Source organism: Serratia sp. X10, assembly GCF_017811775.1.
GTDB classification, from domain to species: domain Bacteria; phylum Pseudomonadota; class Gammaproteobacteria; order Enterobacterales; family Enterobacteriaceae; genus Serratia; species Serratia ureilytica.
In genome coordinates this window covers 1-56,219 of record NZ_JAEIOH010000010.1, presented here as the reverse complement: position 1 = coordinate 56,219, position 56,219 = coordinate 1, and the positions used below count along the sequence as shown (strand labels likewise).

The 56,219-nt window shown below is 59.0% G+C and carries 54 protein-coding genes and 1 rRNA gene (1 of these 55 running past the window's edge); 31 read left to right on the top strand and 24 right to left on the bottom strand.

Annotation, left to right across the window (positions count from 1 at the left end; genetic code table 11):
- The 4 genes in view from rfaC to J9788_RS23220 are tightly spaced (at most 28 nt apart) and all read left to right on the top strand, a layout consistent with a single transcriptional unit that may run on beyond the window.
- Positions 1 to 599, top strand: the 3' portion of a protein-coding gene (gene rfaC / locus J9788_RS23235) for a lipopolysaccharide heptosyltransferase RfaC (RefSeq protein WP_182265749.1). 367 nt of this gene lie to the left of the window's left edge; only the last 599 of its 966 coding nucleotides appear in the window; its start codon lies beyond the left edge, outside the window; its stop codon occupies positions 597 to 599.
- Positions 596 to 1,762: a glycosyltransferase gene (locus J9788_RS23230; protein ID WP_182265750.1), complete on the top strand. Its 1,167-nt coding sequence runs from the start codon at positions 596 to 598 to the stop codon at positions 1,760 to 1,762. The genes rfaC and J9788_RS23230 overlap by 4 nt, the downstream gene beginning before the upstream one ends.
- 28 nt (positions 1,763 to 1,790) lie before the next feature.
- A complete protein-coding gene (locus J9788_RS23225; RefSeq protein WP_182265751.1) occupies positions 1,791 to 3,032 on the top strand; it encodes an O-antigen ligase in 1,242 nt (413 codons plus the stop codon).
- A complete protein-coding gene (locus J9788_RS23220) occupies positions 3,029 to 4,009 on the top strand; it encodes a glycosyltransferase (RefSeq protein WP_182265752.1) in 981 nt (326 codons plus the stop codon). The genes J9788_RS23225 and J9788_RS23220 overlap by 4 nt, the downstream gene beginning before the upstream one ends.
- 36 nt (positions 4,010 to 4,045) lie before the next feature.
- Here the strand turns inward: J9788_RS23220 and J9788_RS23215 are convergent, their stop codons facing one another.
- Both J9788_RS23215 and J9788_RS23210 read right to left on the bottom strand, forming a co-directional pair.
- A complete protein-coding gene (locus tag J9788_RS23215; protein ID WP_094142253.1) occupies positions 4,046 to 5,140 on the bottom strand; it encodes a glycosyltransferase family 9 protein in 1,095 nt (364 codons plus the stop codon).
- An 8-nt stretch (positions 5,141 to 5,148) separates the two neighbouring features.
- Complete coding sequence (locus J9788_RS23210; protein WP_182265753.1) at positions 5,149 to 6,105, bottom strand: polysaccharide deacetylase family protein; 957 nt, start codon at positions 6,103 to 6,105, stop codon at positions 5,149 to 5,151.
- Positions 6,106 to 6,315: 210 nt separating this feature from the next.
- On the opposite strand from J9788_RS23210, the gene rfaQ reads away from it, so the two are divergent.
- Genes rfaQ through J9788_RS23195 form a run of 3 tightly spaced genes read left to right on the top strand, consistent with a single transcriptional unit; the run spans position 6,316 to position 9,625 of the window.
- Positions 6,316 to 7,398, top strand: a complete 1,083-nt coding sequence (rfaQ, locus tag J9788_RS23205; RefSeq protein WP_033652252.1) for a putative lipopolysaccharide heptosyltransferase III — start codon at positions 6,316 to 6,318, stop codon at positions 7,396 to 7,398.
- The gene (locus J9788_RS23200) at positions 7,395 to 8,522 is read left to right on the top strand and encodes a glycosyltransferase family 4 protein (RefSeq protein ID WP_182265754.1); all 1,128 of its coding nucleotides are present in this window, start codon (positions 7,395 to 7,397) and stop codon (positions 8,520 to 8,522) included. The genes rfaQ and J9788_RS23200 overlap by 4 nt, the downstream gene beginning before the upstream one ends.
- A gap of 2 nt (positions 8,523 to 8,524) precedes the next feature.
- Entirely contained in the window at positions 8,525 to 9,625 is a 1,101-nt protein-coding gene (locus J9788_RS23195; RefSeq protein ID WP_182265755.1) for a glycosyltransferase, read from the top strand.
- 44 nt (positions 9,626 to 9,669) lie between these two features.
- Here the strand turns inward: J9788_RS23195 and J9788_RS23190 are convergent, their stop codons facing one another.
- Entirely contained in the window at positions 9,670 to 10,683 is a 1,014-nt protein-coding gene (locus J9788_RS23190) for a glycosyltransferase family 9 protein (RefSeq protein ID WP_182265756.1), read from the bottom strand.
- Positions 10,684 to 10,808: 125 nt separating this feature from the next.
- On the opposite strand from J9788_RS23190, the gene waaA reads away from it, so the two are divergent.
- The 3 genes from waaA to coaD are packed head-to-tail and all read left to right on the top strand — an operon-like array spanning position 10,809 to position 13,349.
- Positions 10,809 to 12,086 carry a lipid IV(A) 3-deoxy-D-manno-octulosonic acid transferase gene (gene waaA, locus J9788_RS23185; protein ID WP_182265757.1) on the top strand — a complete coding sequence of 426 codons (1,278 nt, stop codon included), beginning with the start codon at positions 10,809 to 10,811 and terminating at the stop codon, positions 12,084 to 12,086.
- Entirely contained in the window at positions 12,087 to 12,860 is a 774-nt protein-coding gene (locus J9788_RS23180) for a glycosyltransferase family 2 protein (protein ID WP_182265758.1), read from the top strand. It begins immediately after the preceding gene.
- A 3-nt stretch (positions 12,861 to 12,863) separates the two neighbouring features.
- Positions 12,864 to 13,349, top strand: a complete 486-nt coding sequence (coaD, locus tag J9788_RS23175; protein WP_033645183.1) for a pantetheine-phosphate adenylyltransferase — start codon at positions 12,864 to 12,866, stop codon at positions 13,347 to 13,349.
- 3 nt (positions 13,350 to 13,352) lie between these two features.
- Here the strand turns inward: coaD and mutM are convergent, their stop codons facing one another.
- The 4 genes from mutM to radC form a co-directional block, all read right to left on the bottom strand.
- A complete protein-coding gene (gene mutM, locus J9788_RS23170; RefSeq protein WP_047025862.1) occupies positions 13,353 to 14,168 on the bottom strand; it encodes a bifunctional DNA-formamidopyrimidine glycosylase/DNA-(apurinic or apyrimidinic site) lyase in 816 nt (271 codons plus the stop codon).
- Between the two features lie 81 nt (positions 14,169 to 14,249).
- Positions 14,250 to 14,417, bottom strand: a complete 168-nt coding sequence (gene rpmG / locus J9788_RS23165; RefSeq protein WP_002442576.1) for a 50S ribosomal protein L33 — start codon at positions 14,415 to 14,417, stop codon at positions 14,250 to 14,252.
- Positions 14,418 to 14,428: 11 nt separating this feature from the next.
- Positions 14,429 to 14,665: a 50S ribosomal protein L28 gene (rpmB, locus tag J9788_RS23160; protein WP_004931195.1), complete on the bottom strand. Its 237-nt coding sequence runs from the start codon at positions 14,663 to 14,665 to the stop codon at positions 14,429 to 14,431.
- Positions 14,666 to 14,927: 262 nt separating this feature from the next.
- Positions 14,928 to 15,611, bottom strand: coding sequence for a DNA repair protein RadC (gene radC / locus J9788_RS23155; protein WP_182265759.1), 684 nt, complete (start codon positions 15,609 to 15,611; stop codon positions 14,928 to 14,930).
- Positions 15,612 to 15,794: 183 nt separating this feature from the next.
- Here radC and coaBC point away from each other — a divergent pair, with 183 nt between their 5' ends.
- The 3 genes from coaBC (at position 15,795) to slmA (ending at position 18,296) form a co-directional block, all read left to right on the top strand.
- On the top strand, positions 15,795 to 17,012 hold the full coding sequence (coaBC, locus tag J9788_RS23150; RefSeq protein ID WP_182265770.1) for a bifunctional phosphopantothenoylcysteine decarboxylase/phosphopantothenate--cysteine ligase CoaBC: 1,218 nt from the start codon (positions 15,795 to 15,797) through the stop codon (positions 17,010 to 17,012).
- Positions 16,990 to 17,448 carry a dUTP diphosphatase gene (gene dut / locus J9788_RS23145; RefSeq protein WP_182265760.1) on the top strand — a complete coding sequence of 153 codons (459 nt, stop codon included), beginning with the start codon at positions 16,990 to 16,992 and terminating at the stop codon, positions 17,446 to 17,448. The genes coaBC and dut overlap by 23 nt, the downstream gene beginning before the upstream one ends.
- 251 nt (positions 17,449 to 17,699) lie before the next feature.
- Positions 17,700 to 18,296, top strand: a complete 597-nt coding sequence (gene slmA / locus J9788_RS23140; RefSeq protein ID WP_025304700.1) for a nucleoid occlusion factor SlmA — start codon at positions 17,700 to 17,702, stop codon at positions 18,294 to 18,296.
- A gap of 31 nt (positions 18,297 to 18,327) precedes the next feature.
- Here the strand turns inward: slmA and pyrE are convergent, their stop codons facing one another.
- Both pyrE and rph read right to left on the bottom strand, forming a co-directional pair.
- On the bottom strand, positions 18,328 to 18,969 hold the full coding sequence (pyrE, locus tag J9788_RS23135; protein ID WP_004931204.1) for an orotate phosphoribosyltransferase: 642 nt from the start codon (positions 18,967 to 18,969) through the stop codon (positions 18,328 to 18,330).
- A 96-nt stretch (positions 18,970 to 19,065) separates the two neighbouring features.
- Positions 19,066 to 19,782: a ribonuclease PH gene (gene rph / locus J9788_RS23130; protein WP_025160305.1), complete on the bottom strand. Its 717-nt coding sequence runs from the start codon at positions 19,780 to 19,782 to the stop codon at positions 19,066 to 19,068.
- A gap of 126 nt (positions 19,783 to 19,908) precedes the next feature.
- On the opposite strand from rph, the gene J9788_RS23125 reads away from it, so the two are divergent.
- Positions 19,909 to 20,772, top strand: coding sequence for a YicC/YloC family endoribonuclease (locus J9788_RS23125; RefSeq protein WP_033652259.1), 864 nt, complete (start codon positions 19,909 to 19,911; stop codon positions 20,770 to 20,772).
- Positions 20,773 to 20,826: 54 nt separating this feature from the next.
- On the opposite strand, the gene J9788_RS23120 is transcribed toward J9788_RS23125, so the two are convergent.
- Positions 20,827 to 21,216 carry a hypothetical protein gene (locus J9788_RS23120; RefSeq protein ID WP_033652260.1) on the bottom strand — a complete coding sequence of 130 codons (390 nt, stop codon included), beginning with the start codon at positions 21,214 to 21,216 and terminating at the stop codon, positions 20,827 to 20,829.
- A 375-nt stretch (positions 21,217 to 21,591) separates the two neighbouring features.
- On the opposite strand from J9788_RS23120, the gene J9788_RS23115 reads away from it, so the two are divergent.
- Entirely contained in the window at positions 21,592 to 22,776 is a 1,185-nt protein-coding gene (locus J9788_RS23115; RefSeq protein ID WP_004931212.1) for a NupC/NupG family nucleoside CNT transporter, read from the top strand.
- A 34-nt stretch (positions 22,777 to 22,810) separates the two neighbouring features.
- Here the strand turns inward: J9788_RS23115 and J9788_RS23110 are convergent, their stop codons facing one another.
- Complete coding sequence (locus tag J9788_RS23110) at positions 22,811 to 23,245, bottom strand: DUF3574 domain-containing protein (RefSeq protein WP_182265761.1); 435 nt, start codon at positions 23,243 to 23,245, stop codon at positions 22,811 to 22,813.
- Between the two features lie 253 nt (positions 23,246 to 23,498).
- Between J9788_RS23110 and J9788_RS23105 the strand changes: the two genes are divergently transcribed.
- The 6 genes from J9788_RS23105 to recG all read left to right on the top strand — a co-directional run bounded on the left by J9788_RS23105 (position 23,499) and on the right by recG (position 30,190).
- The gene (locus J9788_RS23105) at positions 23,499 to 24,116 is read left to right on the top strand and encodes a trimeric intracellular cation channel family protein (RefSeq protein ID WP_025304704.1); all 618 of its coding nucleotides are present in this window, start codon (positions 23,499 to 23,501) and stop codon (positions 24,114 to 24,116) included.
- A 211-nt stretch (positions 24,117 to 24,327) separates the two neighbouring features.
- Positions 24,328 to 24,951 (top strand): guanylate kinase, encoded by a 624-nt coding sequence (gmk, locus tag J9788_RS23100; protein WP_033636481.1) that lies wholly within the window; start codon positions 24,328 to 24,330, stop codon positions 24,949 to 24,951.
- Positions 24,952 to 25,005: 54 nt separating this feature from the next.
- Positions 25,006 to 25,281 carry a DNA-directed RNA polymerase subunit omega gene (gene rpoZ / locus J9788_RS23095; RefSeq protein WP_004931221.1) on the top strand — a complete coding sequence of 92 codons (276 nt, stop codon included), beginning with the start codon at positions 25,006 to 25,008 and terminating at the stop codon, positions 25,279 to 25,281.
- An 18-nt stretch (positions 25,282 to 25,299) separates the two neighbouring features.
- Positions 25,300 to 27,411, top strand: coding sequence for a bifunctional GTP diphosphokinase/guanosine-3',5'-bis pyrophosphate 3'-pyrophosphohydrolase (gene spoT, locus J9788_RS23090; RefSeq protein ID WP_015379445.1), 2,112 nt, complete (start codon positions 25,300 to 25,302; stop codon positions 27,409 to 27,411).
- A 5-nt stretch (positions 27,412 to 27,416) separates the two neighbouring features.
- Complete coding sequence (gene trmH, locus J9788_RS23085; RefSeq protein ID WP_004931227.1) at positions 27,417 to 28,112, top strand: tRNA (guanosine(18)-2'-O)-methyltransferase TrmH; 696 nt, start codon at positions 27,417 to 27,419, stop codon at positions 28,110 to 28,112.
- Positions 28,109 to 30,190, top strand: a complete 2,082-nt coding sequence (recG, locus tag J9788_RS23080; protein WP_182265762.1) for an ATP-dependent DNA helicase RecG — start codon at positions 28,109 to 28,111, stop codon at positions 30,188 to 30,190. The genes trmH and recG overlap by 4 nt, the downstream gene beginning before the upstream one ends.
- 42 nt (positions 30,191 to 30,232) lie before the next feature.
- Here recG and gltS read toward each other — a convergent pair whose 3' ends face one another.
- Positions 30,233 to 31,444, bottom strand: a complete 1,212-nt coding sequence (gene gltS / locus J9788_RS23075; RefSeq protein ID WP_033645177.1) for a sodium/glutamate symporter — start codon at positions 31,442 to 31,444, stop codon at positions 30,233 to 30,235.
- Between the two features lie 240 nt (positions 31,445 to 31,684).
- On the opposite strand from gltS, the gene J9788_RS23070 reads away from it, so the two are divergent.
- Both J9788_RS23070 and J9788_RS23065 read left to right on the top strand, forming a co-directional pair.
- Entirely contained in the window at positions 31,685 to 33,085 is a 1,401-nt protein-coding gene (locus tag J9788_RS23070) for an NCS2 family protein (protein ID WP_033645176.1), read from the top strand.
- A 128-nt stretch (positions 33,086 to 33,213) separates the two neighbouring features.
- A complete protein-coding gene (locus J9788_RS23065; protein ID WP_033652263.1) occupies positions 33,214 to 34,875 on the top strand; it encodes an AsmA family protein in 1,662 nt (553 codons plus the stop codon).
- A 38-nt stretch (positions 34,876 to 34,913) separates the two neighbouring features.
- Here J9788_RS23065 and fabY read toward each other — a convergent pair whose 3' ends face one another.
- From fabY to typA, 5 genes are all read right to left on the bottom strand, one after another.
- The gene (fabY, locus tag J9788_RS23060) at positions 34,914 to 35,861 is read right to left on the bottom strand and encodes a fatty acid biosynthesis protein FabY (protein WP_004931235.1); all 948 of its coding nucleotides are present in this window, start codon (positions 35,859 to 35,861) and stop codon (positions 34,914 to 34,916) included.
- A gap of 21 nt (positions 35,862 to 35,882) precedes the next feature.
- Complete coding sequence (gene dtd, locus J9788_RS23055; protein ID WP_016929644.1) at positions 35,883 to 36,320, bottom strand: D-aminoacyl-tRNA deacylase; 438 nt, start codon at positions 36,318 to 36,320, stop codon at positions 35,883 to 35,885.
- Positions 36,317 to 37,210: a virulence factor BrkB family protein gene (locus J9788_RS23050; protein ID WP_182265763.1), complete on the bottom strand. Its 894-nt coding sequence runs from the start codon at positions 37,208 to 37,210 to the stop codon at positions 36,317 to 36,319. The genes dtd and J9788_RS23050 overlap by 4 nt, the downstream gene beginning before the upstream one ends.
- A 51-nt stretch (positions 37,211 to 37,261) precedes the next feature.
- Positions 37,262 to 37,852 carry a glucose-1-phosphatase gene (gene yihX, locus J9788_RS23045; RefSeq protein WP_033645174.1) on the bottom strand — a complete coding sequence of 197 codons (591 nt, stop codon included), beginning with the start codon at positions 37,850 to 37,852 and terminating at the stop codon, positions 37,262 to 37,264.
- A 166-nt stretch (positions 37,853 to 38,018) separates the two neighbouring features.
- Positions 38,019 to 39,842: a ribosome-dependent GTPase TypA gene (typA, locus tag J9788_RS23040; protein ID WP_004931243.1), complete on the bottom strand. Its 1,824-nt coding sequence runs from the start codon at positions 39,840 to 39,842 to the stop codon at positions 38,019 to 38,021.
- A gap of 370 nt (positions 39,843 to 40,212) precedes the next feature.
- Here typA and glnA point away from each other — a divergent pair, with 370 nt between their 5' ends.
- The 4 genes from glnA to J9788_RS23020 all read left to right on the top strand — a co-directional run bounded on the left by glnA (position 40,213) and on the right by J9788_RS23020 (position 44,522).
- Positions 40,213 to 41,622 (top strand): glutamate--ammonia ligase, encoded by a 1,410-nt coding sequence (glnA, locus tag J9788_RS23035; RefSeq protein WP_025304715.1) that lies wholly within the window; start codon positions 40,213 to 40,215, stop codon positions 41,620 to 41,622.
- A 194-nt stretch (positions 41,623 to 41,816) separates the two neighbouring features.
- Entirely contained in the window at positions 41,817 to 42,866 is a 1,050-nt protein-coding gene (gene glnL / locus J9788_RS23030; RefSeq protein WP_046897370.1) for a nitrogen regulation protein NR(II), read from the top strand.
- 8 nt (positions 42,867 to 42,874) lie between these two features.
- Positions 42,875 to 44,287: a nitrogen regulation protein NR(I) gene (gene glnG, locus J9788_RS23025; RefSeq protein ID WP_094142235.1), complete on the top strand. Its 1,413-nt coding sequence runs from the start codon at positions 42,875 to 42,877 to the stop codon at positions 44,285 to 44,287.
- A gap of 112 nt (positions 44,288 to 44,399) precedes the next feature.
- The gene (locus J9788_RS23020; protein WP_004931250.1) at positions 44,400 to 44,522 is read left to right on the top strand and encodes a YshB family small membrane protein; all 123 of its coding nucleotides are present in this window, start codon (positions 44,400 to 44,402) and stop codon (positions 44,520 to 44,522) included.
- A 34-nt stretch (positions 44,523 to 44,556) separates the two neighbouring features.
- On the opposite strand, the gene hemN is transcribed toward J9788_RS23020, so the two are convergent.
- On the bottom strand, positions 44,557 to 45,930 hold the full coding sequence (hemN, locus tag J9788_RS23015) for an oxygen-independent coproporphyrinogen III oxidase (protein WP_182265764.1): 1,374 nt from the start codon (positions 45,928 to 45,930) through the stop codon (positions 44,557 to 44,559).
- Between the two features lie 182 nt (positions 45,931 to 46,112).
- Complete coding sequence (yihI, locus tag J9788_RS23010; RefSeq protein WP_015379455.1) at positions 46,113 to 46,655, bottom strand: Der GTPase-activating protein YihI; 543 nt, start codon at positions 46,653 to 46,655, stop codon at positions 46,113 to 46,115.
- A gap of 734 nt (positions 46,656 to 47,389) precedes the next feature.
- On the opposite strand from yihI, the gene yihA reads away from it, so the two are divergent.
- Positions 47,390 to 48,034: a ribosome biogenesis GTP-binding protein YihA/YsxC gene (gene yihA / locus J9788_RS23005; protein ID WP_004931258.1), complete on the top strand. Its 645-nt coding sequence runs from the start codon at positions 47,390 to 47,392 to the stop codon at positions 48,032 to 48,034.
- Positions 48,035 to 48,551: 517 nt separating this feature from the next.
- Here the strand turns inward: yihA and polA are convergent.
- Complete coding sequence (polA, locus tag J9788_RS23000) at positions 48,552 to 51,332, bottom strand: DNA polymerase I (protein WP_182265765.1); 2,781 nt, start codon at positions 51,330 to 51,332, stop codon at positions 48,552 to 48,554.
- A gap of 497 nt (positions 51,333 to 51,829) precedes the next feature.
- Between polA and J9788_RS22995 the strand changes: the two genes are divergently transcribed.
- Entirely contained in the window at positions 51,830 to 52,726 is an 897-nt protein-coding gene (locus tag J9788_RS22995; protein WP_033645170.1) for an acyltransferase, read from the top strand.
- Positions 52,727 to 52,768: 42 nt separating this feature from the next.
- On the opposite strand, the gene dsbA is transcribed toward J9788_RS22995, so the two are convergent.
- From dsbA to J9788_RS22980, 3 genes are all read right to left on the bottom strand, one after another.
- Positions 52,769 to 53,392: a thiol:disulfide interchange protein DsbA gene (gene dsbA / locus J9788_RS22990; protein ID WP_025304721.1), complete on the bottom strand. Its 624-nt coding sequence runs from the start codon at positions 53,390 to 53,392 to the stop codon at positions 52,769 to 52,771.
- Between the two features lie 29 nt (positions 53,393 to 53,421).
- Positions 53,422 to 54,408, bottom strand: coding sequence for a serine/threonine protein kinase (locus J9788_RS22985; RefSeq protein WP_182265766.1), 987 nt, complete (start codon positions 54,406 to 54,408; stop codon positions 53,422 to 53,424).
- A gap of 98 nt (positions 54,409 to 54,506) precedes the next feature.
- Positions 54,507 to 54,776, bottom strand: coding sequence for a YihD family protein (locus tag J9788_RS22980; RefSeq protein WP_004931268.1), 270 nt, complete (start codon positions 54,774 to 54,776; stop codon positions 54,507 to 54,509).
- A 148-nt stretch (positions 54,777 to 54,924) separates the two neighbouring features.
- On the opposite strand from J9788_RS22980, the gene mobA reads away from it, so the two are divergent.
- Positions 54,925 to 55,515: a molybdenum cofactor guanylyltransferase MobA gene (gene mobA / locus J9788_RS22975; protein WP_182265767.1), complete on the top strand. Its 591-nt coding sequence runs from the start codon at positions 54,925 to 54,927 to the stop codon at positions 55,513 to 55,515.
- Positions 55,512 to 56,030, top strand: coding sequence for a molybdopterin-guanine dinucleotide biosynthesis protein MobB (mobB, locus tag J9788_RS22970; RefSeq protein ID WP_046897363.1), 519 nt, complete (start codon positions 55,512 to 55,514; stop codon positions 56,028 to 56,030). Before mobA ends, mobB begins: the two co-directional genes overlap by 4 nt.
- A 72-nt stretch (positions 56,031 to 56,102) precedes the next feature.
- Here mobB and rrf read toward each other — a convergent pair.
- Positions 56,103 to 56,218, bottom strand: a 5S ribosomal RNA gene (gene rrf, locus J9788_RS22965).
- Position 56,219: the final 1 nt, after the last annotated feature.

Here is a 56,219-nt window from a genome sequence, read left to right as displayed (position 1 = left end):
TCGCCAGCTGGTTCTACAACGTGCGCCATGAGATAGACAAACGGCAGCACGCAGTGGAACGCACGCGCGAGCTGTTCGCCAAAAGCCTCGGCTACGATAAACCGGGCAGCTACGGCGACTATGCCATCGCCGCGCGCTTTCTCAGCCGCCCGCCGGTCGATGCCGGGCAATATCTGGTGTTTTTGCACGCGACGACCCGCGACGACAAGCATTGGCCGGAGCAGAACTGGCGCGAGCTGATCGCGCTGACGGCCGACAGCGGGCTGAAGATCAAACTGCCCTGGGGGGCAGAGCATGAACATCAGCGCGCGCTGATGTTGGCGGAAGGTTTTCCACATGTCGAGGTGCTGCCGAAGCTCAGCCTGCAGCAGGTGGCTGAGGTGCTGGCGGGCGCCAGGGGCGTGGTCTCGGTCGACACCGGGCTCAGCCATTTGACCGCCGCGCTCGATAAACCGAACATCACGCTGTTTGGGCCGACCGATCCCGGCCTGATCGGCGGCTACGGGCAAAATCAGCACTCGCTGATTTCGCCGGAAAAAAGCATGGCGACAATCGACGCCGATACGGCATGGCAGGCGTTGCAAAAGGTTATAGCATGAAAAAACTGCACATTATCAACCTGGGTAAAATGGGCGGCGTCGAGCGCCTGTTCCTGCAGTACATCAACGATACCACCGACGGCAGCAACCAGGTCCTGTGCATCAGCGGCGACATCGGCGAGGAGATCCGCCGCCAGTTGCCGGCGCACCAGCCCGTCACCTTCGCCAACCGCCTGATCAATGCGCTGCCGCTGCGCTGCCCGCAGTTCCTGCGAAAATTTCTGTTGAAGTGGAAAATCGAGCGGGCCAACGCCGACGTGGTGATCGTCTGGGACCTGGTGCCGGGGCTGGCGGCCAAACCCAAGCGCGGCAAACTGATTTACTACGATCACGGCTGCTCCTGGCGTTACCCCAAGAATAAAAAGACGCTGCGTTTCTTCGCCATGCTGGACGGCGTGATTTCCGCCTCACACGCCTCGAAGCGGGTGATGGAGCTGCGCTTTAATCTGCCTTGCCCAAACCACGTGGTGATCAACCGCATCAAGACGCCGGCGGGGATCGACAACACGCCGAAAACGCTGTCGCAGCCGATCAGAATCGGCACCGCCTCACGCCTGGTCAGCCTGAAAGGCATCAGCGTTTCATTATTGATGATGCAGGAACTGCTGCGACGCGGGCATGACGTCACGCTGGAAGTGGCCGGCAAAGGGCCGGATCGCGCGGCGTTCGAGGCGCTGGCGGCTCGGCTCCAGCTCGGCGATCGCGTCACTTTCAGCGGTTACCAGGATGACGTCGCCGGCTTCTTCAATCGCACGCACATTTACATGAGCACACCGATCACCGAGCCGTTCGGCTTGTCCTGCATGGAATCGCTCTATTTCGGCGTGCCGGTCATCTTCCCGCAGGTTGACGGCCAGCCGGAAGCGGTGAAAGACGGCGTCTGCGGCATTGGCCTGGTTCCGTCGGTCACCATCGAACAACACCGGCAGCTCACCGATATCGAGGTCGACTTCCCGCATGAAGTCTACGACCCGTTAACCGACAGCCTGGTGTCGCCCAAGCTGTTGTCGCATATCGACTGCGCGGATGCCGTTGAGACATTGCTGGCGGGCGAAACCTACCAGACGTTGAGCCGAAACGCGCAGCGCTATCCTGCTGAACATTTCAACTATGCTCAGTTCAAAGCTGAGTTTGACGACACGCTGCGATCCTTCATCGTTTAATCAACACGTGAGCCGGAAAACACGCCCGATGCTAAAACAAAAAACGCCGCACCCTGCCTTCAGTTATCTGATTTATCTGGGATGTGCCATCGCTTTTTGCACCATTCCTTTCGGTTCCGCGACCGGACGCAATCTGTTTTACGTTTCCAGCTACATCGCCTTTATCGCCGTTTGCCTGTATCCGCGCTACTACTTCAGCAACGTTAAAAATCTGCTGTTGCCCGCGCTGATGTTCTGCGTCGGCATGGGCACCATCCTGTGGATGCATCATTTCAAACAGCCGGGCGAATATATCAATGTTTATCGTTCCTATATGTCGACCGGCAAACTGCAGCTCGCGACCGCTTTCATTTTGCTGATTGCGCTCAATGAACGGCTGTGCGTGCAGCGCCTGCTGATCGTCGTGGCCCTCGTTACCGGTTTGGCGGTCAACGGCTATTCTCTCTATCAGGGATTGCGGCTGGATATTCCTCGTGTGGAGCTCAACTTCGATCGCGCCACGGTCGCTGCCTATCTGATGACCGCCATCGATCTGGTGATGATGCAAGCCATCCTGATGCTGCGCACCCGCTACCGCCTGGTGCTGTACATTGCGGCGTTCCTGCTTTCCTTCTCTGCGCTGGTGCTGACCGGCACCCGCGCGGCGATGCTGGTTTACCCTGTGGCGATTTGTCTGTCGCTGCTGGCGACCAAGCATCTGGTTTCCAGGAAACACAAGCTCGCGTTGGTGGCCTCGGTACCGCTGCTGCTCGTAGCCTGCGGCCTGGTGTTCAAACCGCAGATAGAAGAACGCATTCAGGCCTTTGAGACCGACATGCGTCTGATGGATCAGCCACAGACTGAAAACTCGATCATTTCCCGACTGTCGATGCAAACGCTGGCATGGCGTACCGGCTCACAAGCTCCTTGGGGTCAATCCGCCGAGCAGCGCGGTGAAGAGATCCGCGCCATCGTCGCGCAGCAACCTCGCCTGTCTGGCGTCATGCCTTACATCAACGTGCACCTGCATAACGAGCTGCTGGAGACCTATTCGCTCAAGGGGGTTTGGGGGGCGTTGCTGTTGCTGGCGCTGTATGTCGGCCTGTTCTTCTCTTCATTCCGGCCGCAGCGCAACGCGCTGCTGCTGAGCGTGAGCGCCAGCCTGTTCGTTTACGGCCTCAGCGACGTCATCTTCTTCAGCACGGAAGGCACCGTCATGTTCTGTCTGGCGCTGATCGCCGCCGTGCTCTCCGTGGCGAAACCGCCTTCCGCCCAGGAGCAGACCGCGTGAAAACTCATCAGCCACCGCTGCTCAGCGTTATCGTGCCGTTTTACAATAACGAAGCGTTCGTCATCGCTGCGCTGGATTCGTTATTTACACAGATTTCTGATGAGATTGAGGTGGTGATCATCGACGATGGCTCTACCGATGCGTCAGGGGCGCTGGTCAGCCGGTATCTGGCGCAGCGGCAGCATCCGCACGTGGCTTTTATTTCACAGGCCAACGGCGGCATTGCGCACGCCCGCAATGTCGGCCTGCAGCATGCAACCGGGCGCTATCTCACCTTTCTCGACGGCGACGATCTGCTGAGCGACGACTATCTGGCGATCCTGCGGCCCCTGCTGATCGCCGATGAATATGACCTGATCGATTTTAATTATCAGAAGTTCACCGAACAACCGCCGAAACCCGAGAACCGCGCGACGCAGCCCGTAGCCTACGACTTTTCCTCGTTGGGGCTGGGCAGCCTGCAACCGCTGTTTGCACGCTCGATGTGGCATCTCTGGAGCCGGGTATATAAGCGCACGCTGCTGGCAGGGGAAACGTTCGAAGACGGCAGACGCTATGAAGACGTGATTTTCACGCCTTTTCAGTATTTCAAAACTCGCCGCATCGCCCATCTTGACTGCGAACTCTATTTCTACCGGGATAACAGCCAGGGCATCACCCGCAATATCAAACCCAAAGATATTGAAGATTTGCTGTTCGCCATGGAGAAGATGCTGCGCTATGTGGCGCAGCATCCTGGGGATGAGCCGCTGCGCCGGTTGGCCGCCCTGATGCTGGCCAACTGCTTTTCCGAGGTGAAAAGCATGTCGAAGGCGGTGTACGGTTATTATCATTACGCGCCGGCAACGCTGCAAATTCTGCGCCGCGCCGCCGCTGTCTGCCGCAACAGCGACGTGCCGGGCAAAAAAGTCCGCCAGATGCGCTATGCGCGAGTGGATACCTTTCTTTCGAAGCTGCGCGGGCGCAAACCACGCTAACCGCATCGGCCTGGCGGCCGATGCGTCGCCGCACCTCTAGCGCGCTAAAGGCACGTGCGCGACCAGTTCGTCATAAATCCGCTGCGGCTGAATGACCCCCATCGGGCTTTCCGCCTCCAGCGGCATCGTATAGCCGGTGCGCGACACCTGAATGATGCGGTGCAGTTCAGGATCCTGAATCGGCCCGGTGGAGCGTGAATCGGCGGTCACGAACAGGCTGATGGTTTTCACCTTCAACGCCACCGCCAGATGCAGCGGCCCGGTGTCGCCGGTGACCAGAACATGGAAACTGTCGATCAACGTCAGCAAGCCTTGCAGTCCCGTTTTACCGATCTGATTATCCACGCAGGCCTGCGTTTGCGGGCCAATCAGGCTCATAAACTGTTGGGCCTTGCCGTCGTCAAGCGGTGCGCCAATCAGCACGATGCGCACATTGGGGTGCTTCGCCACCAGCTCATCGGCCAGGCGCGCATAGTGCGACACCGGCCAGCAACGCGACTCCGTCGATGCCCCCAGTTGAAAACCAATGGTGGGATGGTCGCTGCTTTTGACGCCGCGCTGATAGTCCACGGGAATTTCCATCGTCGGATCGTCGCTGCGGCAGCCCAAAATGGAAATCAGCTCCAGTTTGCGGCGCACGAAATGGCCGTAATAATGGAAGATATAGTTGGTTAACCAAGGTTCCAGCCCGCAAATGCCCGAGCTGTAGTTATCCCTGATGATATACTTTGCCCCCGCCATGACGGCGCTGATGATGTCATAAGGCAGGTGAGAGTGCAGGATCAGCGCCAAATCCGGCTGATGTTCGCGCAGCGATTTCAGCAATGGGCGTATTGTCTTGATCTTGCTGTCCCAATACACCACGCGATCGTAATAGCGGCCGTTTTCCACCAGTTCGCGGTTTTTCTTGTGCACCACCAGCGTGATGTGCGCGTTGGGATAGCGTTCCCTCATAGCCCTCAGTGCCGGCGTGTTGAACATGAAGTCGCCCAACGCCGTGGTGGAATAGATGACGATATTGTCAAACTGCTGGGCGCCGTCGAACGTCGCCTTGTCCTGAAAACGGCCGTACTTCGCCGTATAGCGCCGCAAAAACCAGTCGGCAACCTTAATTTTCCATTTCTTCGACATGTGCGTGCTTAGTTCGCTTTAAGTTGATAATACTCGGCCAGCGTCATGCCCACCGTGCGCTGCTGCAGCCAGTCAAACAGCTGCTCCAGATCGCGGTACAGCACTTCGATATCCTGCTCGGTTTTGAACGTCGGGCTGCCGCCCGGCATAAACTCGGAGGAGTGCAGCATAAACTCGACGTAGTCATGACCCTGCGCCAACGACGTCTCGGCCACGCTGATCATCTTGGCCACGTTGCCGCCACTCGGCCGCAGCCAGTTGACGGACGGCGAACGCCGCTTGCCGCGCAGCCGATCATAGCCCTGCTTGAAGGCATTCATCAGCGCCGAATGCTTGTACTGTATGCTCATCGGCACTTCCAGCAGCGACGAAGCGCCCGGCTTGGCGATGTTCTGCGGATCGATGAAATAGGCGTGCGACGGGAACCGGCTGTAATCGGTACCGCCGTCGCCCTGCGGGTTGCCCGGCGAAAACTGCCAGTTGACCCGCGGCGTGACCGAACAATCCACCTGATAGCCGTATTCCAGCAGCAGTGAGGCATAGTATTCGTTGAACGCCCAACGGCCGGCGCGATGGCTGAGCATTTTGGTCTGGAAGGCGTCCTCCAGCAGTTTGGTCATGTGGTCGACTTTGGCGCGTATCTGATCGGCGGGATACTCGATCAAATAAGGCTTGTGGCGCCAGTCGTCATCGGTGAGCGGCGTCAGCGGCGGGCTGTTCCAGGCGTGCAGATGCATGCCGACTTCACCGGCGCCGCGGGCGATCACGTCACGCGCGAACTCGACGTAAGCCGGATCCATCGCCATTTCATAGTTGGTGAGATAAACCGGCTTGAAGGCATATTTCTCGCACAGCGCCTGAAAGCGCGGCAAGAAACGCGTGTTTTCGGTCGCGATGCGATCGTGGTTTTGCCACAGATTATCGCCTTCGGTATCAATGGTGATGAGAAACGCCGGTTTAGTCATGAATATCGAACCTGATATCAACAGAATACGCTATGTTACGCAGGCCGTTTCGCCAGGGCAAACGACTTTGCTGCCTGGTTTGGACAACGTTGAAGCGCATTCGTCCCTGCTCCGGCGATTTTTTTGCGGCTCGGCAAGAAAACCGAGCAACAGTAGCCACATGCGATCGGGTCATTTAGAATCAAAGATTGGTTTCCCAGAAAGCGACTCATGATGAACGACGCGCCAGCCCTAACTTCCGCCCCATCCGTACAGCGTATTCTGATCATAAAACTGCGCCACCACGGCGATATGCTGCTGGTCACGCCGGTCATCAGCAGCCTGCGGCAAAACTACCCGCAGGCCCGGATCGATGTGCTGCTGTATCAGGAAACGCAGGAGATGCTGGCCAGTAATCCGGAACTGTCGACCCTGTTCGCCATCGATCGCCAATGGAAAAAACAGGGCGCCCGCGCTCACCTCGGACATGAGCTGGCGCTGCTGCGCCGCCTGAAGGCGCAGCGCTACGATCTGGTGGTCAATCTGGCCGATCAGTGGCGCAGCGCCATCATCACGCGCCTGACCGGCGCGCGCATCCGTTTGGGCTTCGATTTCCCCAAACGCCGCGGCTTCCTGTGGCGCCACTGCCACACGCAGCTGGTGCCGGTAGACAATCACGCCCACTTGCATACCGTCGAACAAAATCTCTCGTTGCTGGCGCCGCTGAACCTGCCTGCGCTCAATGAACATGTCACCATGAGTTATGATCCGCAGGATTGGCAGACCTGTGAGCAACTGTTGCAGAAACAGGGCGTCGCCGGCAGTTATATTGTGGTGCAGCCCACCTCGCGCTGGTTCTTCAAATGCTGGAGCGAAGAGAAAATGGCCGCCACCCTCACCGCCTTGCAGGCCGACGGCCACCAGTTGGTGATCACCTCCGGCCCCGACGCCAGAGAAAAAGCCATGGTCGAGCGCATTTTGGCGCTCTGCCCGCCGCAGGGCGTAATCTCGTTGGCCGGCCAGCTGACGCTGCGCCAACTGGCCGCCCTGATTGACCACGCCAAGCTGTTTATCGGCGTGGATTCGGTGCCGATGCATATGGCCGCCGCGCTGCAAACACCGTGCGTGGCGCTGTTCGGCCCTTCCAAGCTGACTTTCTGGCGGCCATGGCAGGCTACCGGCGCCGTGATCTGGGCCGGCGACTTCGGCGAACTGCCCGATCCGGACGCTATTGATACCGGCACCGATGAACGGTATCTCGACCTCATTCCTACAGACGCGGTGATTGCAGCCGCGCGGAGCACGCTGGCATGAAAGCATTTCGTTTGGCGATCGTTCGCCAAAAATACCGCCCGGACGGCGGAGCCGAACGTTTCGTTTCCCGCGCCCTGGAGGCGCTGGAGCAACAGGATCTCGATCTGAACGTCATCACACGCGAATGGCAGGGTGACGCCAATCCAAACTGGCATATTCACCTGTGTAACCCGTTGAAACTCGGCCGCATCAGTCGCGAACGGGGCTTCGCCGTGGCGGCCAGGGCGCTGTGGCAGAAAGAGCGCTTCGATCTGGTGCAAAGCCACGAGCGCATTCCCGGCTGCGATATCTACCGCGCCGGCGACGGCGTACACCGCCGCTGGCTGCTGCAACGCGCGCGGCTGCTGCCGGAGTGGCGCCGCAAATGGCTGTTTTCCAACCGTTATCACCGCTATGTGATGTGCGCCGAGCGCGCCATGTACGCCGCACCGGAGCTGAAAGCCGTCATCTGCAACGCCGAGATGATCAAACGGGAAATCATCGCCGACTTTGGCGTGCCCGCCGACAAAATCACGGTGATCTATAACGCCATCGACAATCAAAAGTTCCCGCCCGCCGACGAGGCCCAGCGCCGACGCCTGCGTGAGCAATATCAGATCCCGCAACAGGCGCACTGCCTGATCTTCGTCGGCTCCGGTTTCGAGCGCAAAGGGCTGGCCGCCGCCATCCGCGCCGTGGCGGCGGCCGACAGCCACCTCTTGGTGATCGGTAAAGACAAAGCCGAAAAGCGTTACCGGGCGCTGGCGCAGTCGCTGGGCTGCGGCGATCGCATTCACTTTATGGGCGTGCAGAAGCAGACCCTGCCATTCTATCAGGCCGCGGATGCGCTGCTGTTGCCGACGCTGTACGATCCGTTCCCGAATGTGATTCTGGAAGCGATGTCCTGCGGCCTGCCGGTTGTCACCAGCACCACCTGCGGCGGCGCCGAGTTTATCACCCCGGGCCAGAACGGCTTCGTGACCGACGCGCTCGACGTGCCGGCCATCACGGAAGCCATTCGGGCGCTGCCGCGCCAGGCGCTGGGATCCTCCATGGGCGAAGCGGCAAGATTGCGCATTATGACGGCTACGCCGGCGCATCTCTCCGAACAGCTCATTTCCCTCTATAACCGGTTACTGGATTAGCTATGCGTATTCTGATGATCATCGATGGCCTGCCGGGAGGCGGCGCGGAAAAAGTGGTGCTGACCCTGTGTCAAGGCATGCAGCAACTGGGGCATGACGTCAGTCTGATCTCGCTGCGTAACGTCTGCAATTACCCTATCCCGTCAGGCATCGATTATCAGGTGGTGGCCGATCGCAGCCGTGCCCCCTGGCGCAAGCTGACCGAGCTGTCGCGCCGCGCCGCCGCGCTGGATCGGGCGATAGCCGAACACGAGCGCCAACACGGCGCGTTCGATCTGGTGTTCTCCAACCTGCACAAAACCGATCGCATCGTCAGCCGCAGCAAACGGCTGGCTTCGGATCGTCTGTGGTTCTGCATTCACGGCATTCTCTCCACCTCCTACCTCGGCCACCGCAAAGGCCTGGATCGCTGGCTCAAGCAACGTAAAATCGCCAACGTTTACCAGGGGAGAAATATCGTCGCCGTTTCACAGGCGGTCGGCGGCGATCTGCAGCAGAATTTGCCGATCCGCCCGCGTCGGCTGGCAGTCATCAATAACCCGTTCGACATCGACGCCATCCGGCAACAGGCGGCGGCGCCTTGCGAACTGGCCGGTCAGGACTATCTGGTGCACGTCGGCCGCTTTCACGCCACCAAGCGGCATGACCGCCTGCTGAAAGCCTATGCGCAATCCGGCATTCAGGCGCCGCTGGCTTTGATCGGCACCGGGGATGACGCCCGCGTCGCCGAGGTCAAGCGTCTGGCGGCAGACTTGGGTATCGCAGAGCGCGTGCTGTTCCTCGGCTTCCAGGCCAATCCCTATCCGTTTATCCGCCATGCCTCGCTGTTGGTACTCAGCTCCGATAGCGAAGGGTTTGGCAATGTGCTGGTAGAATCGCTGTTGTGCGGCACACCGGTGGTCAGCACCCGCTGTCCGGGCGGCCCTGCGGAAATTCTGGAAAAAGCCGGCATGGCTAACGCGTTGGCGGAATTAAACGAAGCGTCGCTGGCAGAAAAAATGGCGGAAATTTACGCCAATCCGCCGCAGATAAATCAACAGCAATTGCTGAGCTATGGGCTGGAGCCTATTTGCCGTCAATATATTGAGCTGAAAGAAAAATAATAAAGAAATAAATAAGGCAGGTGATACCTGCCTTATTTTCTTCGCTAGCTTAGCGCCTGCATTTTCTGCCAAACCTCATCGACAGAAACATCTTCACAGTGCCCCGACTCACTCTGCAAAATATGATGACGGCCGGTCCATGGATGCCAGGACGTTTTATCGGTATCGCCAAAGAACACCACCATATCCTTATTCAGCGCGGCGGCAAGATGCATCTGCCCGCCATCGCTGCACAGCACCCGGTCGCATAAATCGAACCCGCCCAACAGCTCGCGCACCGAGGCCGTCGGATAAAGCGCGACGCGTTCGTTTTGGCACAGCGCCAACAGCTGTTCTGCGCGCTGCTGATCGCCGATGTCGTCCGGCGCCAGCGTGCCCTGCGGCGACCAGAAGATCAGCACGCCGGTGCGGGGATCGGCGGTCAGGCGGTTGATGATTTCGGCATAGCGTTCAACCGGCCAGCGCCTTTTCGGGCTACGGCTGCTGATATGCACGGCGCAAACCCGTTCGACCGACGGCAGGCGTTCCTGCAGCCGCTGCGCCGCCAGCTGCCGCTCTTCCGGCGTCAGGAATACCCGCACCGGCGGGATCGGAATGGTTTGATCGGTTATCGCCGATAAATAGCTGTAGGTGTGTTCGACCTGATGTAGACCGCGGAAATCGTCTTTGCGGAACGGGCGCTGAATATCTTTCGTGCCCAAATCGGCGCCGATGATATGGCTGGCGCCGGCCATTTTCGCTAAACGCAGGCTGTATTTGCAAGGCACCGGGTTGGCCAGAATGACCGCATCGAACTTTATTTTGCGCAGCTTCAGGAAAATCATCAGACGTTCGAAATAAACGCCCAACGTCGTTTCATTTTTCGCCTTATGCTTGGCCTTTTTATAGACAAAGACTTTCTCGAGATGAGGGTTGTTTTTAACGACGTCCTGGCTGACTTTATTGATCAGCAGATAAACTTTTGCGTCTGGATAGGCAATTTTCACCCCTTCAATCAGAGGCGTGGTGCAAACAAGATCGCCGATGTTGTCGCGGCGAATAATTAAAATATTCTTCATTCCGAGCCTATCGGCGAAATCGCTCGCCGGTTGTCTGAAACTGACACCCAAGGTTACCAAATTAGCGCCTTTCCCTTCCAGTTATGGTACTATTCCGAATAACCCATATAAATGAAATTGATAGAATGTTGCTGCGTTTATATCAGGTACTACTCTACCTCATCCAACCCCTGATCTGGCTCCGCTTACTGCTGCGCAGCCGCAAAGCTCCAGCCTACCGTAAACGCTGGGCGGAACGCTATGGCTTCTGCGCCGGGAAAGTCGTGCCGGGCGGCATTATGCTGCATTCCGTCTCCGTCGGCGAAACGCTGGCGGCCATCCCGCTGGTGCGGGCGCTGCGCCATCGTTACCCCGCTTTGCCGATAACTGTGACCACAATGACCCCGACAGGTTCAGAACGCGTCCAGTCCGCTTTCGGCAAAGACGTGCATCATGTCTATCTGCCCTACGATCTGCCCGGTTCCATGAACCGCTTCCTCGACCAGGTGAATCCCAAGCTGGTGATCATCATGGAAACCGAGCTATGGCCTAACCTGATCAACGCGCTGCATCAGCGGCAAATCCCCCTGGTGATCGCCAATGCGCGCCTGTCGGCGCGATCCGCCGCCGGCTATAAGAAAATTGGCGGATTCATGCGCGATATGCTGCGCCGCATTACGCTGATCGCCGCACAGAACCAGGAAGACGGCGATCGTTTTATCGAACTGGGCCTGAAACGCTCGCAGCTGGCCGTTACCGGCAGCCTGAAATTCGATATCTCCGTCACCCCGGAACTGGCCGCCCGCGCCGTTACGCTGCGCCGCCAATGGGCGCCGCGCCGCCCGGTGTGGATCGCCACCAGCACCCATGAAGGCGAAGAAACCATCCTGATCGAAGCGCACCGCAAGCTGCTGGAAAAACACCCCGACCTGCTGCTGATCCTGGTGCCGCGTCACCCGGAACGCTTCCCGACCGCCAAGGAGCTGGTACAGAAGGCCGGCTTCAGCTACACCCTGCGCAGCAGCGGCGAAATCCCGTCCGGCAGCACCCAGGTGGTGATCGGCGATACCATGGGCGAACTCATGCTGCTGTACGGCATCGCCGATCTGGCCTTTGTCGGCGGCAGCCTGGTGGAACGTGGCGGCCATAACCCGCTGGAAGCCGCCGCCCACGCCATCCCGGTGCTGATGGGCCCGCACACCTTCAACTTTAAAGACATCTGCGCCAAGCTTTCGCAGGCCGAAGGCCTGATCACCGTGACCGACGTGGATTCGCTGGTAAAGGAAGTGGCAACCCTGTTGACCGACGAAGATTACCGCCGTTACTACGGCCGCCATGCGGTGGAAGTGTTGTATCAGAATCAGGGAGCGTTGCAGCGCCTGCTGCAGCTGCTGGAACCGCACCTGCCGCCCCGGAGTCACTGAATGAGCAGCCGCAAAAGCCTGTCGGTGGTGATGATCGCCAAAAACGAAGCCGGGCTGTTGCCGGACTGTCTGCGCTCGGTCGAGTGGGCCGATGAAATCATTGTGCTGGACTCCGGCAGCGAAGACGACAGCGTCCCCGTCGCCGAAAGCCTGGGCGCCAAAGTCTTCACGCACACCGACTGGCAAGGGTTTGGCAAGCAGCGTCAGCTGGCGCAAAGCTACGCCAGCCATGACTACGTTTTGATGATCGATGCCGACGAACGCGTCACCCCTGAACTGCGACAATCCATCGAACAGGTGTTGAACGCGCCGGACGACGGCGCCGTCTACAGCTGCGCGCGGCGCAACCTGTTCCTTGGCCGCTTCATGCGCCACAGCGGCTGGTATCCCGATCGCGTCAACCGCCTGTACGCCAACCAACGCTATCGCTATAACGACGATCTGGTGCACGAGTCGCTGAACATCGGCGATGCCAAAGTGATCCCCCTCAGTGGCGATATGCTGCACCTGACCTGCCGCGACTTCTTCGCCTTTCAGCGCAAACAGCTGCGCTATGCCGAAGAGTGGGCCACACAGCGCCACCGGGCCGGCAAGCGTTGCGGCTATCTGTCCATCCTGACCCACACGCTCGGCGCCTTCGTCAAAACCTGGCTGCTGCGGGCCGGCTTCCTCGACGGTAAACAGGGGTTGCTGTTAGCGGTGGTCAACGCGCAATATACCTTCAATAAATATGCCGCATTATGGGCATTGGGCCGCAACTACTCAGAGAAGTGAATCATGACCAGCAAAGCCATCTATCCCGGGACGTTCGATCCCATGACCAACGGCCACCTGGATTTAGTGACGCGCGCGTCGCTGATGTTCGATCACGTGATTCTGGCCATCGCCGCCAGCCCGAGCAAAAAGCCGCTGTTCAGCCTGGATGAGCGTGTGGCGCTGGCGACGCAGGTCACCTCGCATCTGGACAATGTGGAAGTACTGGGCTTCAGCGAGCTGATGGCGCATTTCGCCGCTCACCAGAATGCCAATATCCTGGTGCGTGGCCTGCGGGCGGTGTCTGACTTTGAGTACGAACTGCAGCTGGCGAACATGAACCGCCATTTGATGCCGACGCTGGAAAGCGTGTTCCTGATGCCTTCCGAAGAGTGGTCGTTCATCTCCTCCTCACTGGTGAAGGAGGTCGCCCGCCACGGCGGCGATATCGCGCCTTTCCTGCCCGATGTGGTCACTCAGGCGCTGATGGCGAAGCTCGCCGCCGCGTGATGCTCAGCGCTGGCAGCGTCGGCAAAAGAAGGTGCTGCGCTGCCCGTGCTTGGCGGATTCAATCGGCGTGCCGCATGTGCGGCACGGTTCTCCCGCCCGCCCGTAAACCTGCAGCTCCTGCGCGAAGTACCCCGGTTTCCCATCCGACTGCAAAAAGTCGCGCAACGTGGTGCCGCCCTGCTCGATGGAGCGTTGCAACACCGCCTTGATGGTCTTCGCCAACAGCGCAGCTTCGGCTTTGGTCAAGGATCCCGCCGGACGATCGGGCAGGATCCCGGCGCTGAACAGCGATTCACTGGCGTAAATGTTACCGACCCCGACCACCAGCTTGTTATCCATCAGCCACGGTTTGATCAGCGTGCGCTTATTACGTGATTTTTCATACAGGTAGTCGCCGTTGAACGCCTCACTCAGCGGTTCCGGCCCCAGATGCGCCAACACGCTGCTGGTCGCCAGGTCTTCGCACCACAGCCAGGCGCCGAAGCGGCGCGGATCGGTATAGCGTAGGATCATACCGTTGTTGATAACCAGATCGACGTGGTCGTGTTTGCCGGCTTCGTCTTCGTTTTCCTCACGCAGCATGCGCAAGCTGCCCGACATGCCCAGATGCACGATAATCCAACCGCGCTCCAGCTCAATCAGCAGGTATTTGGCCCGACGCTGCACGCTGAGCACCGGCTGATCGCTCAGCGTCAGGATCTGCTCGGAAACCGGCCAGCGCAGGCGCGCGTTGCGCACCACCGCATACTGAATGCTGTGGCCGACAAGATAAGGCTCTATACCGCGTCTGCTCGTCTCAACTTCCGGTAATTCAGGCATCTGGCTTCCCCTCCGATGTTTTCTACCCTTTATAAAACAAAAAACCCGGCCAAGGCCGGGTTTTTCATTAATCCACTAAAATTATTTAATTTTAGCTTCTTTGTATACTACGTGCTGACGGACAACTGGATCGAATTTCTTCAGTTCCAATTTTTCCGGCTTAGTACGCTTGTTCTTCGTGGTGGTATAGAAGTGACCAGTACCAGCAGAAGAAACCAGCTTGATCTTCTCGCGAACACCTTTAGCCATGATTCAGTTCCTTAATACTTCTCACCACGGGCACGCAGATCGGCCAGAACCGTCTCAATACCCTTCTTATCGATAACACGCATACCTTTAGCAGATACACGCAGAGTTACAAAGCGCTTCTCAGCCTCAACCCAAAAACGGTGTGAGTGCAGGTTAGGCAGAAAACGGCGTTTGGTCGCGTTCATTGCGTGGGAACGGTTGTTACCGCTCACCGGGCGCTTGCCAGTAACTTGGCAGACTCGGGACATGTCTATTCTCCAAAAATCAAATCAGCTCGAGCTTCGTATAGGGTATGGCCGCCTCGTCAGGCTTTTAGAGCCCATCTCAGCAAACTTCATACTGAGGAGACTCTCGTCATCAGGTAGAAACCACACATCAGGTCAGAAACCTGCTGAGATAGGCTCTTGCGCCAAACCCAAGATTCTCAAAGGTGGCGTAGTATACGCTCTGAAGCGTAAGTGCTCAAGTCCCGAACAGCTAAAGATCCCACAAGGATCGCGAAAAAATCGCTTAAAGCCATCCGCGCTCGGCAAAAGAGACGCATTCACCCCGACCGATCACCAAATGATCGAGCACTCGGATCTCCAATAACTGGCAGGCTTTCACCACCTGTTCAGTTATCAAACGGTCGGCATGACTGGGTTCAGCCTTACCCGAGGGGTGATTATGCGCGAGAATCAGCGCGGCGGCATTAGCCTTCAACGCTTCACGCACAATTTCTCTCGGGTAGACGACGACGCTGCTGATGGTACCAGCAAACATCTCCTGATGGCGAATAACCCGATGCTGATTGTCTAAAAACAATACCAAAAAGACCTCTCGCTCACGATGCGCCAGCAGGCTTTGCAGATAATGCTGGGTGACGCGCGGGTTGAGCATGGCGTTTTCCTGCGAGAGATGGCTGGAAAAGAAGCGAAGCGCCAGCTCGGCAATCGCCTGCAGCTGCGTATAGCTGGCGTCGCCCAGGCCTTTTTGACTGCAAAACGCCTGATGATCGGCCGACATCAGGTGGTAAAGCGAGCCGAACCGGAGCAGCAGCTGCTCCGCCAGCTGCATCACGTGCACGCCGGGCAACCCGGTGCGCAAGAAAATGGCCAACAGCTCCGCGTCGGACAGCGCCGCAGCCCCCTGCATCAACAGCTTTTCACGCGGCGCCAGCGCGCCCGGCCAGCACGCCACAGTCGGGTTGCTCATCGTGTTCCTCCCTGAAAGGACTACAGCATGCCATGCGCCACCCGGCGCGTTCGACAGGTGTTTGATAACATTGCGAAGTGTTTCGCAAAGCACAATGTAACGCCCTGCAGCCATTGCGGAATCGCTCACCTGAACGGCGGATATGCTAAAATGGCGCATCTTTCGGCTTTCAATCGGACAATGATGATGACGGGACTTTCCGGCAAGCATATTGTGCTTGGCATCAGCGGCGGCATCGCCGCCTACAAATGCCCAGAGCTAGTGCGCCGCCTGCGCGACAGGGGCGCGGAAGTGCGCGTGGTGATGACCCACGCCGCCAAGGCGTTCATTACGCCGCTGACGCTGCAGGCCGTTTCCGGCCACCCGGTGTCCGACGATCTGTTGGATCCCGCCGCCGAAGCCGCCATGGGACACATCGAACTCGGCAAATGGGCGGATCTGGTGATTCTGGCGCCGGCGACCGCCGATCTGCTGGCGCGCGTCGCCGCCGGCATGGCCAACGATCTGCTGACTACCGTCTGCCTGGCGACCGACGCCCCTATCGCCGCCGCCCCCGCCATGAACCAGCAGATGTATCGCGCCGCCGCCACGCAGGCCAACCTGCAAACGCTGCAGACGCGCGGCATGCTGCTCTGGGGGCCGGACAACGGCAGCCAGGCCTGCGGCGACGTCGGCCCGGGCCGCATGCTGGATCCGCTGGACATCGTCGAGCTGGCGAACGGTCATTTCTCCGCCCCGCAGGATCTGCAACATTTGCAGGTTATGATCACCGCCGGCCCGACGCGCGAAGCGCTGGATCCGGTACGCTTCATCAGCAATCACAGCTCCGGCAAAATGGGCTTCGCCATTGCCCGCGCCGCCGCCGCCCGCGGCGCGCAGGTGACGCTGATCGCCGGGCCGGTGAGCCTGCCGACGCCGCCGAAGGTCACACGCGTAGACGTCACCAGCGCGCTGGAGATGGAACAGGCGGTGCAACAGCGCGCCGCGCAGCAGCAGATTTTCATCTCCTGCGCCGCCGTAGCCGACTACCGTCCCGAGCGGATCGCCGATGAAAAAATAAAAAAACAGGGTGATGAAATCGTCCTCAAGATGGTAAAAAACCCCGATATCGTCGCCGGCGTGGCGGCGATGACCAAAAATCGACCGTTTGTCGTGGGGTTTGCCGCCGAAACCCAGAATGTGGAAGAATACGCGCGGCAAAAACTGGCGCGTAAGAAGCTGGATTTGATTTGCGCTAACGATGTATCGCTTGCAGAGCACGGGTTCAACAGCGACACCAATGCCCTGCACCTTTTTTGGCAGGATGGAGAGAAACGCCTGGCGCTGAGCGACAAGGCACTCCTTGGCCAACGTTTAATAGACGAGATAGTCAGCCGTTATGATGAAAAAAATCGACGTTAAGATCCTCGACCCGCGCATCGGTCAGGATTTCCCGCTACCGACCTACGCCACGCCGGGCTCCGCCGGTCTCGACCTGCGCGCCTGCCTGGACAGCGCGGTGGAGCTGGCGCCGGGTGAAACCACGCTGCTGCCTACCGGTCTCGCGATCCATGTCGCCGACGCCGGCCTGGCGGCGGTGATCCTGCCGCGCTCAGGCCTGGGCCATAAGCACGGCGTCGTGCTGGGCAATCTGGTCGGCCTGATCGACTCCGATTATCAGGGCCAGCTGATGGTGTCCGTCTGGAACCGCGGCCAGAAGTCATTCACTATCGAACCGGGCGAACGCATCGCGCAGATGGTCTTCGTGCCGGTGGTACAGGCCGAGTTCAACCTGGTGGAAGAGTTCGACAGCAGCGAGCGCGGCGAAGGCGGCTTCGGCCACTCGGGGCGCCACTAAGCGCCACCCAATGCACGATGGCCGGCAGGGAAACGTCGCCTGAACCTTGCCTTTCCGGGGAGAAGGATGTCTCTGCGGCAAGGTTTTACCGCGACAATTGCAGCGCACACCAGGCAGCACGGAAAAAGGCCGTTAAGGCCGCTGACCCCAGCATCGTAAAAAAGCTATCACATAAGCCGCACAGAGCCTGCTCTGCAGCGGCCGGTGCCCGGGTTTCCGTCAGTTAAGTTTTAGCAAGGGTCTAATCAGACATGGCAGAAAAAGAAAATACGAAAAGGAATCGGCGCGAGGAAATATTGCAGGCGTTAGCCCAGATGCTGGAATCCAGCGACGGCAGCCAGCGCATTACCACCGCCAAGCTCGCCGCGAACGTGGGTGTTTCTGAAGCTGCGCTGTACCGGCATTTCCCCAGCAAGACACGGATGTTCGACAGTCTGATCGAGTTTATCGAAGACAGCCTGATCACTCGCATCAACCTGATCTTGCAGGACGAGAAAGAGACGTTTAATCGTCTGCGCCTGATTTTACTGCTGATTCTGGGCTTTGCGGAACGCAACCCGGGGCTGACGCGCATCATGACCGGCCACGCGCTGATGTTTGAACAGGATCGCCTGCAGGGTCGCATCAACCAGCTGTTCGAACGCATCGAGGCGCAGCTGCGTCAGGTGCTGAAAGAGCGCAAATTGCGCGAAGGCAAAGGCTTCATCGTCGATGAAACGCTGTTGGCCAGCCAGCTGCTGGCCTTCTGCGAAGGCATGTTGTCGCGCTATGTGCGTTCGGAATTCCGCTATCGCCCAACGCAGGAATTCGACGCCCGCTGGCCGCTGTTGGCGGCACAGCTGCAATAACGAAAACGCCGGGCATGCCCGGCGTTGTTATTTATACCCCGTACTGCTCGCGGTAAGCGCGCACCGCCGCCAGGTGGTCCGCCATTTCCGGTTTCTCTTCCAGATAAGCGATCAGGTCCTTCAGCGTCACGATCGAAATCACCTTGCAGTGGTAGTCGCGTTCCACTTCCTGAATGGCGGAGATGTCCGCGCGGCCGCGTTCCTGGCGGTCGAGGGAGATCAGCACGCCCGCCAACGAAGCGCCGCTGGCGCCGATGATTTCCATCGACTCACGGATCGCGGTGCCGGCGGTGATCACATCGTCCACCAGCATCACGCGGCCCTGCAGCGGGCTGCCCACCAGCGAACCGCCCTCGCCGTGGGTTTTGGCTTCCTTGCGGTTAAAGCAGTAAGGCACGTCGCGCTCATGGTGTTCCGCCAGCGCCACCGCCGTGGTGGTGGCGATAGGAATGCCTTTATAGGCCGGGCCAAACAGCAGATCAAAATCGATGCCGGAATCCATCAGGGCTTCGGCGTAGAAGCGCCCCAACAGCGCAAGATCGCGCCCGGTATTAAACAGGCCGGCGTTGAAGAAATACGGGCTGGTGCGGCCGGATTTCAGGGTGAACTCGCCGAATTTCAATACCTGCTTGTTAAGCGCGAACTCGATAAACTGGCGCTGATAGGCTTTCATTACTGCTTCTCCTCGTCTGAATCTGCTTGGGTCTTATCATTACTGCCGCCCGATCGGCGGGCATAAAAAAGGCGACTTCTCAGTCGCCTTGAAAAATTAGTCCGCCAGCGCCGCTTTCTGCGCCTGGAAGATGGTTTCGATGCCCCCTCGGGCCAGCGCCAATAGCGCCAACAGCTCATCGTGGCTGAACGGCTCGCCTTCAGCGGTGCCCTGCACTTCGATCATGCGGCCGTCTTCCATCATCACCACGTTCATGTCGGTTTCCGCCGCGGAATCTTCCACATACTCCAGATCGCACAGCGCTTCGCCATTGACGATGCCGACGGAAACCGCCGCCACCATGCCCTTCATCGGGTTGGCTTTCAGCTTGCCGTTGGCCACCAGCGTGTTCAACGCATCGGCCAGCGCCACGCAGGCGCCGGAGATGGAAGCAGTGCGGGTACCGCCGTCGGCCTGCAGTACGTCGCAGTCGAGAGTGATGGTGAATTCACCGAGCTTTTTCAGATCCACCGCGGCGCGCAGCGAACGGGCGATCAGGCGCTGGATCTCCAGCGTGCGGCCACCCTGTTTGCCTTTGGCGGCTTCACGGGCATTGCGGCTGTGGGTGGAGCGCGGCAGCATGCCGTACTCGGCGGTGATCCAACCTTGCCCCTGGCCTTTCAGGAAGCGCGGAACGCCCTCTTCTACCGTGGCGGTGCACAAGACTTTGGTATCGCCAAACTCAACCAGCACTGAACCTTCAGCGTGTTTGGTATAGTGACGGGTCAGTGTCAGGGGGCGAACTTGCTGTGGTGCTCTGCCTGCAGGACGCATGGGCTCTCTCCGGCTTCAAATCAACTATTGGCTGCGCATTATACGGGCTTCGTGACGTAATGCCTATCCTGCCCGCAGCCGCGACGCTATAATCGCCCCATCTTTTCCTATTACGGGTACGCATCAATGATCCGCAGCATGACCGCCTACGCCCGGCGTGAAATCAAGGGTGAATGGGGCAGCGCAGCCTGGGAGCTGCGTTCCGTTAACCAGCGCTACTTAGAAACCTACATCCGCCTGCCGGAACAATTCCGCAGCCTGGAGCCGGTGATCCGTGAACGTATCCGTGGCCGCCTGACCCGCGGCAAAGTCGAATGCAACCTGCGTTTTGAACTGGATCCAAGCGCGCAAAGCTCGCTGATCCTGAACGAAAAACTGGCCAAACAGCTGGTCGAAGCCGCCAACTGGGTGAAAATGCAGAGCGACGAAGGGGAAATCAACCCGATCGACGTGCTGCGCTGGCCGGGCGTGATGTCCGCGCAGGAGCAGGATCTGGACGCCATCAGCGCCGAGCTGATGAAGGCGCTGGACGGCGCGCTGGATGACTTTATCGTCGCACGCGAAAGCGAAGGCGCCGCGCTGAAAACGCTGATCGAACAGCGCCTCGACGGCGTCAGCGCCGAAGTGGTCAAAGTGCGCGCACAGATGCCGAACATCCTGCAATGGCAGCGCGAGCGCCTGGTCAGCAAGCTGGAAGAGGCGCAGGTGCAGCTGGAAAACACTCGCCTGGAGCAAGAGCTGGTGCTGATGGCGCAGCGCATCGACGTCGCCGAAGAGCTGGACCGCCTGGAAGCGCACGTGAAAGAGACGCACAACATCCTGAAGAAGAAAGAAGCCGTCGGCCGCCGCCTCGACTTTATGATGCAGGAGTTCAACCGCGAATCGAACACCCTGGCCTCCAAGTCAATCAATGCCGACGTCACCGCCTCCGCCATCGAGCTGAAGGTGCTGATCGAACAGATGCGCGAGCAGATCCAGAACATCGAGTGATCCGCTCCGCACGCCATCAAGCCCGCGCCACGCGGGCTTTTTTATGGCTATAGATCAGCGATAGGCGGCCGCCTGTTCCTCACCGATCAACCCCATTGTCTGCAGTTGCACCGCAATGCTCCAGGTTGAACGCTCGAACTCATCGCTCAGCGCCTCCAGCGTCGCCCCGGCCGCATGGCTCTCGCGCAGCCGCAGTTTTTCTTCTTCCGGCCAGGGGAAGTAGGCATTGGCCGGCCGGCCCTCGGCCAGATTCTTCTGCCGCTTTTCTTCCGGCGTCAGCCTGGCTTTTTTCTGCAGTTCAGATTCACCGTCAAACTCGTCGGCCAACGCGAACAGCAGGCGGATAGCCTCCGGCGCGCAGGCCGCTGAAGCCGGTCTCAATAGCTCGCCGGTGTCGGGATTAACGCCGTTGGCCAGCGCCCTGAGCAACGTGCCGATATTCATCGTTCGTCTCCTTGTTCGATAAAATGCGCGCCGATCGCGACCGGCGCCTTGTCCAAACATGTTTCTCTTCCTCAGCCAAGAAAGCCACGCTTTGCGCCATGAAAAATCGCCCATTGCGAGCCAGATTCCAGGTGCCTGAACGTGCGGGACGGTGGTTGCATCAGGCTGCGAGCCGGCAGGCATCATGGAAGACTGCTCACTAAGGCACTTCGGGGGCTTATGAAAAACTGCCGAGCAGCGCGTGCGGATGACAATCGGCAAGATATCCCGCACGCCATAAGTATTTTGTTCTAATTATCACGCAAGGTAATGAAAGGACGGCGATGCTGTGGCTAAATGTGTTTTTTTCCTGCCCGTGAACCGTACGGACCGTTTATGCCACAAATTCTGCAATTTATTATGGCCCTGGTGGTGATCATCGCCCTGGCGCTGCTGGTCAGCAATAATCGCAAGAAAATCCGCCTGCGCTATATCATCCAGCTGTTGGTGATCGAAGGCGCGCTGGCCTATTTCTTCCTGCACTCCGCCAGCGGGCTCAGCGTGATCAAACACGTCGCCGGCTTCTTCGACACCCTGCTCGCCTACGCCGCACAAGGGTCGGAGTTCGTGTTCGGCGGCATGAGCAAAGATGGCCTGGCGTTTATCTTCCTCGGCGTTTTGTGCCCTATCATCTTTATTTCCGCCCTGATCGGCATTTTGCAGCATTTCCGCATCCTGCCGCTGATCATCCGCCTGGTGGGCACCCTGCTGTCCAAGGTCAACGGCATGGGCAAGCTGGAATCGTTCAACGCCGTCAGCACGCTGGTGCTGGGGCAGTCGGAGAACTTCATCGCCTACAAGGGCATCATCGGCGACATCTCGCCGCGCCGCATGTACACCATGGCCGCGACCGCCATGTCGACGGTATCGCTCTCCATCGTCGGCGCCTACATGTCGATGATCGACGCGCAGTACGTGGTGGCGGCGTTGATCCTTAATATGTTCAGCACCTTCATCATCCTGTCGATCATCAACCCGTATCAGGTCGAAGACGAGCCGGAGCTGAAGCTGAACAAGCTGCATGAAGATCAGAGCTTCTTCGAAATGTTGGGCGAGTACATTCTGGCCGGCTTCAAAATTGCGATGATCATCGCGGCAATGCTGATCGGCTTTATCGCGCTGATCTCCGCCGTCAATGCGCTGTTCTCGGCGGTGCTCGGCATCAGCTTCCAGCAAATCCTCGGCTACGTGTTCTATCCGCTGGCCTGGCTGATCGGCATCCCGGCGGAAGAGGCCCTGAAGGCGGGCAGCATCATGGCGACCAAACTGGTGGCCAACGAATTCGTGGCGATGATTGAGCTGAAGAAAATCGCGGCGGAGCTGTCGCCGCGCGGGCTGGGCATTCTGTCGGTGTTCCTGGTGTCGTTCGCCAACTTCGCCTCCATCGGCATCGTCGCCGGCGCCATCAAGGGGCTGAACGAGCAGCAAGGCAACGTGGTTTCCCGTTTTGGCCTGAAGCTGGTTTACGGCTCGACGCTGGTGAGCCTGTTGTCGGCGGCCATCGCCGGCCTGGTGCTGTAATCCCCACTCCCGGCCGCAGGGCCGGGAGTTCGCTTTAAAACGCCACGCACACCGGCGCATCCACCCGCATTACCGAATCCTGCGCAAACTGCTGCTTATAGCCGCTGCGCAGCGCCTCGATATTCGCCTCGCTCTCTTTGCCCGGCGCATGGATCAACAGCAGCGCCTTGCTGTTCTCGCGCGCCAGCTTGCCGTCGTGACCCAGCCACTGCCCTTTGGCATCAAACACCGTCAGCCCGTCTTTAAAACGCGGCGTCACCTGGCTATCGACGAAGGTTTGCCACTCGGCGGCGGTGATCGCCGGCCCCGCCGGCCGGTTCAGGCCGAAGTAGAGCGTTGTCTGCACCAGCGGATCGCCGGTGCGACAAGTCGGGGCGGGGGAAACAGCCTGGTGGGCTGGCGCCACGCAGCCGCTCAGCAGCAGGGCGGCCACCATGGCGCCGGCGGCCAGTCTCGGGGAGTTTTTCATCTGCAGTCTCGATTTTTCGGTTGAAGGATTCGCTGCAAAAGTCATAGTCAGCGATGGAAATTAGCGCGAAATTTCTAATGCTTTCATTAACAGCCAGATGTTAAAAAAGGCTGGTTATCGGCAATAAAAATGGAGTTTGGATTAGCTATATTAATCCGAAACGCCATCGGTGAAAAAAACTCAGTGGCGCGCGTCCTCGGCGGCGATTACCCTGCCGGCCATCATTCTGACGCAATTACGCTGTGAACCCCTTATGTTACTGAGCATCCTTTATATCATCGGCATCACCGCCGAAGCCATGACCGGCGCGCTGGCGGCCGGCCGCCGCCAAATGGACATGTTCGGCGTAATCATCATCGCCTCTGTCACCGCAATCGGCGGCGGGTCGGTGCGCGATATGTTGCTCGGGCATTTTCCGTTGGGCTGGGTCAAACACCCGGAATACATCGTCATCGTCGCGATAGCGGCGATCGTCACCACCTGGGTGGCTCCTCTGATGCGCCATCTGCGCCGCCTGTTCCTGGTGCTCGACGCCGTCGGCCTGATCGTCTTCTCCATCATCGGCGCGCAGGTGGCCCTGGATATGGGGCACAGCGCCATTATTGCCGCCATCGCCGCGGTGATCACCGGCGTCTTCGGCGGGGTGCTGCGCGATATGTTCTGCAACCGCATCCCGCTGGTTTTCCAGAAGGAGATCTACGCCGGCATCTCCTTCAGCGCCGCCTGGCTGTATATCGGCCTGCAGCACCTTAGCCTGCCGCACAATCTGGTGGTGATCCTCACCTTGGTCGCCGGCCTGAGCGCGCGTCTTATCGCCCTGCGCTTCCGCCTCGGCCTGCCGGTGTTCAACTACCAGCATCCGGATCACTGATCTCGGGGCGGCAACGCGCCGCCGCCGAGGCCAAAACTGCAAAAATGTCGCCCTTCGACGCACAAATTCGCCCTTTCGGCGCTTTTTCCACGCAAAGCCGCGGGCAAAATGCGAGCTAACGCTGCACCCGGCGCGTTAGCCGTGTATACTGTGCGGAGAAAATACACATCCGCTGTTTTTGGCATATCAACCGTTATCAACGAACATCATCATGGCTCAAGGCACGCTTTATATTGTCTCTGCTCCCAGTGGCGCAGGTAAATCAAGTCTGATTCAGGCTTTGTTAAAGACGCAACCGCTGTACGACACGCAGGTTTCGGTTTCGCACACCACGCGCGACAGTCGCCCGGGTGAAAATCACGGCGAGCACTATTTCTTCGTCTCGAAAGACGAATTCCGCCGGATGATCGAGCAGGACGCGTTTCTTGAGCACGCCGAAGTGTTCGGCAACTATTACGGCACCTCGCGCGCCGCCATCGAACAAGTCTTGTCGACCGGCGTGGATGTGTTTCTGGATATCGACTGGCAGGGCGCGCAGCAAATCCGCGCCAAAATGCCGCAGGCGCGCAGCATCTTCATTCTGCCGCCGTCGAAGGAAGAACTGGGCCGCCGCCTGCGTGGGCGCGGGCAGGATTCCGAAGAGGTGATCGCCAAACGCATGGCTCAGGCCGTGGCGGAAATGACGCATTACGCGGAGTACGATTACCTGATCGTGAACGATGATTTCGATCTGGCGCTGTCCGATCTGAAGACCATCATTCGCGCCGAACGCCTGCGTTTGGGCCGCCAGTTGCTGCGGCATGACGCTTTAATCAGCAAACTATTGGCAGACTGAAGGCAGTTTCAGTATCATGCCCAGTCTTTTCGTCACCTGTGGAGTAGCACAAATATGGCACGCGTAACTGTTCAAGACGCTGTAGAGAAAATTGGTAACCGTTTTGACCTGGTGTTGGTCGCTGCTCGTCGGGCGCGTCAGATCCAGACCGGCGGCAAAGATGCACTGGTTCCGGAAGAGAACGACAAGTACACCGTTATCGCCCTGCGCGAAATCGAAGAAGGCCTGATCACCAGCCAGATCCTCGACGTGCGTGAGCGCCAGGAACAGCAAGAGCAGGAAGCCGCAGAGATTCAAGCGGTTACCGCGATTGCTGAAGGTCGTCGTTAATTAGACTGCGAGTCCGCCTTGTACCTGTTTGAAAGCCTGAATCTGCTGATTCAACGTTACCTGCCCGAGGAGCAGATTAAGCGCCTCAAACAGGCATACCTCGTCGCGCGCGACGCGCACGAGGGCCAGACACGCTCCAGCGGTGAGCCTTACATTACTCACCCGGTCGCCGTGGCCTGCATCCTGGCGGAAATGCGTCTCGATCACGAGACGCTGATGGCGGCGTTGCTGCACGACGTCATCGAAGACACCCCAGCCACCTATCAAGATATGGAACAGCTGTTCGGCAAGAGCGTCGCCGAACTGGTTGAGGGCGTCTCCAAGCTCGACAAGCTGAAGTTCCAGGACAAGAAAGAAGCGCAGGCGGAAAACTTCCGCAAGATGATCATGGCGATGGTGCAGGATATCCGCGTCGTGCTGATCAAGCTGGCCGACCGTACGCACAACATGCGCACCCTCGGTTCACTGCGCCCCGACAAACGCCGGCGCATCGCGCGTGAAACCCTGGAAATCTACAGCCCCCTCGCCCACCGTCTGGGTATTCATCACCTGAAAACCGAGCTGGAAGAGCTGGGCTTCGAGGCGCTGTACCCAAACCGTTATCGCGTGATCAAGGAAGTGGTGAAAGCCGCGCGCGGCAACCGCAAAGAGATGATTCAAAAAATCCTCTCCGAGATCGAAGGGCGGCTGACCGAGGCCGGCATCGCCTGCCGCGTCAGCGGAAGGGAAAAACACCTCTACTCCATCTACCTCAAGATGCACCTGAAAGAACAGCGTTTCCATTCCATCATGGATATCTACGCGTTCCGGGTGATCGTGAAAGAGGTCGATACCTGCTACCGCGTACTCGGTCAGGTGCACAGCCTGTATAAACCGCGCCCGGGGCGGGTGAAAGATTACATCGCCATTCCCAAGGCCAACGGCTATCAATCGCTGCATACCTCGCTGATCGGCCCGCACGGCGTGCCGGTCGAAGTGCAGATCCGCACCGAAGACATGGACCAGATGGCTGAGATGGGGGTAGCCGCGCACTGGGCTTACAAGGAAAGAGAACAGGGCGAAACCGGCACCACAGCACAGATCCGCGCCCAGCGCTGGATGCAAAGCCTGCTGGAGCTGCAGCAAAGCGCCGGCAGTTCGTTTGAATTTATCGAGAGCGTCAAATCCGATCTGTTCCCGGATGAGATTTACGTTTTCACCCCGGAAGGCCGCATTGTCGAGCTGCCCGCCGGCGCCACGCCGGTCGACTTCGCCTATGCGGTGCATACCGATATCGGCCATGCCTGCGTCGGCGCACGCGTCGATCGTCAGCCATACCCGCTGTCGCAGTCGCTGACCAGCGGCCAGACCGTCGAGATCATCACCGCGCCGGGCGCACGGCCCAACGCCGCCTGGCTGAACTTCGTGGTCAGCTCGAAAGCGCGCGCCAAGATTCGCCAGATGTTGAAGAACCTCAAGCGCGACGACTCCGTCGGCCTCGGCCGCCGTCTGCTCAACCATGCGTTGGGCGGCAGCCGCAAGCTGGCCGAAATTCCGCAGGAAAACATTCAGCACGAGCTGGACCGCATGAAGCTGGCGACGCTGGACGATCTGCTGGCGGAAATCGGCCTCGGCAACGCCATGAGCGTCGTGGTGGCGAAGAACCTGCAGGGCGATCAGTCCAGCCTGGGCACCACCTCCGGCGTGCGCAACCTGGCCATCAAGGGCGCCGACGGCGTGTTGATCACCTTCGCCAAGTGCTGCCGTCCGATTCCGGGCGACCCGATTATCGCTCACGTCAGCCCGGGTAAAGGGCTGGTGATCCACCATGAATCCTGCCGCAATATTCGCGGCTATCAGAAAGAGCCTGAGAAGTTCATGGCGGTCGAGTGGGATAAAGAGACCGAGCAGGAGTTCATCGCCGAGATCAAGGTGGATATGTTTAATCACCAGGGCGCGCTGGCCAACCTGACGGCGGCGATCAACGCGGCCGAGTCCAATATTCAGAGCCTGAACACCGAAGAGAAAGACGGTCGGGTTTATAGCGCCTTTATCCGCTTGACCACCCGCGATCGCATCCATTTGGCAAACATTATGCGTAAAATCCGTATCATGCCGGATGTGATCAAAGTTAACCGCAACCGAAACTAGCGCTTATGAGTCCTGAACGCTATGCGCGGATTTGTGAAATGCTCGCGACCCGGCAGCCGGATTTGACGGTCTGCCTGGAGCAAGTGCACAAGCCGCATAACGTCTCCGCTATTATCCGCACCGCCGACGCCGTCGGCGTGCATCAGGTCCACGCCGTGTGGCCCACCACCCGCATGCGCACCCTGGTTTCCTCCGCCGCCGGCAGCAACAGCTGGGTCAGCGTCAAGACCCATCGCACCATCGGCGACGCGGTCGGCCACCTGAAAGCGCAGGGCATGCAAATTCTGGCCACCAACCTGTCTGCGCGCGCGGTCGATTTCCGCGAGGTGGACTACACCCGGCCAACCTGCGTGCTGCTCGGCCAGGAAAAAACCGGCATCACCGAAGAAGCGCTGGCGCTCGCCGATCAAGACATCGTCATTCCGATGATCGGCATGGTGCAATCGCTTAACGTCTCCGTGGCTTCGGCGCTGATCCTGTATGAGGCGCAGCGCCAGCGACAAAACGCCGGCCTGTATCGCCGCGACAACAGCATGCTGGACGAAGAAGAGCAGCAGCGTCTGCTGTTCGAAGGCGGCTATCCGGTGCTGGCCAACGTGGCCAAGCGCAAGGGGCTGCCGCGTCCGCAGATCGACGAACAGGGCCAGGTGGTCGCCAGCGCCGAATGGTGGGCGGCCATGCAGGCGACGGTGCGCAAATGAAAGGCCGCCTGCTGGATGCTGTCCCACTCACCACGCTTTCCGGGGTTGGCGCCAGCCAGGCGGGCAAACTGGCCAAGCTTGGCCTCGACACCATTCAGGATCTGCTGCTGCACCTGCCGCTGCGCTACGAAGACCGCACCCGCCTCTACCCGATCAACGATCTGCTGCCGGGCATCTACGCCACGGTAGAGGGGGAAGTGCTGCGCAGCGACATCAGCTTCGGCCGCCGCCGCATGCTGACCTGCCAGATCAGCGACGGCACCGGCATCCTCACCATGCGGTTCTTCAACTTCAACGCCGCAATGAAGAACAGCCTGGCCACTGGCCGCCGCGTGACCGCCTACGGCGAGATCAAACGCGGCAACCACGGCGCGGAGATCATCCATCCGGAGTACCGTATTCAGGGCGAAACCAGCGAGGTTGAGCTGCAGGAGTCGCTGACGCCGGTCTACCCCACTACCGAGGGGGTGCGGCAGGCCACGCTGCGCAAGCTGACCGACCAGGCGCTGGCGCTGCTGGATACCTGCGCCATCGCCGAACTGCTGCCGCCGGAGCTGAGCGGCGGCCTGATGAGCCTGCCGCAGGCGCTGCACACCCTGCATCGCCCGCCGCCGGACATCCAGCTGGCGGATCTGGAGCTGGGCAAACACCCGGCGCAAAAACGCCTGATCCTTGAAGAGCTGCTGGCGCATAACCTCAGCATGCTGGCGGTGCGCGCCGGCGCGCAGAGTTATCAGGCGCAGCCGCTGCTGCCGGACGATCGGCTGAAAAACCGTTTTCTCGCCCAGTTGCCGTTCTCGCCGACCGGCGCGCAAACGCGCGTGGTGGCCGACATCGAAGCCGATATGCAAAAAGACTTCCCGATGATGCGGCTGGTGCAGGGCGACGTCGGCTCCGGCAAAACGCTGGTGGCGGCGCTGGCGGCGCTGCGCGCCATCGCGCACGGCAAACAGGTGGCGCTGATGGCGCCGACCGAGCTGCTGGCCGAACAGCATGCCAACAACTTCCGCCAGTGGTTCGAGCCGCTGGGGCTGGAGGTCGGCTGGCTGGCGGGCAAACAGAAAGGTAAGGCGCGCATCGCGCAGCAGGAAGCCATCGCCAGCGGCCAGGTATCGATGGTGGTCGGCACCCACGCCATCTTCCAGGAGCAGGTTCAGTTCAACGGCCTGGCGCTGGTGATTATTGATGAGCAGCACCGCTTCGGGGTACATCAGCGGCTGGCGCTGTGGGAGAAAGGCGAAGAGCAAGGCTTCCACGCCCATCAGCTGATCATGACCGCCACACCAATTCCGCGCACGCTGGCGATGACCGCCTACGCCGATCTCGATACCTCGGTTATCGACGAGCTGCCGCCGGGCCGCACGCCGGTGACCACCGTCGCCATTCCCGATACCCGCCGCACCGACATCATTCAACGGGTGAAAAGCGCCTGTCTGGAAGAAGGACGGCAGGCTTACTGGGTGTGTACGCTGATCGAAGAGTCCGAGCTGCTGGAAGCGCAGGCGGCGGAAGCCACGTGGGAAGAATTGAAAGCCGCGCTGCCGGAGCTGAAGGTGGCGCTGGTGCACGGCCGCATGAAAGCGCAGGAAAAGCAGGCGGTGATGCAGGCGTTTAAACAGGGCGAGCTGCAGCTGTTGGTCGCCACCACGGTGATCGAGGTCGGCGTCGATGTGCCGAACGCCAGCCTGATGATCATCGAAAACCCGGAACGGCTGGGTCTGGCGCAGCTGCACCAGCTGCGCGGCCGCGTAGGGCGCGGCGCGGTGGCTTCACACTGCGTGCTGCTGTACAAAACGCCGTTGAGCAAAACCGCGCAAACGCGCCTGCAGGTGCTGCGCGACAGCAATGACGGCTTCGTCATCGCCCAGCGCGATCTGGAGATCCGCGGCCCGGGCGAGCTGCTCGGCACCCGCCAGACCGGCAGCGCCGAATTCAAGGTGGCGGACCTGCTGCGCGACCAGGCGATGATCCCCGAAGTGCAGCGCGTCGCTCGCCATCTCCATCAGCACTATCCGGAACACGCCCAGGCGCTGATCGAACGCTGGCTGCCGGAGAAGGCGCGCTACTCCAACGCATAAAAAAGGGCGCCGCAGGCGCCCTTCTCATGATGACTCGCGATATCACCCCACCGCCGGGAACACCGGCAACAGCAGATACAGCTTGATGACGATGGCGTTGGCGATATCGATAAAGAACGCCCCCACCATCGGCACCACCAGAAACGCCAGGTGCGACGGGCCGAAGCGATCGGTGATCGCTTGCATGTTGGCGATCGCCGTCGGCGTGGCGCCCATGCCGAAGCCGCAGTGGCCGGCGGCCAGCACCGCCGCATCGTAGTTCTTGCCCATCACCCGGTAGGTGACGAAGATCGCGTACAGCGCCATCACCAGCGTCTGTACGGCCAGGATCGCCAGCATCGGCAGCGCCAGCGAAGCCAGCTCCCACAGGCGCAGGCTCATCAACGCCATCGCCAGGAACAGCGACAGACTGACGTTGCCCAGCACCGATACCGCCCGCTCGAACACGGTATAGAAACCGGTGAAGGCCAGCGTGTTGCTGAGGATCACCCCGACGAACAGCACGCAAACGAAGTTAGGCAGTTCAAACACCGTACCGCTCAGCAGACCGGCAATCAGTTGCCCCAGGCTCAAACAAATGGCGATCATGGCGATGGTTTCAATCATCACCAGCGAGGTGATCAGGCGGCCGCTTTCCGGCTTCTCGAAGCCGCTCGGCTGCACGCTGTCTTCCGGCGTGCCTTCCGGCGTAGAGGAGTGTTTAACCAGATAGCGCGCCACCGGGCCGCCGATCAGGCCGCCCAGCACCAGGCCGAAGGTGGCGCAGGCCATGGCGACTTCCGTCGCGTTTTCAAAGCCGTAGCGCTCGATGAACAGCTTGCTCCAGGCCGCCCCGGTGCCGTGGCCGCCCGACAGGGTGATCGAACCGGCGATCAGGCCCATCAACGGATCCAGCCCCAGCATTTTCGCCATGCCGATGCCGATGGCGTTCTGCACCAGCAGCAGCCCCAACACCACGAACAGGAATACCATCAGCGCTTTGCCGCCGGCGCGCAACCGCGCCAGGTTGGCGTTCAGGCCGATAGTGGCGAAGAAGGCCAGCATCAGCGGGTCCTTCAGCGACATGTCAAAGCTGATTTCCCAGTTGGCGAATTTTTTCAGGACTAACAGCAGGAGGGCCACCAGCAAACCGCCGGCGACGGGAGCGGGAATGGTATATTTTCGCAGCAGAGGAATGCTTCTGACGCACTTGCCCCCAAGGAGCAAAACCAGCGTCGCCGCGACTAACGTGCCATAAGTATCAAGATGAAACATCCAGGTACTCCATGTAAGGGAAAAGATCCAAATAAAAATAATAAGTTATAGAAAACCACGTAGTTTTTAAACTTGATGAGTGCAGGATTAGAAGTAAAAAACGCTGAGATGACAAGAAAAAATGAATGAAAATGCGACATAAACGGGAAAGTCGGCAACATAATATTTAGGCGCAACCGTTTGCTTTTGCGGGGCGGCGCATTAAAATGCCTGCTTTGCCGTATCTGGAAACGCCACACCATGAGCATGTCATCCTCCGAGCTTGATGCCGCACGCCAAACCGCCTCTGAACCCCGCGCCAGCGAACTGATTTATCGCCTCGAAGACCGCCCGCCGCTGCCGCAAACGCTGTTTGCCGCCGGCCAGCACCTGTTGGCGATGTTCGTTGCGGTGATCACTCCGGCGCTGCTGATCTGCCAGGCGCTGGGTCTGCCGGCGCAGGATACCCAACACATCATCAGCATGTCGCTGTTCGCTTCCGGTCTGGCTTCCATTCTGCAAATCAAAACCTGGGGGCCGGTGGGCTCCGGGCTGCTGTCGATTCAGGGCACCAGCTTCAACTTCGTTTCGCCATTGATCATGGGCGGCCTGGCGCTGAAAAACGGCGGCGCCGACGTGCCGACCATGATGGCCGCGCTGTTCGGCACCCTGATGGTCGCCTCCTGCACCGAAATTTTGCTGTCGCGCGTGCTGCATCTGGCGCGCCGCATCATCACCCCGCTGGTTTCCGGCATCGTGGTGATGATCATCGGCCTGTCGCTGATTCAGGTCGGCCTGACCTCGATCGGCGGCGGCTACGCCGCGATGAACGACCACAGCTTCGGCTCGCCGAAAAACCTGCTGCTGGCCGGCGCGGTGCTGGCGGTCATCATCCTGCTGAACCGCCAGCGCAACCCTTACCTGCGCGTGGCCTCGCTGGTGATCGCCATGGCGGTCGGCTACCTGCTGGCCTGGGCGATGGACATGCTGCCCGCCGACGCACCGGCGGCGCCAACGGCGGCGATTACCATTCCAACGCCGCTCTATTACGGCCTGGGCTTCGACTGGAACCTGTTGCTGCCGCTGATGCTGATCTTTATGGTCACCTCGCTGGAAACCATCGGCGACATCACCGCCACCTCTGACGTCTCCGAACAGCCGGTCAGCGGGCCGCTGTACATGAAGCGTCTGAAAGGGGGCGTACTGGCCAACGGCCTGAACTCGATGCTGTCGGCGGTGTTCAACACCTTCCCCAACTCCTGCTTCGGCCAGAACAACGGCGTGATCCAGCTGACCGGCGTCGCCAGCCGCTATGTCGGCTTCGTGGTGGCGCTGATGCTGATCGCACTGGGGCTGTTCCCGGCGGTGGCCGGCTTCGTGCAGCACATCCCCGAGCCGGTACTGGGCGGCGCGACCATCGTGATGTTCGGCACCATCGCCGCCTCCGGCGTGCGCATCGTGTCGCGCGAACGCCTGAACCGGCGCGCCATCATGATCATGGCGCTGTCGCTGGCCGTCGGCATGGGCGTCTCCCAGCAGCCGCTGATCCTGCAGTTCGCGCCGGACTGGCTGAAAACCCTGCTCTCTTCCGGTATCGCCGCCGGCGGCATTACCGCCATCGTGCTGAACCTGGTGTTCCCGCAGGAACACGAGAAAAAGTAACCCGCCCATTGGCGTTCAAACGGCCGCTTGCGGCCGTTTTTTATTGTCTATCAGACCATTGCCCTTGAGATGCCCGGCCAATTGCGGCATAAACAGGGTATCTTTTTTGACCGATGCGGATGTAGACGATGAAATTTATCGGAAAGCTGTTGCTGACGTTGCTGCTGCTGATCGTGCTGGCGGTGGTGGTGCTGTATCTGGTGGGGCAAACCCGCTGGGCGGCAGGCCGTCTGAGCGCCTGGATCAGCGACAACAGCGAATACCGCCTGTCGATAGGAAAAATCACCCACTCGTGGAATCAGCCGGGCCAGATCGGTCTGGAAGACGTGCAGTTGGCGCGCAGCGGCCAACCACAGGCGCTGGTCGCCAAACGCGTCGATCTCGGCCTCAGCCTGCGCCAAATCACCGAACCGCGCTATTTTTACAGCGTCACGCTGCGCGACGGCACGCTGAACGTGCAGCCACAGGCTGCTGCGCTGCCCGTACAGGCCGACGTGCTGCAACTGAGCAACATGGCGCTGCAGTCCAACGATAGCGAGTGGCAGCTCAACGCACAGCAGGTCAATGCCGGCATCACGCCGTGGCGCCCGCTGGCCGGCCATCTGCTGGGGGACAACAACCAGTTCCAGTTCAGCGCCGGTTCGATGACGCTGAACGGCATCCCCGCCTCGAAGGTGTTGGTGCAGGGGGAGCAAAAACAGGGCCAGCTGCTGTTGAACAACTTCGGCGCCGATCTGGCGCAGGGCGACCTGACCGGCGTGGCCAGCCGCGCCACCGACGGCAGCTGGCAGGTGGATCGCCTGCGGCTGAGCGGCGTGCGCATGCAGACCCCAATGACGTTGGCGGAATTCATGCGGCGCTTCACCGCTCTGCCGCCGGTCACCCTCAAGCGTTTCGATCTGATCGATGCGCGCCTGGAAGGCAAGGCGTGGGCGGTTAACGATCTCGACCTGTCGCTGCAAAACGTCAGCGTCGAAAAAGGCGACTGGCGCAGTGAAGACGGCTCGCTCAACTTCAACGCCGGCGACGTGGTCAACGGCGGTTTCCACCTGATCGATCCGATCGCCACCCTGCGGCTCTCCTCCGCCGGCATCGCCATTCAGCAGTTCACCACCCGCTGGGAAGGCGGGCTGCTGCGCACCTCCGGCAACTGGCTGCGCGCCGGCAAACGCCTGCAGCTGGATGAAGTGGCTATGGCGGCGCTGGAGTACACCCTGCCTATCGACTGGCGCGAGCTGTGGCTGAAACCGCTGCCGGACTGGCTGGCGGAGGTGTATGTCACCAAGCTGACCACCAACCGCAATCTGATTATCGATATCAACCCGGCATTCCCGTTCCAGATCACCGCGCTGGACGGTTACGGCAGCAACCTGCTGCTGGCGCGCGACCACCAGTGGGGCATTTGGTCCGGTTCGCTGAACCTGAACGGCAGCGAGGCCACCTTCAACAAAATCGACGTGCGGCGCCCTTCGCTGGCGCTGAACGCCGACGCCAACCAGATCGCCGTCACCGAGCTCAGCGCCTTTATGCCCAATGGGTTGCTTGAGGCCAAAGCGACCGTCGATCAGCTGCCGGGCAAGCCGTTCCAGCTGACGCTGCACGGCCGTTCGGTACCGATCAACACCTTGCAGCAATGGGGATGGCAGCCGGTGCCGCTGACGGGAGACGGCAACCTCGAGCTGCAGTTGAAAGGGCTGTTGAACAGCGACGGGCCGTTCAAGGCCTCATTGAAAGGCAATCTGCAGGCCACCGCCGGCGACGGCCAAGCGGTGAACCAACAACTGCCGTAGTGCACTGGGCGGCCCGCCCTCAGGGCAGGGCCGCCGCCTTACTCCTCCAGCGCTTCAGAGCCGCCCTGATCCAACGGCACATCCGGCTCGGCCGGCAACACCATATAGGTGCCTTCGAACACTGCGCCCTTGTCCTCGTCACCGAACAGATGGACTTCGGCGTGTACGCGCGCGCGGCGGCCACGCGCCAGACGCGCCAAATCGCCGCTCAGCGAGCCGAGGTCCGCCACCGCCCGCGGCCTGCCGGTAATCGGTTTGCTGTAGCGAATGTGCGCGTCCGCCAGAATGATGGTGCCGCCCAGATGGCGCTCGCGCAGCAGCAGCCAAATCAGCCCCCAGGCGGTCAGCGTCGCCAGTGAGAACAGGCTGCCGGCAAACAGCGTATGGTGCGGATTCTGGTTGCCGATCTCCGGCATGGTGGTGACGAAACGCTGGCCGGTGTATTGGCTGATGCGCACCCCCATCTTTTCGCTCAGCGGGATGTGTTCATACCAGGCCTGCTGCAATTGGCCGCACCAGTCGGGACGATGCAGGATATCGTCCAGCGTCGCCACCGGTTTGATCATCAAGAAGTGACGGATCGGAGTGGTCTGCGGCGCGGTGATCTCGCCCTGATTGACGAAACCCAGTTTGGCGAAAAAATCCACCGCGTCTTCACGGGCGCTGCACACCACCCGCTTCACGCCTTCCTGCCGCGCGACGGACTCCAGCGTCATCGCCACCAGCGTCCCCAGCCCTTTATCCTGCAGCGTCGGATCTACCGCCAGAAAACGGATCGCCGCCTCGTTGTCGGCATTGATGTACAGCCGCCCGATGGCGACGATTTTACCGGCCTCGTCCACCACCATTTGGTGATGGGCCATGGCGTCATAGGCATCCTTTTCCGAACCCACCGGCTGGTGCAGCGGCTTGCGCAGCATTTCCCAGCGAAACTGGTAATACTCCTTCAGTTCTTGCTCTGTTACGGGTACTCGTAGGTGATACATAGACGCCTGTTCTCCGAATGCTTAGACCTGTAGCCAGAATGTCACCGGACCATCGTTGACCAGCGCCACCTGCATGTCGGCGGCGAACTCGCCGGTCTGGGTCTCTACGCCGCGTTCGCGGCACTGGCCAACAAAATATTGATACAACCGATCGGCGACCAAAGGCGCGGCGCCGCGCGAGAAGCTGGGCCGCATGCCCTTCTGGGTATCCGCCGCCAGGGTGAACTGCGAAACGACCAGTACGCTGCCCCCGGCCTGCTGGACGTTGAGGTTCATCTTGTCGTTCTCGTCGCCGAATATGCGGTATCCCAACACGCGTTCGCACAGGCGCTGCGCTTTTTGCTCGTTATCGCCCTGCTCCACGCCCAATAACACTAACAAACCGGGACCGATTTTGCCTACCGTCTCGCCACCCACCGTGACGCTGGCGTTTAACACCCGTTGAATCAACGCAATCATTCCTGCTGCCCTTCTGGTTTTGGTTCCTGTTGCTCCACCTTCTGCCGGCGGTAGTCGCGGTATTCGCCGATGGTCACGGTGATTTCCGCGCCGAGTAACACGATACACCAGCTCCAGTAGACCCACAGGAATAAAATCGGGATCACCGCCAGCACGCCGTAAATCAGCTGATAGGAGGGGAACATGGTGACGTACAGCGCGAATCCCTTCTTGCCCAGCTCGAACAGCAATCCGGCCACCACCGCGCCAATCAGCGCGTCTTTGGGCGGCACGCGCACCGTCGGCACGATGCAATACAGCAGCCAGAAGGAGATGCACGACAAAATCAGCGGGAAGATGCGCAGCACCTGATCCACCAGGCCATTGACGCCGGTCTGCGCCAGCCAGTTGAGCGACAGCAGGTAGGAACTGATGGCCATGCTGGCGCCCACCAGCAGCGGTCCCAGCGTCAGCACCATCCAGTACACGGCGAAGGAGAAGACGATCGGCCGTTTGTTCTTGCTGCGCCAGATGGTGTTCAGCACGCTGTCCACCGAGGAGATCAACAGCAACGCGGTAACGATCAGCCCGCAGGTGCCGACGGCGGTCATCTTGTTGGAATTGGCGACGAACTGTTCCAGGTAGTTCTGGATCACGTTGCCGGCGGCCGGCACGAAATTGGAAAATATAAAGCTCTTCAGCTGTTCGCTGATGTCGGAAAACATCGGGAAAGCGGCGAACAGGGCGAACACTACGGTGACCAGCGGCACCAGCGACAGCAGGGAGACGTAGGCGAGATGGCCCGCCAACATCGTCAGGCCATCGTGGTCGATGCGTTGGTACAGCAGCCGTCCGAAGGTGACGCTGGGCTTAATCGCAGAAGGCAGCTTCTTGCGGCGGAAAAACGACATGGTCACTCCTTGATGTCCGTTGATACGCCTTAAGCTTAACGCGCCCAGCGCTCATTGAGCAAAATAGGCCGGCACCACGTCGCGATCGGTGACGTGCACCGTCTTGATCCCCAGCGCCTGCGCGGCGAGGACGTTCGCCGGGTGATCGTCAAAGAACACCGCGTCGGCGGCGGCGGTGTTTTCCGCAGCCAACACATGCCGGTAGATGTCAGCTTCAGGTTTGCGCATGCCGAGATCTTGCGACAAATAGAGATGATCGGCGGCGGCGGCCACTTCAGGATAGTGCTGCGGCCAGTAATTGCAGTGCAGACGGTTGGTGTTCGACAGCACCACCACCCGGTGACCTTCGTTGCGCAGGCGCTGCATGATGTCGATCACCTCCGGGCGCAGCGCGACGAATACCGCCTGCCAACCGGTGGCGAACTGCTCAAAGCTAAGCGCGATGCCCATTTCATCGCACAGCTTGCCGGCGAAGTCTTCGTCGCTGATTTCACCGCGCTCATGCTGCTGGAACACCTCACCCATGGTGAAACGATCGGACAACACCGCCAACGGCGTGCCGCTCAAATTGCTCCACACGCCCAGCACACGCTTGAAATCGATATCGACGATCACATTACCTAAATCAAAGATATACAGCATAGTCCTCTCCTGATGGGCCGGTGAGATTTCACTGTAGCGGGAAAAGGAACAGCTGAACAGGGAGCGAACGGAAAAGCGCATAGCGCGCCGCACAAACGGGGAACAACAGAGGAAAAAACTCAGGGCGCGAGAGCCGCGCCCTAAGCATGAGACACTCAATCAGCGATTAAGCGTCTTTTGGACCGCGGCTGGCACGCTTACGATCGTTTTCCGTCAGGTGACGCTTACGGATACGGATCGAGGTCGGCGTCACTTCTACCAGTTCGTCGTCATCGATGAACTCCAGAGCTTGCTCCAGGGTCATTTTGATGGCCGGAACCAGGGTAGTCGCTTCGTCGGTACCGGAAGCACGCATGTTGGTCAGCTTCTTACCGGTCAGGCAGTTTACGGTCAGGTCGTTGGAACGTGAGTGAATACCGATGATCTGGCCTTCATACACTTCTGCACCGTGGCCCAGGAACAGCTTGCCGCGATCCTGCAGGCCGAACAGCGCGAACGCAACCGCTTTGCCCTGGCCGTTGGAGATCAGCACGCCGTTCTGACGCTGGCCCACTTCGCCCGGACGCACGTCGTCGTAGTGGCTGAAGGTGGAGTACAGCAGACCGGTACCCGAAGTCATGGTCATGAATTCGTTACGGAAGCCGATCAGACCGCGGCTTGGGATCACGTAGTCGAGACGCACGCGGCCCTTACCGTCCGGATCCATGTTTTTCAGGTCGGCTTTACGCTCACCCATCGCCTGCATCACGGAACCCTGATGCTGCTCTTCGATATCCAGCGTCACGTTCTCGAATGGCTCCTGCTTACGGCCATCGATTTCGCGGAAGATAACTTTCGGACGGGAAACCGCCAGCTCGAAACCTTCACGGCGCATGTTTTCGATCAGCACCGACAGGTGCAGCTCGCCACGACCGGATACGCGGAAGGCGTCCGCATCGTCGGTTTCTTCAACGCGCAGCGCCACGTTGTGCACCAGCTCTTTGTTCAGACGGTCAAGGATCTGACGCGACGTCACGTACTTACCTTCTTTACCGCAGAACGGCGAGGTGTTGACGTTGAAGAACATGGTTACGGTCGGTTCGTCGACGGACAGCGCCGGCAGCGCTTCTACGGCGTTGGTGTCGCAGATGGTGTCGGAGATGTTCAGCTCGCCCAGGCCGGTGATGGCGATGATGTCGCCCGCTTCCGCCAGGGTGCTGTCGATACGCTCCAGACCCAGGTGACCCAACACTTTACCCACTTTACCGTTGCGAGTTTTGCCTTCGCTGTCGATGATGGTGACCTGCTGGTTCGGCTTCACTTTACCGCGCTTGATGCGGCCGATGCCGATAACGCCCAGGTAGTTGTTGTAGTCCAACTGGGAGATCTGCATCTGGAATGGCGCTTCCAGCTCAACCTGCGGCGCAGACACGTGGTCGACGATCGCCTGATACAGCGGGGTCATGTCTTCCGCCATGTCGGTGTGGTCGACACCGGCGATGCCGTTCAGCGCAGAAGCGTAGATGATCGGGAAGTCGAGCTGCTCGTCGGTCGCGTCGAGGTTCACGAACAGGTCGAACACCTGATCCACAACCCAGTCAGGGCGCGCGCCAGGGCGGTCAACCTTGTTGATGACCACGATCGGCTTCAGACCGTTGGCGAAAGCCTTCTTGGTCACGAAGCGGGTTTGCGGCATAGGGCCATCCATTGCATCCACAACCAGCAGCACCGAGTCAACCATCGACATCACGCGCTCTACCTCACCGCCGAAGTCGGCGTGTCCAGGGGTATCCACGATGTTGATACGGTAACCGTTCCAATTAATGGCGGTGTTTTTTGCGAGGATGGTAATCCCACGCTCTTTCTCCAAATCGTTGGAGTCCATTACGCGTTCGGTGGCTTCCGCACGCTCTCCGAAAGTACCGGATTGTTGCAGCAGCTTATCAACCAGGGTGGTTTTACCATGGTCAACGTGGGCAATAATGGCGATGTTACGCAAATTTTCGATCACAGCTTTGCCTCGGGCATTAGAAATAGCGCGCTATTGTACACGTATTAAGCGAGGGACTAAACAAGATCACAACCATCTCTTATAAACAACCGCGTACCGGTCAGTTTGTGATCCCTTTCACGGTGCAAAAAGCCGCAATCGTTGCACTTTTGCACCATTTCAGTGCCCAACCCCACCCCTTTTGCACCATAACAGTGCAAACTATCGCTAATGGTGCATACTGTGTCTGGGTAAAACCCGCGCAGAAAGGCGATGAAAGCCTTTTTAAAAAGTTGGCACGCTTTTCGCTTTAGTCTTTTCAAGGCGAAAAAAAGCCAGTTCCACAGATTCGTTCCACGACGACGACAATGATAAACCGGGAGAGTTAAGTATGTCCGCTGAACACGTTTTGACGATGCTGAATGAGCATGAAGTGAAATTCGTAGACCTGCGTTTCACTGACACCAAGGGTAAGGAACAGCACGTGACTATCCCGGCTCATCAGGTAAACGCCGACTTCTTCGAAGAAGGCAAAATGTTTGACGGCTCCTCTATCGGTGGTTGGAAGGGCATCAACGAATCTGACATGGTACTGATGCCGGACGCCAGCACGGCGGTTCTGGATCCGTTCTTCGAAGAACCTACGCTGATCATTCGCTGCGACATTCTCGAGCCGGGCACCATGCAAGGCTACGATCGCGACCCGCGCTCCATCTCCAAACGCGCCGAAGACTTCCTGCGCTCCTCCGGTATCGCGGACACCGTGCTGTTCGGGCCAGAGCCTGAATTCTTCCTGTTCGACGACATCCGCTTCGGCAGCAGCATCCGCGGTTCCCACGTGGCCATCGACGACATCGAAGGCGCCTGGAACTCCGGCACAAAATACGACGGCGGCAACAAAGGCCACCGTCCGGCGGTGAAAGGCGGTTACTTCCCGGTTCCACCGGTCGACTCTTCGCAGGATCTGCGTTCCACCATGTGTCTGACCATGGAAGAGATGGGCCTGGTGGTTGAAGCGCACCACCACGAAGTGGCGACCGCCGGTCAGAACGAAGTGGCAACCCGCTTCAACACCATGACCAAGAAAGCCGACGAAATTCAGATCTACAAATACGTGGTGCACAACGTGGCGCACGCCTTCGGCAAAACCGCGACCTTCATGCCAAAACCCATGTTCGGCGACAACGGTTCCGGCATGCACTGCCACATGTCGCTGTCCAAGAACGGCACCAACCTGTTCGCCGGCGACAAATACGGCGGCCTGTCTGAAACCGCGCTGTTCTACATCGGCGGCATCATCAAGCACGCCAAAGCGATCAACGCCCTGGCCAACCCGACCACCAACTCGTACAAACGTCTGGTGCCGGGCTACGAAGCGCCGGTGATGCTGGCCTACTCCGCCCGTAACCGCTCCGCGTCTATCCGCATCCCGGTGGTCGCCAGCCCGAAAGCGCGCCGCATCGAAGCCCGCTTCCCGGATCCGGCGGCTAACCCATACCTGTGCTTCGCCGCACTGCTGATGGCCGGCCTGGACGGCATCATCAACAAGATCCACCCTGGCGACGCCATGGACAAAAACCTGTACGACCTGCCGCCGGAAGAAGAAGCCGAGATCCCAAAAGTGGCCGGCTCGCTGGACGAGGCGATGGCCGCACTGAACGAAGACCGCGAGTTCCTGACCCGCGGCGGCGTGTTCACCGACGATGCGATCGATGCCTACATCGAACTGCGCAAAGAAGAGATGGACCGCGTTCGCATGACGCCACACCCGGTCGAGTTCGAACTGTACTACAGCGTCTAAGCCCTACCCGCGCCGTCTGCAAAGGCGGACGGCGCCCACAATTTTTGTTATCGCTTTTTTGTTGCCGTGGAAACTTTCAGCCCATCTTCGGATGGGTTTTTTTCTCCACCGTATTTTCTGCAAAACTATTCCATACCGCGTCGATCCCGGATGGAGTAGGATAGATGCACTAAAAAGGTGCAGGAGTCTGCTGTATGGCAACTGGCAAGCTGCCCGATGCTGGGCAGATCCTCAATTCACTCATCAACAGCATCCTGCTGTTGGATGACTCACTGGCGGTTCACTACGCCAACCCTGCGGCACAGCAGCTGCTGGCGCAAAGCTCCCGCAAGCTGTTCGGCACGCCGCTGCCCGATCTGCTCGGCTATTTTTCGCTGAACGTCTCTTTGATGCATGAAAGTCTGCGCGCCGGTCAGGGCTTCACCGACAACGAAGTGACCCTGGTGGTCGATGGCCGCGCGCATATTCTTTCCCTGACCGCTCAGGCGCTGCCGGAAGGCTATATCCTGGTCGAGCTGGCGCCGATGGACAATCAGCGCCGCCTGAGCCAGGAACAGCTGCAGCATGCCCAACAGGTGGCCGCCCGCGATCTGGTACGCGGTTTGGCGCACGAGATTAAAAACCCGCTGGGCGGCCTGCGGGGCGCGGCGCAGCTGCTGGCCAAAGCGCTGCCCGATCCGGCGCTGACCGAATACACCAAGGTGATCATTGAGCAGGCCGATCGGCTGCGCAATCTGGTGGATCGTCTGCTCGGGCCGCAGCGCCCCGGTCAGCACATCACCCAGAGCATCCATCAGGTCGCGGAGCGCGTCTGCCAGCTGGTGTCGCTGGAAATGCCGGATAACGTCACGCTGGTGCGCGACTACGATCCCAGCCTGCCGGAAATGGCCCACGACCCGGATCAGATAGAACAGGTGCTGCTGAACATCACCCGCAATGCGCTGCAGGCCTTGGGCGAGGCGGGCGGCACCATTACGCTGCGCACCCGCACCGCGTTTCAGATAACGTTGCACGGCACCCGCTATCGCCTGGCGGCGCGTATCGATGTCGAAGACGACGGCCCCGGCGTGCCGGCGCAGCTGCAGGACACGCTGTTCTACCCGATGGTCAGCGGCCGTGAAGGCGGTACCGGCCTGGGATTATCCATCGCCCGCAATCTGATCGATCAGCATTGCGGAAAAATTGAGTTCAACAGTTGGCCAGGTCATACCGAATTCTCGGTCTACCTGCCCATTCGTCAGTGAGGTTTGCAATGCAACGAGGGATAGTCTGGATCGTCGATGACGATAGCTCCATCCGCTGGGTGCTTGAGCGCGCGCTCACCGGCGCGGGCATGAGCTGCGCCACCTTCGAAGGCGGCAATGACGTGCTGGAAGCCTTGGCCACGCAAACTCCCGACGTGTTGCTGTCCGACATCCGCATGCCGGGCATCGATGGTCTGGCGCTGCTCAAGCAGATCAAACAGCGCCACCCGATGCTGCCGGTGATCATCATGACCGCGCATTCGGATTTGGACGCGGCCGTCAGCGCCTATCAGCAAGGGGCCTTCGACTACCTGCCGAAACCGTTCGACATCGACGAAGCGGTGGCGCTGGTCGAGCGCGCCATCAGCCATTATCAAGAGCAGCAGCAGCCGGTGCGCAGCCAGCCGGCCAGCGATCCGGCGGCGGACATCATCGGCGAAGCGCCGGCGATGCAGGACGTGTTTCGCATCATCGGCCGGCTCTCGCGTTCGTCGATCAGCGTGCTGATCAACGGCGAATCCGGCACCGGTAAAGAGCTGGTGGCACATGCGCTGCACCGCCACAGCCCGCGCGCCAAATCACCGTTCATCGCCCTGAATATGGCCGCTATTCCCAAGGATCTGATCGAGTCCGAGCTGTTCGGCCACGAGAAAGGCGCCTTCACCGGCGCTAACCAAATCCGTCAGGGGCGCTTTGAACAGGCCGACGGCGGCACGCTGTTCCTCGACGAGATCGGCGATATGCCGCTCGACGTGCAAACGCGCCTGCTGCGGGTGCTGGCGGACGGCCAGTTCTACCGGGTCGGCGGCTATGCGCCGGTGAAGGTCGACGTACGCATCATCGCCGCCACGCACCAGAACCTGGAGCTGCGGGTACAGGAAGGCAAGTTCCGCGAGGATCTGTTCCACCGCCTGAACGTGATCCGCGTACACCTGCCGCCGCTGCGCGAACGCCGTGAAGACATCCCGCGGCTGGCGCGCCACTTCCTGCAGATCGCCGCCAAGGAGCTGGGCGTCGAGGCCAAGAACCTGCATCCGGAAACCGAAACCGCGCTGACCCGCCTGCCCTGGCCGGGCAACGTGCGCCAGCTGGAGAACACCTGCCGCTGGCTGACGGTGATGGCCGCCGGGCAAGAGGTGCTGATTCAGGATCTGCCGGGCGAACTGTTCGAAACCGCCGCGCCGGAAAGCCCCAGCCACAGTCTGCCGGACAGCTGGGCCACGCTGCTGGCGCAGTGGGCCGATCGCGCGCTGCGTTCCGGTCATCAAAATCTGCTTTCGGAAGCACAGCCGGAAATGGAGCGCACGCTGCTCACCACCGCCCTGCGCCACACCCAAGGGCACAAACAGGAAGCCGCGCGCCTGCTGGGCTGGGGGCGCAATACCCTCACCCGCAAGCTTAAAGAGCTGGGCATGGAATAGGAACGGGGTGGATGATGAAAAACGCAGTCCGGCGCACAAAAAAACGCCAACCTCAGGCTTTACAGCCGGTGCGGGCGCAGTATGATCGTGTCGCACACTCTGGAGGTTGACGATGCTGGACTCATTCATCGCATTCATTTCTCAGGGCGCGGAGCTGGGCTCCGCCGCCAGCCACACCCCGCAGGCGGCGGTTGCCGCGGTGTTGTGCGCCGCGCTGATTAACTTCTTCAGTTAAAAAAACAGCCGCATCAGCGGCTGTTTTTTCATCCTCAGATCACCCGAGAGAACTGCTGGCTGCGCGCCTGTTGCCGCAGATAGCGGTCAAAACACATGCAGATATTGCGGATCAGCAAGCGCCCGCGCGGCGTCACGCGAATGCCCTGCTCGTCGCGCTCCACCAGCCCATCGCGTTCAAACGGCGCCAGCAGCTGCAGGTCTTCGGCGAAGTAAGCGGTGAAATCGATGCCGTATTGCCGTTCGAGCGGCTGATACGCCAATCGGAAGTTGCAGATCAGCGTTTTGATCAGATCGCGCCGCAGGCAATCGTCGTCCGTCAGCGCCAGCCCGCGCCACAGGGCGTTGCCCTGCGCCGGTACGCTGTCATAGTAACGCTTCAGCTCTTTCTGGTTCTGCGCATAGCTGTCGCCGAGCATGCTGATGGCCGACACGCCCAACCCCAGCAGATCGCTGTCACCCTGGGTGGTATACCCCTGGAAATTGCGGTGCAGCTTGCCTTCGCGTTGCGCAATCGCCAGCTCATCGTCCGGGCGTGCAAAGTGATCCATGCCGATGAACTGATAGCCGGCGTCAGTCAGGAACGCGATGCTCTGCTGCAGGATATCCAGCTTCTGCTGCGCGCTGGGCAGATCGGCGTCTTTGATTTTGCGCTGGGCGGCGAATAAATTCGGCATATGCGCGTAGTTGAACACGCTGAGGCGATCGGGATTCAGTTCAGCCACCCGCTGCAGCGTGAAGGCGAAGCTTTCCGGCGTCTGTTTCGGCAGGCCGTAGATCAGATCGATATTGGTCGAGCGGAAGCCCAGCGCTTTGGCCCGCTCGATCAGGGCGAAAATGAAGGCTTCATCCTGCTCGCGGTTGACCAACTGCTGCACCTGCTTGTTGAAATCCTGCACCCCCATGCTCAAACGGTTAAAGCCTTCGGCGCGTAAATGATCGAGCACATCCAGCGCTATCTCGCGCGGATCGACTTCGATCGACATCTCCGCATCGGGCAGAAAATCAAAATGTTCGCGCAGCAGCGCCACCAGCCGGCTGATTTGCGCCTTGTCCAGGTAGGTTGGCGTACCGCCGCCCCAGTGCATCTGGCCAACCTTGCGGCCGGCGAACAGCGGCGCACGGCTGGCGATCTCTTGCGCCAAAACGTTCAGGTATTCGTCGGCCTTGTGCGTCTGGCGCGTCACCAGCTTGTTGCAGCCGCAGAAGTAGCACAGCTTATGGCAGAAAGGGATATGCACATACAGCGACAGCGGGCGCTCAGGGTAGCGCACCGCGGCGCGTTGAAACGCCGCTTCGTCGTAGCGCTGGTTAAACTCGAGCGCCGTGGGGTATGAGGTATAACGCGGCCCTGAGTAGTTATATTTTTGGATCAGGGCCAAATCCCAGACAATCGTCTGCTCTGACATGCTCACTCCTTCCGATATCTTTTTCTACCGGGCCGGGAGAGAGGCGGTTGTCTGCGCTGTCTGGCCACGGAAGCGCTGCGAAAACGCGCTTTGCGCTTAGACAGCCGCCATAGTTTACCGAATAACCACAGCAGATAACACATCAAGAGTAGGGCTATTGTCGGGATCAGCCACATGGCGCGTTAAAAAGCGTCCTTCGGGTTGCCGCCTTTCAGCAGCTTCAGAATATCTTCCTGCTTCTCTTCTTCTTCCTCATCGTCTTCATCGCCCAGCTCGATGCCCAGCACGTCCATCAGCACATCGATGCGATCCAACGTCTTGTCGACATACGCCTGCTCTTGCGCGTTCAGCGTTTCGCCATCGTCGATGCGATCCAGCAGCGCGTTCAGGCGTTCGTCATTTTCCAGCTTCGCCAGCTCTTCTTCCGGCGACAGGCGCGGTTTCGCTTCGGCCTTTGGCTTCGGTTGCGGTTTAGCCTTCACTTTGGTTTCATCGACCACCAGCGCAACCGGCACTTTACTGCCGATACGCGGATCTTTGGCTTCCGCCGCCGATTTGTTTTTCTGGCTGCCGGACTCGACCTGAGTGCGTGAACCGGAAGCGTGGCCGCGGCGTTTTTTCAGGCGTTTGCGCTCGCGCGCTTCCTGATCGAGCTCCATACGGCTTTTCTTTTTCGTTTTTGACTTCGCCGCGCTGCCGCGAGGTGCTTTTGATGGCTGGTTCATAGCGTGTGCTCTTAGGTATGTAGATTCAGTATAGAATTGCGGCGGAATCTAGCAGAAAGCGGACAAAGAAAAAAGGCGGCAGGTTAAACCTGCCGCCTATTTCGCACCTTCTTGCGAAGGGTATTCCTGTTACGCGCTCCTTGCGTACATGCAACATCCCGGTTTTTCCTTCTGCTATAACCGCATTCCCTGCCACTACGTCCTTCATCCTGAAAGGAAAATCGTCCATGGCGCAATCCATTCGCATCCGCTCTTCCCGAGCGCGCTTCCTGCGGGCATCCAAACTGCCGATACTTCACCATCCGATGTGCCTGCCGCCTATTCCGGTGCGAAAGGGTCACTTCCTTTTGCGTTCATCCTGGCACTCATTGCACGCCCTGTGCATTCCCTGAGATTTGTCATCCTTCCCGGATGTTCCCTAATCCTGCGCAACCCTGCGTTAACGAGTACTTTACGTTATTGTTGCGAAGGCTCAAGGCACCTGACGCCGATTTGACTGACATTTCCACACAACGAAAAAACAACATGTTGTTTTTAAAATAAAAACAGAAATATTACTTTCGAATAAAGCGACATTACCCGCGATTCGAATGGCAAATGTCTCACAACGTACGGTCGGCTTAACTGTTGTTTTATCGCGCCCCGCCGCTTAAAAACGGAGAAACACGCCATTTTTACCGCTGATGCAGTTATAATCGCCAACCAGTTAGCCATCCTCACGGAGACGAAAAATTTTGACCAGCAAGAACTACAACTATCATGTGACCCATTTCGTCACCAGCGCACCCGATATTCGCCATCTTCCGGGGGATGCAGGAATTGAAGTCGCCTTTGCCGGCCGTTCCAACGCCGGTAAATCCAGCGCGCTGAATACGCTGACCAACCAAAAAAGCCTGGCGCGCACCAGTAAGACGCCGGGGCGCACCCAGCTGATCAACCTGTTCGAAGTGGAAGACGGCATTCGTCTGGTCGACCTGCCGGGTTATGGCTACGCCGAAGTGCCGGAAGAAATGAAGCGCAAATGGCAACGCGCGCTGGGCGAATACCTGCAGATGCGCAACAGCCTGAAAGGGCTGGTGGTGCTGATGGATATCCGCCATCCGCTGAAAGATCTCGACCAGCAGATGATCCAGTGGGCGGTCGACGTCGGCACGCCGGTGCTGGTGTTGCTGACCAAGGCCGACAAGCTGGCCTCCGGCGCACGCAAGGCGCAGCTCAACATGGTGCGTGAAGCGGTGCTGCCGTTTATGGGGGATATCCAGGTCGAAGCCTTTTCCTCGCTGAAAAAGATCGGCGTCGACAAGCTGCGCCAGAAACTGGACACCTGGTTTAACGAGATCCCGCCGGAAGTGCTACCGGAAGAGGACATCGGCGAATAAGCCCTGATCGCACGTTTGAGCCGATGCCTCGCCGCATCGGCTTTTTTATGCCCGCAGATCGGCCGCTGGCGGGATTTTTCGTTATCTAATTACATTTTTGAAATAAAGCCATCATAAAGACTTATCGCCAAAACGGGCTTGTCTCGCCGAATTACGCGGATTGAGGGAGCGGAAGCTGAAATGAAAAGCGGGGCCGAGCGATAGGAAAAACGTATGGTTTGCTGCTGTTTTTACAATAAAAAACGCCCCAGTCAATACTGACTGGGGCGGCTAAATATTCAGCCAAATCCGATTACGTGAAGTAAAAGGTCTGAAAGATAGAACATCTTACCTCTGTACCCTACGCCTGTAACTCTACATCATTTTTTCGCAGGGCAAAAGAATTTTTTGTAGTTTACTTACACAATTTGAGACGCAAGAACGGCGAAGTTGAGGAAACTATCGCCGCATCTTGTAGCTTAATTACGAAAAGTGCTTAGCTTCTCGCCAGTTAGCGCATACGGTGATAACCCGGCGATCAGTGCGCTTCATCCCAGTTCATGCCGACGCCCACATCGACCTTCAGCGGCACCGCCAGCGTCATGCTGCCTTCCATCAGTTGGCGGATACGTTGGCTGGCTTCGTCGATCACCGACTCGTGCACCTCGAACACCAATTCATCGTGCACCTGCATGATCGCGCGCACCAACGGTTTCTCCGGCCCTTGCAGCCAGGCGTCGACCTCGATCATCGCACGCTTGATGATATCGGCCGCCGTGCCCTGCATCGGGGCGTTGATGGCGGCGCGCTCGGCCGCCTTGCGGCGCATGGCGTTGCTGGAGCGGACGTCCGGCAGATACAGACGGCGGCCGTCCAGCGTGCTGACATAGCCCTGCTCGGAAGCCTGCTGACGGGTGCGCTCCATGTAATCCAGCACGCCCGGGTAACGCTCAAAGTAGAGATCCATATAGCGCTGGGCTTCCCCACGCGGGATCCCCAGCTGACGCGCCAGGCCGAAGGCGCTCATACCGTAAATCAAACCAAAGTTAATCGCCTTGGCGCTGCGGCGCTGCTCGCCGGTCACTTTATCCAACGGCACGCCGAAAACTTCCGACGCCGTGGCGCGGTGAATGTCTTTCCCTTCGGCGAAGGCCTTCAGCAGCCCTTCATCCTGAGACAGATGCGCCATGATGCGCAGTTCGATCTGCGAGTAGTCGGCCGCGACAATGCGGTAGCCTTCCGGCGCAATAAAGGCCTGGCGAATGCGCCGCCCTTCTTCGTTGCGCACCGGGATATTCTGCAGGTTCGGATCGCTCGAGGAGAGGCGGCCGGTGGCAGTCACCGCCTGATGGTACGAGGTATGCACCCGGCCGCTGACCGGATTGATCATCAGCGGCAGCTTGTCGGTATAGGTGGTCTTCAGCTTCGCCAGGCCGCGGTATTCCAGGATCACCTTCGGCAGCGGGTAGTCGAGCGCCAGCTCGGCCAGCACCTCTTCGTTGGTGGACGGCGCCCCGCCCGGGGTTTTCTTCAGCACCGGCAGCTTTTGTTTTTCGTACAGGATCGCCTGCAGCTGCTTGGTCGACGCCAGGTTGAACGGCTCTTCCGCCAGCTCGTGGGCCTGCGCCTCCAACTCTGCCAGACGCTTGGCCAACTCCTGGGAGTGGGCCGATAAAATGGCCGGATCGATCAGCACCCCGGTGCGTTCGATATGCGACAGCACCGGCAGCAGCGGCATTTCAATCTCATTGAACACCGTCAGCAGTTCCGCGCTCTGTTTCAGCTGCGGCCACATCGCCAGATGCAGCTGCAGCGTGACATCGGCGTCTTCGGCAGCGTATGGCGCCGCCTGCTCCAGCGCGATCTGATTGAACGTCAGCTGGTTCTTGCCCTTGCCGGCGATCTCTTCGAAGGTGATGGTCTTGTGGCCAAGATAACGATCGGCCAGGCTGTCCATATCATGACGGCCGCCGACGCTGTCCAGCACATAGGACTCCAGCATGGTGTCGTAGGCGATGCCGCGCATCTCGATGCCGTAACGCGCCAGCAGGCTCATATCGAACTTCAGGTTTTGCCCGACCTTGAGCGCTTTCTCGTCTTCCAGCAGCGGCTTGAGCGCCTCCAGCACATAAGCGCGATCCAGCTGCGCCGGCGCATCCAGGTAATCGTGCGCCACCGGCAAATAAGCCGCTTCGCCCGGCGCGATCGCGAAGGACAGGCCGATCAGGTTGGCGGTCAGGGTATCCAGACCGTCGGTTTCGGTATCGAAGGCAAACACGTCGGCCTTTTTCAGCCGCGTCAGCCAGTCGGTAAAGGTCGCTTCATCCAGGATAGTGACATATCCGTCCTGGGACAGCTTGGCTTCCGCCAAGGCTTTCGGCGCTTCCGCGGCGGCTGCCGGTTTGGCGCCCGCGCCTTTTTTGTTTTCCAGCCAGACGCCGGCTTCTACGTCCGCCAGCCAGCGTTTGAACTCGTACTGTTTGAACAGCTGTTGCAGCGTATCGACATCCGGCTCGGAGACCGTCAGTTCCGCGCAGGTCAGATCCAGCTCGACGTCAGTTTTGATCGTCGCCAGCTTATAGGAGAGGTACGCGACCTCTTTATTCTGTTCCAGCTTGGCCGCCATGGTTTTGGCGCCGCGGAAGCTCAGCGTGGCGATGTTATCCAGATTGCCGTACAGCGCATCCAGGCCGCCGATCCCCTGCAGCAACGCCTGGGCGGTTTTCTCGCCCACGCCCGGCACGCCGGGAATGTTGTCCGATGAATCGCCCATCAGCGCCAGGAAGTCGATGATCAGCTCCGGCGGAATGCCGTACTTGTCGCACACTTCCTGCGGGCCGAGGATCGTGTTGTTCATGGTGTTGATCAGGGTGACGTTCGGCGTCACCAGCTGCGCCATGTCTTTGTCGCCGGTGCTGATAAGCACCGCATGGCCGGCCTTTTCGGCCTCCAGCGCCAGCGTACCGATGACGTCATCCGCCTCTACGCCGGGTGTCACCAGCAGCGGCAGGCCCATCGCCTTGACCATGCTGTGCAGCGGCTCGATCTGCGCGCGCAGATCGTCCGGCATCGGCGGCCGGTGTGATTTGTATTCAGCGAACAGATCATCGCGGAAGGTTTTCCCTTTGGCATCAAACACCACGGCAACGTGGCTCGGTTGATACTGCAGCAGCAGGCTGCGCAGCATATTCAGCACGCCGTACATCGCGCCGGTCGGCTCGCCCGCCGAGTTGGTCAGCGGCGGGAAGGCGTGATAAGCGCGGTAGAGGTAGGAGGAACCGTCAACCAGGATTAGTGGGTTTTCTGCAATCTGGGCCATAGCGTTTCTTTATCGTGATCGGACATAGAGGTAAGCATGCCATAGCTGGCCGCCGGAGACGAACCTTAGCGTGCATTGCGGACGAAAATGATGTGATTGTATGCGAGGATCCGCAAGATCTTACCTGTGGATAACTTTGTGCATAGAAAAGAGACCGAATTATAACGCTGCGATTATCGTTATAACGGCGAATAAAATTCCCATTTAAATCACCGCGTTAAAAGAAAGAATTCCGGCGACGCTTTATTATTGGCTTTCATTGGATTTGTGGATATAACTTTCGCCAGATTTTAATCGCACTATTAATCAAATTCGGCGCCTCAATTACCATAGCACAAGCTGGACAAGTTGCACGAAAACTCAGCAAATGGTTATCCGATGAGACGAAAAACAGTGATTTTTAGCGGCGCTTTACCCCGGCGATTTCTGTTAAAATGCGTTTTTGTTCATGCGCTTTGGCATGCAACGATGTTCTCACCAACCGTCAGCCCATAATCATGCCGAGATTGTTAACGCCTGTTATCTTTATCATTTCCGTCATACTTACCATTCTGGTGACGGTGTTATGCTCCATTCCCATCACGCTGGCCGGCATCGTGAAACTCGTGGTGCCCATTCCCGCCGTTTGGCGATATATCTCGGCTTTCGCCGATTTCATGATGTGGTGTTGGTGCCAAGGGCTGGCGCTGTTATTGCGCATTAACGGGCAATTGCGTTGGGATATTGAAGGGCTGGAAGGGTTGGATCGCAAAAACTGGTATCTGCTGATCAGCAACCACGAAAGTTGGTCAGACATTGTCGTGTTATGCGTGCTGTTCAGAAATCATATTCCAATGAATAAGTATTTTCTCAAGCAGCAGCTCGCTTGGGTGCCGTTTGTCGGCCTGGCCTGCTGGGCGCTGGATATGCCATTCATGAAGCGTTACTCCCGCGCCTATTTGCTCAAGCACCCGGAAAAACGCGGCAAGGATATCGAAACGACGCGCCGTTCCTGCGAAAAATTCCGCCAGCGCCCAACCACCATCGTCAATTTCGTCGAAGGTTCACGCTTCACCGAAGCCAAGAAAATTAAAAGCAATTCGCCGTATCGCAATTTGCTGGCGCCCAAAGCTGCCGGCATCGCGTTTACCCTTAGCGCGCTGGGCAATCAGTTCGACAAAGTGTTAAACGTTACTCTGCTCTATCCGGAAAATAACCAGCGGCCCTTTCTGGATATGCTGTGCGGCCGGCTGACGCGTATCGTGGTGAGAATAGAGACGCTACCGATCGATGAAACCCTGCACGGTGATTATTTCAACGACAAACAGTTCAAGCGGCGCTTCCAGCTGTGGCTGAATACGCTGTGGCAGGAAAAAGACCGGTTGCTGGATAAATTGAAGCGGCAATACGGATAAAAAAACGCCGGCGATGCCGGCGTTTTTCATGTTGAATCAGGCTTATTTCTGCTGGCTGAGGAATTTAACCACATCGGCGAACTGCTTCACGTAAGCGTCCATCGAGCTGGTGTCCAGGCCATCGTTTTTAACCATGTATTTGCCGTTGACGAATACCGCCGGCACGCCGCGCAGCTGCAGATCTTCTGCGGCTTTCTCCTGTTGAACCACCAGAGATTTCACCACGAAGCTGTTCCAGGCCGCGTCATAATCTGCGGCGGTTACGCCCGCTTTCACGAAGACGTTACGGATATCGTCCGGCGTTTGCACGGTCTGGGTTTTCTGCACCGCTTCAAACATCAGCGGGCTTACTTTGTCTTCCACGCCCAGCGCCATCGCCACCGCCCACGCCTGAGTCAGCTGTTTGCCCAACGGCCCCAGGAACTCCACGTGGTACTTGGTCATTTTGGTACCGGCAGGCAACGCTTTTTTCACGTTCTCGGACACGTGATAGACCTGCTCAAACTGGTAGCAGTGTGGGCAGTAAAAGGAGAAGAACTCCAACACCTGCGGCTCACCGGTCACCGGTTTGTCCAGAGTCACGTACTGAGTGCCATCGCTAAACTGTGCCGCCGAGGCGCTGAATGCCATCACCATGCCAACGAGCGCCAACCATATTTTTTTCATAAGACTAAACTCTCCATTGTGTTAAAGCTTCAATACATTGGCGTCAGCTGCAGAGGAGGCTCCTGCAACAGCTTAACCTGTTCATTAAACGCCGCAGTCTGAGACAACCAGAAATCAGACTCCGCCATCCACGGAAAACTCTTAGGGAAGGCCGGATCCTGCCAACGGCGAGCGACCCAGGCCAGGTAATACACCATGCGCATCGCCCGCAGTGGCTCAATTAACGCCAGCTCGCGCTGATCGAACTCGGCAAATTCGCCGTACGCCTCCAGCAAAACGTCCAGCTGCATCAGTTGGTCACGACGTTCGCCGTGCAGCAGCATCCACAAATCCTGCACCGCAGGGCCGTTGCGCGCATCATCAAGATCGACGAACAGCGGGCCATCGCGCCACAGAATATTGCCCGGATGGCAATCACCGTGCAAACGCCGCGGCTGCCAGTTCAGATGCCAGTGTCGCTTGATCGCCGCAATCAGGTTATCCGTCGCCTGCAGGAAGGCATCACGCTGAGCTGCCGGCAACAGCTCGCAATCGGCCAGCGCCTGACGCGGGGCGACAAGATACTCTTCAATCCCCATGGTTGGGCGCTCGGCAAACAAACGCTCGCCGCCGACCTGATGGATACGCCCCAGAAAACGGCCTACCCATTCCAGCTGATCCAGATTGTCTATTTCGTATTGCCGGCCCCCCACGCTGGGGAACAGGGCAAAGAAAAAGCCGCCGTGCGTATGCAGCGTAGCACCTTGCAGCGCCAACGGCGCCACCGCCGGGATCTCCGCGCCGGCCAGATCCAGAGCGAACTGATGTTCCTCACCGATTTGTGCGGCGCTCCAGCGCTCCGGGCGGTAAAACTTCACCACATAACGCCGGCGATCCTCGTCCATAAACTGATAGACGCGGTTCTCGTAGCTGTTCAGCGCCGTCAGGCCGGAATCGACGCGCAGGCCAACTCCTTCTAGCGCGTCCATAATCAAATCGGGCGACAGGGTTTCGAAATTAAAAGCAGAGTTATTCATAACGTTCGTTTGATCGCTGACAGCACGGTGCCGGGAATGAGAAATAGTAGCATTAATGGCGCATTTCACGCGCTATGCTTTCTCGCACCGCACGAGGATCAGTCCTTGATAACGCCACGAGCGCGCAGCAGCGCCGTTTTAAAATCTTCTTCGTAATCTTTCTTCAGGCCCGGGATCTGATCCGTGCCGGCGCTACCGCGCATTTTCAGATGGTAAATGAGAATATCGTCGCTCAACTCGGACAACTCGCCCTGGAAGCCCGCTTCCTTCGCCAGCTTTTGCAAAAACTGCATCAAATTGAGATCGGGATCTTCCTGCCAGGCCGGGTGCAACAGCTCGATCAACTCGTTTACGCGATGCGTTTTCATCTCAATATCGTCCAATAGCATGAATAAACTCACAAAGTAACAGGCTTACCCACGCAGTGAAAGAACCGGCTTGTCAATAAAGGTAAATCCTGATGTCACGCCGGCTTTAGCGCTACAATCAGCGCATCGACAAGGCGGGATAAACGAGATGCATAAAGAAATCAGCGGCGTCATTTTGGCCGGCGGGCGGGCCACGCGCATGGGCGGTGAAGACAAAGGCCTGGTGTCGATTGGCGGGATCGCACTCTATCAACACGTATTGGCTCGGTTACGCCCGCAGGTGGCTTCCGTCGCCATCAGCGCCAATCGCAATCAGGCACGTTACCAGGCGAGCGGTTTGCCGGTGATTGGCGATCTGACGCCCAATTTCGCCGGGCCGCTGGCCGGCATGCTGGCCGGGCTCAAACAGGCTCCCAGCGAATGGGTGGTCTTCGTCCCTTGTGATGTCCCTGACTTTCCCGCCGACTTAGTCGCTCAGCTATGGCAGCAAAAAGGCGCGGCGCAGGCGGCCTTTGCCAGCGATGGTGAACGAGATCATCCCACGCTGGCGTTACTGCATAACCAAATAGCGCCGCAGCTGGCCTACTATCTGGCGCGCGGTGAACGCAAACTGATGCTGTTCTTGCATCAAATTGGCGCACAACGCGTAGTGTTCAGCGGGCGGCAAGCGGCATTTCATAACCTGAATACGCCTGCTGACTGCCTAAATTGGCAACAAACCCGAGAGCTCAAAAAATGAATCGTTCATTGCCTCCCTTGCTGGCCATCGGCGCCTACAGCGGAACGGGGAAAACGACCCTGCTCAAACAGCTGATCCCGTTGCTGAAACAACGCCAGGTAAGGATTGGACTGATCAAACATACGCATCACGACATGGATGTGGATACGCCGGGTAAAGACAGCTATGAGCTGCGTAAAGCAGGCGCCGAGCAAACACTGGTCGCCAGCGATCGCCGCTGGGCATTAATGACCGAAACGCCGGAGCAACGACCTTTGGATCTGCGCTATCTGGCTGGGCGCTTTGACGCCGATAAGGTCGACTTGATTCTGGTGGAAGGGTTCAAACATGAGCCGGTCAGCAAGATCCTGCTTTATCGGGCCGAGATCGGCAGGCCGTTGGAAGATATGCTGGATCAGTTTGTCGTCGCGGTAGCCAGCGATCGACCGCTATCCATTTCGGCTAAGCAGCTGGATCTCTATCAACCGGAAAGCATCGCCGACTTTATTGTCGAGTGGTTGAAAGGCGCAGCGTAGCTGCGCTTTTTTACGTTTTACGCACAGCAAAAAGCCCTGAACGTCAGTTCAGGGCTTTCGGCTTTATTTGATGCCTGGCAGTGTCCTACTCTCGCATGGGGAGACCCCACACTACCATCGGCGCTACGGCGTTTCACTTCTGAGTTCGGCATGGGGTCAGGTGGGACCACCGCGCTATTGCCGCCAGGC

Excerpts from the sequence above, each read along its gene's own strand:
- radC (WP_182265759.1), bottom strand. The coding sequence starts at position 15,611 with ATGAGCAACCCGACTGTGGCGTGCTGGCCGGGCGCGCTGGCGCCGCGT.
- J9788_RS23125 (WP_033652259.1), top strand. The coding sequence starts at position 19,909 with ATGATCCGCAGCATGACCGCCTACGCCCGGCGTGAAATCAAGGGTGAA.
- fabY (WP_004931235.1), bottom strand. The coding sequence starts at position 35,861 with ATGTATCACCTACGAGTACCCGTAACAGAGCAAGAACTGAAGGAGTAT.
- gmk (WP_033636481.1), top strand. The coding sequence starts at position 24,328 with ATGGCTCAAGGCACGCTTTATATTGTCTCTGCTCCCAGTGGCGCAGGT.
- J9788_RS23065 (WP_033652263.1), top strand. The coding sequence starts at position 33,214 with ATGAAATTTATCGGAAAGCTGTTGCTGACGTTGCTGCTGCTGATCGTG.
- J9788_RS23110 (WP_182265761.1), bottom strand. The coding sequence starts at position 23,245 with ATGAAAAACTCCCCGAGACTGGCCGCCGGCGCCATGGTGGCCGCCCTG.
- yihX (WP_033645174.1), bottom strand. The coding sequence starts at position 37,852 with ATGCTGTATATCTTTGATTTAGGTAATGTGATCGTCGATATCGATTTC.
- glnG (WP_094142235.1), top strand. The coding sequence starts at position 42,875 with ATGCAACGAGGGATAGTCTGGATCGTCGATGACGATAGCTCCATCCGC.
- recG (WP_182265762.1), top strand. The coding sequence starts at position 28,109 with ATGAAAGGCCGCCTGCTGGATGCTGTCCCACTCACCACGCTTTCCGGG.
- mobB (WP_046897363.1), top strand. The coding sequence starts at position 55,512 with ATGAATCGTTCATTGCCTCCCTTGCTGGCCATCGGCGCCTACAGCGGA.
- rpmG (WP_002442576.1), bottom strand. The coding sequence starts at position 14,417 with ATGGCTAAAGGTGTTCGCGAGAAGATCAAGCTGGTTTCTTCTGCTGGT.
- J9788_RS23200 (WP_182265754.1), top strand. The coding sequence starts at position 7,395 with ATGAAAGCATTTCGTTTGGCGATCGTTCGCCAAAAATACCGCCCGGAC.
- rfaQ (WP_033652252.1), top strand. The coding sequence starts at position 6,316 with ATGATGAACGACGCGCCAGCCCTAACTTCCGCCCCATCCGTACAGCGT.
- coaD (WP_033645183.1), top strand. The coding sequence starts at position 12,864 with ATGACCAGCAAAGCCATCTATCCCGGGACGTTCGATCCCATGACCAAC.
- J9788_RS23230 (WP_182265750.1), top strand. The coding sequence starts at position 596 with ATGAAAAAACTGCACATTATCAACCTGGGTAAAATGGGCGGCGTCGAG.
- trmH (WP_004931227.1), top strand. The coding sequence starts at position 27,417 with ATGAGTCCTGAACGCTATGCGCGGATTTGTGAAATGCTCGCGACCCGG.
- mutM (WP_047025862.1), bottom strand. The coding sequence starts at position 14,168 with ATGCCTGAATTACCGGAAGTTGAGACGAGCAGACGCGGTATAGAGCCT.
- slmA (WP_025304700.1), top strand. The coding sequence starts at position 17,700 with ATGGCAGAAAAAGAAAATACGAAAAGGAATCGGCGCGAGGAAATATTG.
- waaA (WP_182265757.1), top strand. The coding sequence starts at position 10,809 with ATGTTGCTGCGTTTATATCAGGTACTACTCTACCTCATCCAACCCCTG.
- dtd (WP_016929644.1), bottom strand. The coding sequence starts at position 36,320 with ATGATTGCGTTGATTCAACGGGTGTTAAACGCCAGCGTCACGGTGGGT.
- dsbA (WP_025304721.1), bottom strand. The coding sequence starts at position 53,392 with ATGAAAAAAATATGGTTGGCGCTCGTTGGCATGGTGATGGCATTCAGC.
- glnA (WP_025304715.1), top strand. The coding sequence starts at position 40,213 with ATGTCCGCTGAACACGTTTTGACGATGCTGAATGAGCATGAAGTGAAA.
- gltS (WP_033645177.1), bottom strand. The coding sequence starts at position 31,444 with ATGTTTCATCTTGATACTTATGGCACGTTAGTCGCGGCGACGCTGGTT.
- J9788_RS23070 (WP_033645176.1), top strand. The coding sequence starts at position 31,685 with ATGAGCATGTCATCCTCCGAGCTTGATGCCGCACGCCAAACCGCCTCT.
- J9788_RS23210 (WP_182265753.1), bottom strand. The coding sequence starts at position 6,105 with ATGACTAAACCGGCGTTTCTCATCACCATTGATACCGAAGGCGATAAT.
- yihI (WP_015379455.1), bottom strand. The coding sequence starts at position 46,655 with ATGAACCAGCCATCAAAAGCACCTCGCGGCAGCGCGGCGAAGTCAAAA.
- J9788_RS23105 (WP_025304704.1), top strand. The coding sequence starts at position 23,499 with ATGTTACTGAGCATCCTTTATATCATCGGCATCACCGCCGAAGCCATG.
- dut (WP_182265760.1), top strand. The coding sequence starts at position 16,990 with ATGATGAAAAAAATCGACGTTAAGATCCTCGACCCGCGCATCGGTCAG.
- polA (WP_182265765.1), bottom strand. The coding sequence starts at position 51,332 with ATGGCCCAGATTGCAGAAAACCCACTAATCCTGGTTGACGGTTCCTCC.
- J9788_RS23050 (WP_182265763.1), bottom strand. The coding sequence starts at position 37,210 with ATGTCGTTTTTCCGCCGCAAGAAGCTGCCTTCTGCGATTAAGCCCAGC.
- rph (WP_025160305.1), bottom strand. The coding sequence starts at position 19,782 with ATGCGTCCTGCAGGCAGAGCACCACAGCAAGTTCGCCCCCTGACACTG.
- J9788_RS23225 (WP_182265751.1), top strand. The coding sequence starts at position 1,791 with ATGCTAAAACAAAAAACGCCGCACCCTGCCTTCAGTTATCTGATTTAT.
- J9788_RS23195 (WP_182265755.1), top strand. The coding sequence starts at position 8,525 with ATGCGTATTCTGATGATCATCGATGGCCTGCCGGGAGGCGGCGCGGAA.
- J9788_RS22985 (WP_182265766.1), bottom strand. The coding sequence starts at position 54,408 with ATGAATAACTCTGCTTTTAATTTCGAAACCCTGTCGCCCGATTTGATT.
- J9788_RS23115 (WP_004931212.1), top strand. The coding sequence starts at position 21,592 with ATGCCACAAATTCTGCAATTTATTATGGCCCTGGTGGTGATCATCGCC.
- J9788_RS22980 (WP_004931268.1), bottom strand. The coding sequence starts at position 54,776 with ATGAAAACGCATCGCGTAAACGAGTTGATCGAGCTGTTGCACCCGGCC.
- mobA (WP_182265767.1), top strand. The coding sequence starts at position 54,925 with ATGCATAAAGAAATCAGCGGCGTCATTTTGGCCGGCGGGCGGGCCACG.
- J9788_RS23190 (WP_182265756.1), bottom strand. The coding sequence starts at position 10,683 with ATGAAGAATATTTTAATTATTCGCCGCGACAACATCGGCGATCTTGTT.
- coaBC (WP_182265770.1), top strand. The coding sequence starts at position 15,795 with ATGATGACGGGACTTTCCGGCAAGCATATTGTGCTTGGCATCAGCGGC.
- rpoZ (WP_004931221.1), top strand. The coding sequence starts at position 25,006 with ATGGCACGCGTAACTGTTCAAGACGCTGTAGAGAAAATTGGTAACCGT.
- J9788_RS23020 (WP_004931250.1), top strand. The coding sequence starts at position 44,400 with ATGCTGGACTCATTCATCGCATTCATTTCTCAGGGCGCGGAGCTGGGC.
- glnL (WP_046897370.1), top strand. The coding sequence starts at position 41,817 with ATGGCAACTGGCAAGCTGCCCGATGCTGGGCAGATCCTCAATTCACTC.
- J9788_RS23215 (WP_094142253.1), bottom strand. The coding sequence starts at position 5,140 with ATGTCGAAGAAATGGAAAATTAAGGTTGCCGACTGGTTTTTGCGGCGC.
- J9788_RS23180 (WP_182265758.1), top strand. The coding sequence starts at position 12,087 with ATGAGCAGCCGCAAAAGCCTGTCGGTGGTGATGATCGCCAAAAACGAA.
- J9788_RS23120 (WP_033652260.1), bottom strand. The coding sequence starts at position 21,216 with ATGAATATCGGCACGTTGCTCAGGGCGCTGGCCAACGGCGTTAATCCC.
- J9788_RS22995 (WP_033645170.1), top strand. The coding sequence starts at position 51,830 with ATGCCGAGATTGTTAACGCCTGTTATCTTTATCATTTCCGTCATACTT.
- pyrE (WP_004931204.1), bottom strand. The coding sequence starts at position 18,969 with ATGAAAGCCTATCAGCGCCAGTTTATCGAGTTCGCGCTTAACAAGCAG.
- rpmB (WP_004931195.1), bottom strand. The coding sequence starts at position 14,665 with ATGTCCCGAGTCTGCCAAGTTACTGGCAAGCGCCCGGTGAGCGGTAAC.
- hemN (WP_182265764.1), bottom strand. The coding sequence starts at position 45,930 with ATGTCAGAGCAGACGATTGTCTGGGATTTGGCCCTGATCCAAAAATAT.